The sequence below is a fragment of the Priestia sp. AB genome, assembly GCF_028369225.1.
Taxonomy (GTDB): Bacteria; Bacillota; Bacilli; order Bacillales; family Bacillaceae_H; genus Priestia; species Priestia megaterium.
The window spans coordinates 230,686-288,356 of record NZ_JAQMYN010000005.1 but is presented as its reverse complement, the minus strand read 5'-3'; the positions used below and the strand labels follow the sequence as shown (position 1 = coordinate 288,356).

The 57,671-nt window shown below is 38.7% G+C and carries 58 protein-coding genes, 1 pseudogene and 1 riboswitch (2 of these 60 only partly in view); of the genes and pseudogenes, 19 read left to right on the top strand and 40 right to left on the bottom strand.

The genetic code is table 11. The features are described from left to right. Together feoB and POF52_RS17525 are read left to right on the top strand one after the other, a co-directional pair. Positions 1-1,962: the 3' portion of a ferrous iron transport protein B gene (gene feoB, locus POF52_RS17530; RefSeq protein WP_271993692.1), read on the top strand. It extends 9 nt beyond the left edge of the window; 1,962 of the gene's 1,971 nt are visible here — the last part of the coding sequence; the start codon falls outside the window, past its left edge; its stop codon occupies positions 1,960-1,962. A 15-nt stretch (positions 1,963-1,977) separates the two neighbouring features. Further along, the gene (locus POF52_RS17525) at positions 1,978-2,163 is read left to right on the top strand and encodes a FeoB-associated Cys-rich membrane protein (protein WP_271993691.1); all 186 of its coding nucleotides are present in this window, start codon (positions 1,978-1,980) and stop codon (positions 2,161-2,163) included. A gap of 43 nt (positions 2,164-2,206) precedes the next feature. Here the strand turns inward: POF52_RS17525 and POF52_RS17520 are convergent, their stop codons facing one another. Together POF52_RS17520 and POF52_RS17515 are read right to left on the bottom strand one after the other, a co-directional pair. Then, a complete protein-coding gene (locus POF52_RS17520; RefSeq protein WP_271993689.1) occupies positions 2,207-2,530 on the bottom strand; it encodes a DUF3243 domain-containing protein in 324 nt (107 codons plus the stop codon). Between the two features lie 16 nt (positions 2,531-2,546). Next, complete coding sequence (locus POF52_RS17515) at positions 2,547-3,128, bottom strand: hypothetical protein (RefSeq protein ID WP_043980198.1); 582 nt, start codon at positions 3,126-3,128, stop codon at positions 2,547-2,549. 252 nt (positions 3,129-3,380) lie between these two features. Here POF52_RS17515 and POF52_RS17510 point away from each other — a divergent pair, with 252 nt between their 5' ends. The 4 genes from POF52_RS17510 (at position 3,381) to POF52_RS17495 (ending at position 5,472) form a co-directional block, all read left to right on the top strand. Continuing rightward, entirely contained in the window at positions 3,381-3,746 is a 366-nt protein-coding gene (locus POF52_RS17510; RefSeq protein ID WP_013055600.1) for a winged helix-turn-helix transcriptional regulator, read from the top strand. A 267-nt stretch (positions 3,747-4,013) separates the two neighbouring features. Continuing rightward, positions 4,014-4,643, top strand: coding sequence for a 3-hexulose-6-phosphate synthase (gene hxlA / locus POF52_RS17505; protein WP_271993687.1), 630 nt, complete (start codon positions 4,014-4,016; stop codon positions 4,641-4,643). Positions 4,644-4,653: 10 nt separating this feature from the next. Next, positions 4,654-5,211 carry a 6-phospho-3-hexuloisomerase gene (gene hxlB, locus POF52_RS17500; RefSeq protein WP_013081915.1) on the top strand — a complete coding sequence of 186 codons (558 nt, stop codon included), beginning with the start codon at positions 4,654-4,656 and terminating at the stop codon, positions 5,209-5,211. A gap of 126 nt (positions 5,212-5,337) precedes the next feature. Next, on the top strand, positions 5,338-5,472 hold the full coding sequence (locus POF52_RS17495) for a hypothetical protein (RefSeq protein WP_255323471.1): 135 nt from the start codon (positions 5,338-5,340) through the stop codon (positions 5,470-5,472). A gap of 133 nt (positions 5,473-5,605) precedes the next feature. Here POF52_RS17495 and POF52_RS17490 read toward each other — a convergent pair whose 3' ends face one another. From POF52_RS17490 to nei, 13 genes are all read right to left on the bottom strand, one after another. Next, a complete protein-coding gene (locus tag POF52_RS17490; protein ID WP_176585012.1) occupies positions 5,606-5,851 on the bottom strand; it encodes a ferredoxin in 246 nt (81 codons plus the stop codon). Between the two features lie 86 nt (positions 5,852-5,937). Continuing rightward, on the bottom strand, positions 5,938-6,948 hold the full coding sequence (locus POF52_RS17485) for an ABC transporter substrate-binding protein (protein WP_271993683.1): 1,011 nt from the start codon (positions 6,946-6,948) through the stop codon (positions 5,938-5,940). Beyond that, complete coding sequence (locus POF52_RS17480; RefSeq protein ID WP_271993681.1) at positions 6,945-7,688, bottom strand: ABC transporter permease; 744 nt, start codon at positions 7,686-7,688, stop codon at positions 6,945-6,947. Before POF52_RS17480 ends, POF52_RS17485 begins: the two co-directional genes overlap by 4 nt. Beyond that, positions 7,685-8,449 carry an ABC transporter ATP-binding protein gene (locus tag POF52_RS17475; protein WP_176585013.1) on the bottom strand — a complete coding sequence of 255 codons (765 nt, stop codon included), beginning with the start codon at positions 8,447-8,449 and terminating at the stop codon, positions 7,685-7,687. The genes POF52_RS17480 and POF52_RS17475 overlap by 4 nt, the downstream gene beginning before the upstream one ends. Continuing rightward, positions 8,442-9,113 (bottom strand): thiaminase II, encoded by a 672-nt coding sequence (tenA, locus tag POF52_RS17470; protein WP_271993678.1) that lies wholly within the window; start codon positions 9,111-9,113, stop codon positions 8,442-8,444. The genes POF52_RS17475 and tenA overlap by 8 nt, the downstream gene beginning before the upstream one ends. A 5-nt stretch (positions 9,114-9,118) precedes the next feature. After that, a complete protein-coding gene (locus POF52_RS17465; RefSeq protein ID WP_271993676.1) occupies positions 9,119-10,396 on the bottom strand; it encodes an acetylornithine deacetylase in 1,278 nt (425 codons plus the stop codon). 114 nt (positions 10,397-10,510) lie between these two features. Next, positions 10,511-10,613: riboswitch (TPP riboswitch) on the bottom strand. A gap of 217 nt (positions 10,614-10,830) precedes the next feature. Beyond that, complete coding sequence (locus POF52_RS17460; RefSeq protein WP_271993674.1) at positions 10,831-11,847, bottom strand: MupG family TIM beta-alpha barrel fold protein; 1,017 nt, start codon at positions 11,845-11,847, stop codon at positions 10,831-10,833. Beyond that, positions 11,844-13,205 carry a PTS transporter subunit EIIC gene (locus tag POF52_RS17455; RefSeq protein WP_074893972.1) on the bottom strand — a complete coding sequence of 454 codons (1,362 nt, stop codon included), beginning with the start codon at positions 13,203-13,205 and terminating at the stop codon, positions 11,844-11,846. The genes POF52_RS17460 and POF52_RS17455 overlap by 4 nt, the downstream gene beginning before the upstream one ends. Positions 13,206-13,295: 90 nt before the next feature. Continuing rightward, on the bottom strand, positions 13,296-14,150 hold the full coding sequence (locus POF52_RS17450) for a MurR/RpiR family transcriptional regulator (protein ID WP_271993671.1): 855 nt from the start codon (positions 14,148-14,150) through the stop codon (positions 13,296-13,298). A 12-nt stretch (positions 14,151-14,162) separates the two neighbouring features. Further along, positions 14,163-15,068: an N-acetylmuramic acid 6-phosphate etherase gene (gene murQ, locus POF52_RS17445; protein WP_271993670.1), complete on the bottom strand. Its 906-nt coding sequence runs from the start codon at positions 15,066-15,068 to the stop codon at positions 14,163-14,165. A gap of 156 nt (positions 15,069-15,224) precedes the next feature. Continuing rightward, entirely contained in the window at positions 15,225-16,604 is a 1,380-nt protein-coding gene (locus tag POF52_RS17440) for a DUF6612 family protein (RefSeq protein WP_271993668.1), read from the bottom strand. A gap of 213 nt (positions 16,605-16,817) precedes the next feature. Next, positions 16,818-17,195, bottom strand: a complete 378-nt coding sequence (locus POF52_RS17435; RefSeq protein ID WP_034654106.1) for an FAS1-like dehydratase domain-containing protein — start codon at positions 17,193-17,195, stop codon at positions 16,818-16,820. 105 nt (positions 17,196-17,300) lie between these two features. Further along, positions 17,301-18,119, bottom strand: coding sequence for an endonuclease VIII (nei, locus tag POF52_RS17430; RefSeq protein WP_016763169.1), 819 nt, complete (start codon positions 18,117-18,119; stop codon positions 17,301-17,303). Positions 18,120-18,368: 249 nt separating this feature from the next. Between nei and POF52_RS17425 the strand changes: the two are divergent. Continuing rightward, positions 18,369-18,609, top strand: a pseudogene (locus tag POF52_RS17425) (DUF3231 family protein); the annotation flags it as partial. A 138-nt stretch (positions 18,610-18,747) separates the two neighbouring features. Then, positions 18,748-19,068: a DUF3231 family protein gene (locus tag POF52_RS31175; RefSeq protein WP_416434306.1), complete on the top strand. Its 321-nt coding sequence runs from the start codon at positions 18,748-18,750 to the stop codon at positions 19,066-19,068. A gap of 278 nt (positions 19,069-19,346) precedes the next feature. Here the strand turns inward: POF52_RS31175 and POF52_RS17415 are convergent, their stop codons facing one another. From POF52_RS17415 to POF52_RS17355, 13 genes are all read right to left on the bottom strand, one after another. Beyond that, entirely contained in the window at positions 19,347-20,363 is a 1,017-nt protein-coding gene (locus POF52_RS17415) for a FecCD family ABC transporter permease (protein ID WP_034654110.1), read from the bottom strand. A 5-nt stretch (positions 20,364-20,368) separates the two neighbouring features. Next, on the bottom strand, positions 20,369-21,403 hold the full coding sequence (locus POF52_RS17410) for a FecCD family ABC transporter permease (protein ID WP_016763166.1): 1,035 nt from the start codon (positions 21,401-21,403) through the stop codon (positions 20,369-20,371). Between the two features lie 79 nt (positions 21,404-21,482). After that, positions 21,483-22,427, bottom strand: a complete 945-nt coding sequence (locus tag POF52_RS17405; protein WP_016763165.1) for an ABC transporter substrate-binding protein — start codon at positions 22,425-22,427, stop codon at positions 21,483-21,485. A gap of 343 nt (positions 22,428-22,770) precedes the next feature. Then, positions 22,771-23,961, bottom strand: coding sequence for an acyl-CoA dehydrogenase family protein (locus tag POF52_RS17400; protein ID WP_271993659.1), 1,191 nt, complete (start codon positions 23,959-23,961; stop codon positions 22,771-22,773). 15 nt (positions 23,962-23,976) lie between these two features. Next, positions 23,977-25,110, bottom strand: a complete 1,134-nt coding sequence (ssuD, locus tag POF52_RS17395; RefSeq protein ID WP_271993657.1) for an FMNH2-dependent alkanesulfonate monooxygenase — start codon at positions 25,108-25,110, stop codon at positions 23,977-23,979. 108 nt (positions 25,111-25,218) lie between these two features. After that, a complete protein-coding gene (locus tag POF52_RS17390; RefSeq protein WP_271993655.1) occupies positions 25,219-26,400 on the bottom strand; it encodes an acyl-CoA dehydrogenase family protein in 1,182 nt (393 codons plus the stop codon). Continuing rightward, on the bottom strand, positions 26,397-27,782 hold the full coding sequence (locus POF52_RS17385) for an LLM class flavin-dependent oxidoreductase (protein WP_074893961.1): 1,386 nt from the start codon (positions 27,780-27,782) through the stop codon (positions 26,397-26,399). The genes POF52_RS17390 and POF52_RS17385 overlap by 4 nt, the downstream gene beginning before the upstream one ends. 307 nt (positions 27,783-28,089) lie before the next feature. Next, complete coding sequence (locus POF52_RS17380; protein ID WP_176585152.1) at positions 28,090-28,746, bottom strand: HAD family hydrolase; 657 nt, start codon at positions 28,744-28,746, stop codon at positions 28,090-28,092. A gap of 116 nt (positions 28,747-28,862) precedes the next feature. Then, positions 28,863-30,242 carry an APC family permease gene (locus POF52_RS17375; RefSeq protein ID WP_271993652.1) on the bottom strand — a complete coding sequence of 460 codons (1,380 nt, stop codon included), beginning with the start codon at positions 30,240-30,242 and terminating at the stop codon, positions 28,863-28,865. Between the two features lie 299 nt (positions 30,243-30,541). Next, positions 30,542-31,498, bottom strand: coding sequence for an agmatinase (gene speB / locus POF52_RS17370; protein WP_176585025.1), 957 nt, complete (start codon positions 31,496-31,498; stop codon positions 30,542-30,544). A 122-nt stretch (positions 31,499-31,620) separates the two neighbouring features. Beyond that, positions 31,621-32,997 carry a putrescine aminotransferase gene (locus POF52_RS17365; RefSeq protein WP_271993649.1) on the bottom strand — a complete coding sequence of 459 codons (1,377 nt, stop codon included), beginning with the start codon at positions 32,995-32,997 and terminating at the stop codon, positions 31,621-31,623. 25 nt (positions 32,998-33,022) lie between these two features. Continuing rightward, entirely contained in the window at positions 33,023-34,510 is a 1,488-nt protein-coding gene (locus tag POF52_RS17360; RefSeq protein WP_271993647.1) for an aldehyde dehydrogenase family protein, read from the bottom strand. Positions 34,511-34,645: 135 nt separating this feature from the next. After that, positions 34,646-35,233: a TetR family transcriptional regulator gene (locus POF52_RS17355; protein ID WP_271993645.1), complete on the bottom strand. Its 588-nt coding sequence runs from the start codon at positions 35,231-35,233 to the stop codon at positions 34,646-34,648. A 595-nt stretch (positions 35,234-35,828) separates the two neighbouring features. On the opposite strand from POF52_RS17355, the gene POF52_RS17350 reads away from it, so the two are divergent. From POF52_RS17350 to POF52_RS17340, 3 genes are read left to right on the top strand one after another with little or no spacing between them, the layout of a single operon-like run. After that, positions 35,829-36,692: a glycine betaine ABC transporter substrate-binding protein gene (locus POF52_RS17350; RefSeq protein ID WP_271993643.1), complete on the top strand. Its 864-nt coding sequence runs from the start codon at positions 35,829-35,831 to the stop codon at positions 36,690-36,692. Between the two features lie 35 nt (positions 36,693-36,727). After that, positions 36,728-37,933, top strand: a complete 1,206-nt coding sequence (locus POF52_RS17345) for a quaternary amine ABC transporter ATP-binding protein (protein WP_271993641.1) — start codon at positions 36,728-36,730, stop codon at positions 37,931-37,933. Then, a complete protein-coding gene (locus tag POF52_RS17340) occupies positions 37,926-38,771 on the top strand; it encodes an ABC transporter permease (RefSeq protein ID WP_013081885.1) in 846 nt (281 codons plus the stop codon). Before POF52_RS17345 ends, POF52_RS17340 begins: the two co-directional genes overlap by 8 nt. A 38-nt stretch (positions 38,772-38,809) precedes the next feature. On the opposite strand, the gene POF52_RS17335 is transcribed toward POF52_RS17340, so the two are convergent. Then, on the bottom strand, positions 38,810-39,583 hold the full coding sequence (locus tag POF52_RS17335; protein WP_176585031.1) for a class I SAM-dependent methyltransferase: 774 nt from the start codon (positions 39,581-39,583) through the stop codon (positions 38,810-38,812). A 65-nt stretch (positions 39,584-39,648) separates the two neighbouring features. After that, positions 39,649-40,767: an AbrB family transcriptional regulator gene (locus POF52_RS17330; RefSeq protein WP_271993637.1), complete on the bottom strand. Its 1,119-nt coding sequence runs from the start codon at positions 40,765-40,767 to the stop codon at positions 39,649-39,651. Between the two features lie 140 nt (positions 40,768-40,907). Between POF52_RS17330 and POF52_RS17325 the strand changes: the two genes are divergently transcribed. Further along, on the top strand, positions 40,908-41,780 hold the full coding sequence (locus tag POF52_RS17325) for a LysR family transcriptional regulator (RefSeq protein ID WP_014461439.1): 873 nt from the start codon (positions 40,908-40,910) through the stop codon (positions 41,778-41,780). Between the two features lie 31 nt (positions 41,781-41,811). Here POF52_RS17325 and POF52_RS17320 read toward each other — a convergent pair whose 3' ends face one another. The 9 genes from POF52_RS17320 to pdxR all read right to left on the bottom strand — a co-directional run bounded on the left by POF52_RS17320 (position 41,812) and on the right by pdxR (position 52,113). Further along, positions 41,812-41,991, bottom strand: coding sequence for a hypothetical protein (locus POF52_RS17320; RefSeq protein WP_271993635.1), 180 nt, complete (start codon positions 41,989-41,991; stop codon positions 41,812-41,814). A 135-nt stretch (positions 41,992-42,126) separates the two neighbouring features. Continuing rightward, entirely contained in the window at positions 42,127-43,095 is a 969-nt protein-coding gene (locus POF52_RS17315; RefSeq protein WP_025749762.1) for a tripartite tricarboxylate transporter substrate binding protein, read from the bottom strand. A gap of 24 nt (positions 43,096-43,119) precedes the next feature. Further along, positions 43,120-43,791, bottom strand: a complete 672-nt coding sequence (locus POF52_RS17310) for a response regulator (RefSeq protein WP_013081881.1) — start codon at positions 43,789-43,791, stop codon at positions 43,120-43,122. A gap of 27 nt (positions 43,792-43,818) precedes the next feature. Then, a complete protein-coding gene (locus tag POF52_RS17305) occupies positions 43,819-45,408 on the bottom strand; it encodes an ATP-binding protein (RefSeq protein WP_271993631.1) in 1,590 nt (529 codons plus the stop codon). A gap of 153 nt (positions 45,409-45,561) precedes the next feature. Next, positions 45,562-46,866, bottom strand: coding sequence for a CitMHS family transporter (locus POF52_RS17300; protein WP_034654158.1), 1,305 nt, complete (start codon positions 46,864-46,866; stop codon positions 45,562-45,564). A 328-nt stretch (positions 46,867-47,194) separates the two neighbouring features. Next, positions 47,195-47,758 carry an ImmA/IrrE family metallo-endopeptidase gene (locus POF52_RS17295; protein ID WP_047932369.1) on the bottom strand — a complete coding sequence of 188 codons (564 nt, stop codon included), beginning with the start codon at positions 47,756-47,758 and terminating at the stop codon, positions 47,195-47,197. 945 nt (positions 47,759-48,703) lie between these two features. Next, entirely contained in the window at positions 48,704-49,336 is a 633-nt protein-coding gene (locus tag POF52_RS17290; protein WP_013081877.1) for a fumarylacetoacetate hydrolase family protein, read from the bottom strand. A gap of 294 nt (positions 49,337-49,630) precedes the next feature. After that, a complete protein-coding gene (gene mmuM, locus POF52_RS17285; protein ID WP_271993628.1) occupies positions 49,631-50,566 on the bottom strand; it encodes a homocysteine S-methyltransferase in 936 nt (311 codons plus the stop codon). A gap of 134 nt (positions 50,567-50,700) precedes the next feature. Next, on the bottom strand, positions 50,701-52,113 hold the full coding sequence (gene pdxR, locus POF52_RS17280) for a MocR-like pyridoxine biosynthesis transcription factor PdxR (protein ID WP_271993626.1): 1,413 nt from the start codon (positions 52,111-52,113) through the stop codon (positions 50,701-50,703). 96 nt (positions 52,114-52,209) lie between these two features. Between pdxR and POF52_RS17275 the strand changes: the two genes are divergently transcribed. Continuing rightward, the gene (locus POF52_RS17275) at positions 52,210-52,680 is read left to right on the top strand and encodes a GNAT family N-acetyltransferase (RefSeq protein WP_271993624.1); all 471 of its coding nucleotides are present in this window, start codon (positions 52,210-52,212) and stop codon (positions 52,678-52,680) included. A 230-nt stretch (positions 52,681-52,910) separates the two neighbouring features. Beyond that, the gene (locus POF52_RS17270; protein ID WP_074893948.1) at positions 52,911-53,111 is read left to right on the top strand and encodes a YolD-like family protein; all 201 of its coding nucleotides are present in this window, start codon (positions 52,911-52,913) and stop codon (positions 53,109-53,111) included. Positions 53,112-53,187: 76 nt separating this feature from the next. Here the strand turns inward: POF52_RS17270 and POF52_RS17265 are convergent, their stop codons facing one another. Continuing rightward, on the bottom strand, positions 53,188-55,116 hold the full coding sequence (locus POF52_RS17265) for an LTA synthase family protein (RefSeq protein WP_034654171.1): 1,929 nt from the start codon (positions 55,114-55,116) through the stop codon (positions 53,188-53,190). A 375-nt stretch (positions 55,117-55,491) separates the two neighbouring features. Here POF52_RS17265 and POF52_RS17260 point away from each other — a divergent pair, with 375 nt between their 5' ends. The 5 genes from POF52_RS17260 to POF52_RS17240 all read left to right on the top strand — a co-directional run. Next, positions 55,492-55,692 (top strand): YolD-like family protein, encoded by a 201-nt coding sequence (locus POF52_RS17260; RefSeq protein ID WP_370881275.1) that lies wholly within the window; start codon positions 55,492-55,494, stop codon positions 55,690-55,692. 148 nt (positions 55,693-55,840) lie between these two features. Next, positions 55,841-56,059, top strand: coding sequence for a helix-turn-helix transcriptional regulator (locus tag POF52_RS17255; RefSeq protein ID WP_013081870.1), 219 nt, complete (start codon positions 55,841-55,843; stop codon positions 56,057-56,059). Further along, positions 56,049-56,519 carry a hypothetical protein gene (locus POF52_RS17250; protein ID WP_013081869.1) on the top strand — a complete coding sequence of 157 codons (471 nt, stop codon included), beginning with the start codon at positions 56,049-56,051 and terminating at the stop codon, positions 56,517-56,519. The genes POF52_RS17255 and POF52_RS17250 overlap by 11 nt, the downstream gene beginning before the upstream one ends. A 215-nt stretch (positions 56,520-56,734) precedes the next feature. After that, positions 56,735-57,121 (top strand): hypothetical protein, encoded by a 387-nt coding sequence (locus tag POF52_RS17245; RefSeq protein WP_271993618.1) that lies wholly within the window; start codon positions 56,735-56,737, stop codon positions 57,119-57,121. Positions 57,122-57,133: 12 nt separating this feature from the next. Then, on the top strand, positions 57,134-57,671 hold the 5' portion of the coding sequence (locus POF52_RS17240) for an FAD:protein FMN transferase (protein WP_271993616.1). 386 nt of this gene lie beyond the right edge of the window; 538 of the gene's 924 nt are visible here — the first part of the coding sequence; the start codon lies at positions 57,134-57,136; its stop codon lies off the right edge, out of view.

Genomic DNA, 57,671 nt, shown 5'->3' with positions numbered 1-57,671 from the left:
ATTGCACTTTTAGGAAATCCAAACACAGGAAAAACTTCTTTATTCAATATATTAACAGATTCCTATGAATACGTAGGAAACTGGAGCGGTGTAACCGTGGAAAAGAAAGTTGGGTCTATTAAAAAGCAAAACAGCCAGCTGGTTGATTTGCCGGGTGTGTATGATTTTACTCCTCTTTCTTCCGATGAAGCAGTGGTAACTAACTTTTTGTTAACCGGAGAATTTAACAGTATGCTGAATATTGTAGACGCTTCTCAGTTTGAAAGAAGCATGCATCTCACTATTCAAGCCTTGGAATATGGAAAGCCATTAGTAATCGGCTTAAATATGATTGATGTAGCGGAAAAACGCGGATTGACTTTCCATTTGGAAAAGCTTAGCAAATCATTACATATTCCAGTTTCTGCAATTATTGCCCGCAATGGAAAAGGAATTAATGAGCTTCTCTCCACTTTGAAGCAAGATTTAAAAGCCCCGTTATTTCAATTAAATTATGGGGAAACCGCTGAACAAGCAATTCATATGATTCAAACAAAAGCGGATGTCAGCAGATGGATTGCCATTCAATTTTTAGCGGAAAATAGCGTAATCGAATCAACGTTAAAAGAAAAAACGAGTTACTCAGAGCTGCTTGAGCTTCGAAAAGCAGCTGTACAAAAATTAACCAAGCCGCTTAGCGAGCATTTCTTCGACGTGCGTACAGCATTTATCGAGCGCATTTCCAGCGAGTGTATCATAAAGGGCAGCGAAACATCTCTAACCTTCACAGATCGAATCGATCGAATTGTGACGCATAAGTGGCTTGGTCTCCCTATTTTTCTTGGCTTAATGTATTTGATTTTTAATATTACGTTTACTTGGATTGGCGTTCCTCTTTCTGATAAACTGGACGGTTTTTTTGGCGGAACGCTTAGTAAAGGCGCTGATTCTCTTTTAAATGCAGCTGGTGCTGCTCCATTTATTCATGATTTAATTGTGGACGGCATCATCGCAGGCGTAGGCGGCGTACTAGTATTTGTACCACAAATCTTTGTCCTGTTCTTTTTCATTTCACTGCTTGAAGATTCAGGATACATGGCTCGAATTGCTGTAGTAATGGATCGTATCATGGAATTTTTCGGTTTGAACGGAAAAGCATTTATTCCGATGATTATTAGCTTTGGATGTAACGTACCGGGGATCATGGCCGCACGTACAATTGAACAGCGAAAAGAGCGTCTTATGACCATTTTAGTAAATCCATTTATGAGCTGCTCAGCACGCCTTCCTGTATACGCTTTGTTTGTAGGTGCGTTTTTTGTGCAAAACGGAGCAGCTGTGGTGTTTTCTATGTACTTGCTTGGCATTATTTTAGCACTTGTTGTAACGAAAATTTTATCAGTAACGCTTCTTAAAGACGAACAATCAACTTTTATTGTTGAACTTCCTCCTTACCGCGTACCTCAAGCCAAGACTCTTTGGAGAAGCACGTGGGAAAAAGGCCGAAATTTCGTCCGAAAAGCAGGTACGGTTATTTTAGCTGGCTCTGTATTTATCTGGCTATCATCTTACGCTGGCCCTGGCGGTTTTGGAGTAGATATGGAAAATAGCTTTATGGCTATTATTGGAGGTGCTATCGCTCCGCTATTTATCCCTTTAGGTTTTGCGACATGGCAAGCTGTAGCATCACTGATTACAGGCTTCCTAGCAAAAGAAGTGGTTGTTTCGACTATGAGCATCATTTATAAAGTACAAGAAGGACAGCTTGGCGACACAATGAAGACATTCTTTACACCGCTAACAGCCTATACGTTTATGGTGTTTGTTCTTCTTTATGTTCCGTGTCTAGCAACCGTCGCTGTTATTCGACGAGAAACCGGCTCATTGAAATGGACGGCATTTGCTGTGGCCTACCCTTTGGTTGTCGCTTATCTCGTAGCTTTGCTTGTACACACTATTGGAAAAGTACTTGGTTTTTCTTAAAAGGAGTGAATAACATTGATTATTAACATTTTAATTGGGATTTTAATATTTGGATATGCCCTTTATCATATGACAAAATTCTTCCGCAAGAGTACTCAGGGAAAATGTGCAAGCTGCGCACAGCAATCTTCTTGTGCAACGGATGATTGCGGTATTGACTGGGATAAAACGATTCAAGAGGCTCAAAATCAATCATCTTAATACATTAAAAAAGCATCCTGATAGATGGGATGCTTTTTTAATGTTACGCAACTAGTTTTAAAATGAGATGAGAAAGGACTTCCTTTTCCTCTTCACTGCTGACTTTCCATAATTCATGAAGGACTTTTTCTTCTCGGTTTCGAGGCTCCTCATTTTTGGCTAAATAGCTAGCCACTTTTTTTGTAGCAGCTGCTAATTGTTCCTCATTTAACCCGAGCTTTTTACCGACATGGACTTTTTGAGTTAAATAATCAGTAAACGTATCAAAATTCTGCAAAATTGCTTCTTTTTTCTCCGTCCCTAAATTATCTACCGTTTCTTCAATTTTATTCATGTCTTTTGTAATTCCTTCATTCATTTGACTCACAGTTAGCATCTCCTTCTTAGTGAATAGACTGGTATGTTCTTTCACGCTCAGCTTCTGGCTTTTCGTCCGGGGTCATCTTTTCCTTGCTTATTTCAGAAGTTGCATCTTTCACTTTTTCACCAATTTGCTGTAAATCACTTTTAGCATCTTCTACCGTCGATTTTGCATCATGCGTAACGCTTTTCACATCTTCTGCTTGCTTAAAGAAATCTTCATTTACACGCTCGTACAAATGTTTGGCATCATTAATTGCATCTTTTAAGAGATTCGATGCGTTTTTCATTTGTTGCACCATTTTTTCTTTTGTTTCTTGAGGGTTCTCTTTTACTTGATTAATCATGTTTGCAGAAGAGTCCTTTAATGTAACGGCTCTTCTTTTAACAGATGAGCGAGTTTTATTATCAAGTAATGTTATACATCCACCCACAACTGCCCCGACAACAACACCTTTTACTAGCTTGCTGCTGCAGCTTTTTCCCGTGCTAACAGCAGTAGTGCTATTAGCTGTCTGTGGATTGTTATTGATTCCTACGTCGTTGTTAATGCCTGCGCTGTTGCTTAAAGCAGGGTTTTGTAATTCAGATCGGCTTCTTTCCATTTTTACTGCCTCCTTTAGCATTGTTATTGAGTGATTTCCCATCTTTTTTTATATTTAAACAATTGAACACAAAAAACATGACTAAAGGCCTCCTTTTTGCTCCCACTAGTCAAGAATAACTATGTATTAAAAAAGCTCCCCTTTTTTAACGGAAAAGCGCAAGCCGGATTTTTGTAAAAGGATTGTCAGCACCGGTATAATAAGAAGTACTGTAAAATAAATTTTATACTATTGGTCATAGGGGTGAAGCAATTGAGCCAGCTCAATAAGGAATTTAACTGTGAAAAAGAATTAACGCTTGCTATTATCGGTGGAAAATGGAAGATGCTGATACTATGGCATTTAGGACGTGAAGGAACAAAACGGTTCGGGGAACTAAAATCGCTTATCCCTGATATTACGCCGCGCATGCTGGTTAATCAGCTGCGGGAACTGGAAGAAGATCTAATTGTTAACCGTAAAGTTTATCCTGTCGTACCACCTAAAGTCGAATACTCACTTACAAAAGAAGGAGAAAGTTTAATGCCCATTTTGACAGCCATGTATGATTGGGGTAAAAATTACCGTGATACAGTGCTGATCAATCAAGAACAAAAGGCGGAAACGTTGATTAAATGATGGAAACTACTCCTTCTATTCCATAGTTTTTATTTTTTATGCGGATGATGTTACTCAACATCATCCGCATTTTTAATGAAGATTAAGCGGTTACAAGACTGATATGCCCATTAGTATACTTCTGTATACTATCATTCCCCACACTATTTGTGGGAAAAGTGCGTACTTTTAAGAACCTCAAACTGCGGGTACAATAACTACACCAGCTGCTTTATATGTAAAAAAGCACAAAAGGTATTTATACATTTCTGTAAGGAGTGGAGTAGAATGGAATTACAATTAGCATTAGATCTTGTTAATATCTCTCAAGCAAAAGAGGTAGTAAAAGAAGTTGAAGAACATATTGATATCGTGGAAATCGGTACGCCCGTTGTAATCAATGAAGGGCTTCGCGCCGTTAAAGAAATTAAAGAAGCATTTCCTAATTTAAAAGTATTAGCTGACCTAAAAATTATGGATGCAGCTGGCTATGAAGTACAGCAAGCTTCTCAAGCTGGAGCAGACATCATTACCATCTTAGGTGTTGCTGAAGATATGTCAATTAAAGGTGCAGTTGAAGAAGCCAAAAAACAAGGTAAAAAAATTCTAGTCGATATGATTGGGGTAAAAGATATTAAAGGACGCGCAAAAGAGCTAGACGAATTTGGCGTTGACTATATCTGTGTACACACAGGATACGACCTTCAAGCTGTTGGCCAAAACTCTTTTGAAGATTTAGTAACAATCAAAAGCGTTGTAAAAAATGCAAAAACAGCCGTTGCTGGCGGAATTAAATTAGAATCTTTACCTGAAGTAGTAAAAGCACAGCCTGATCTTGTTATCGTTGGCGGAGGCATCACGAGCCAAGAAGATAAAAAATCAGTTGCTTCTCAAATGAAAGAGCTTATTACAAATTAAGGAGCTTTCTATGCAGACGAGCGAACATTTAAAAACAGTTATGAATGAGCTTTTACAAACAACAGCTCTAATCGCTGACGATGAAGCTGAGCAGCTTGTAAATGGCATCATCTCATCTAAAAAAGTGTTTGTCACTGGAGCAGGCCGTTCAGGTCTTATGGGCAAGTCGTTTGCTATGCGTATGATGCATATGGGCATTGATGCTTATGTCATTGGAGAAACCGTGACGTCCACTTTCACGCAGGATGATTTATTAATCATCGGATCAGGTTCTGGCGAGACGAAGAGCTTGATTCCTATCGCTCAAAAAGCAAAAGAACTTGGAGGAAAAGTTGGAGTAGTCACAATTTCTTCCGACTCCACGCTTGGCAAGCTGGCTGACTTTATCGTGAAGCTGCCTGGTGCTCCTAAGGATCAAGAACAAAGCAGTTATCAAACAGTACAGCCTATGGCATCATTGTTTGAACAAACGCTCCTTCTCTTTTACGATGCGCTGATTCTTCGCTTCATGGAGAAGAAAGAACTTGATACCCATACGATGTACGGAAAGCATGCAAATTTAGAATAAAAAAGAGGCTAAGAAAAGGTTTTTAGCTTAAGTGAAAAAACGAACCATTAATCAACATGTTTGATTGGTGGTTCGTTTTTTTTGTTATGTTGAATATAGTTTCATCTATTTCGTTTCTTCTAGCAGTTGATTGGAGGGCAAGGTGAAGACTCCTGCGAGAAAAGCGGAACAGGTGAGACCCCACAGAAGCGCAAGCGACGAGGAGGCTCAGCGGCCGCCCGCGGAAAGCGAAGCCTTGCACGGAGATCAGCTGCGGTGTAATAAGCGGTTCAGCTCATGTATCCCATTTGTTCGTCTTTAAGCTAAATTCATTTGACTATGTCTCAACCCTCTTCTTGTTTTGGAATTTTCTATATAACTAAATGTACTTTATCGTTAACTTTTTTTAAAAATTCTATTTGAATTTTGTTGCATCTCCATAAAACGGCTGTTCTGCAACTTTAATCGATTCTGTTGGGCAACCTTCGTACGCTTCCATCATCTCATCTTGCTGATGTTCAGGAACTTCTTTTGTTCCTTCGTTATTATCTAACACGGCATAAGCAAGACCTTCTGAATCATAATCATAAAGATCTGGTGCGCTCCCTCCACATGCTCCGCAAGCAATACATGTTTCCTTATCTACCATCGTAAAAGCCATAAAAAAACCTCCTTTACCTTTTCACTTTCTCTTTCAGAAAGTTACGTTCAGTATAAGAAGGTTTTTTTAAATTCGTCTTAAATTATTTACTTGGATTCTCCGATATTCTCAAACATTTCATCTACATTTGGCTTTTTCTTAATTAATCCTGACTCTTTTAACCAGTCCACATTTGACTGCCATGATTCTTTCGTTTGACTGCCAAATCCGTGTTCAGACTTCATTTTCGGAAGTAAAATATTTAAACTTTTTGTCTCCACGTCTTTTTCAAGAGGGAAGTTTGATTTATCTTGGTTATCTAATAGAATTTGAAGTGATTCTTTTGGATGCTTCTCTGTGTACTCATATCCTTTTGTCGCAGCACGCCAAAACGCTTTAATCGTATCAGAATCTTTTGACCACGTTTGATCCCCAGTAACTGCCACTAGCTCATAGTAAGATGGTACGCCGTAATCCGAAGGATCAATGTCAACCGTTTTGTATCCTTTTTTGTGAAGCAATGGTACTTCGTGATTAATATATGCCCCTATTACGGCATCTACTTTTTTACTAATCAGCGATGAATTTAACTCAAATCCTACGTCTACTAGTTTTACTTTATTCGGATCTCCTCCATCACTTTTCACCATTTTCTTTAGAACAGATTCACTTAATGGTGTTCCGCTGTAGCCTACTACTTTTCCTTCTAAATCTTTAGGACGCTGAATACCGCTATCTTTCAGCGCCACAACTCGGTTCAACGGAGATCTTACAATCGCTCCTACCGACTTTACCGGCACATCTTCGTTTGCTCGTGCCATTGCTACATCAGGCTGATAATAAAGGCCGAGCGTAACTTTCCCCGCAGCTGCTAAATTAAGCGAGTCTGTTGGATTAGCAGGAAACTGTACTTTTACATTCAGCCCTTCTTTTTTGAAATATCCTTTTTCTTGTGCAGCGTAAATGAAGCTGTGCACTGCATTTGGATACCAATCAAGCATAATTGTAACGTCTTTTAATTTTTTACTGTCACCAGCTTTATTTTCCTTGTTCTGACCACAAGCAGCGAGCATCAAAACAAGCATCAGGCTTAAGCCAATTACAAACCATTTTTTCATTCTGTTTTCCTCCACTTTAATGAACGTTTTTCAAAACCTGCTACAATAATAAAGAATAAAATACCAAGCGCGGATAAAATTACAATTGGTGCAAATACACCAGCTGCATCAAACTGTGTCATCATGCGACGACTGAAATATCCTAAGCCTGCTTGTGCACCTAACCATTCGCCAATGGCAGCACCTATTATACTAAAGGTAACCGCTACTTTGAGCCCTGAATAAAAATGAGGCAGTGCAGAAGGAATGTTCAACTTAAAGAAAATATCTTTTTTTGTTGCTCCCATCGTTAACATGAGTTCTTTTAACTCTTTGTTTGTGGAACGAAGCCCGTCAAACGTGCTAACGGTAATGGGGAAAAATGTAATTAATACGGTCACAATCACTTTGCTCCAAATGGAGTAGCCAAACCAGAGAACAAATACAGGAGCAATGGCAATGGTCGGAATCATTTGTGACGCAATAATAAGCGGATAGAAAGCACGCTCAATAAGCGTGCTCCAATTCATCCACACGGCCAGCAGAACCCCTAGCACAACGGATATAACCAGCCCAATTACGACAATAGATAACGTAGCTGGTAAATGCTTAAACAATAAATCCATTCGCAAATCCCAAAGCTTCGTTAAAATACCGGTGGGCGTTGGTAAAATAAACGGATAGTTTACAATGCGTGCTCCAATTTCCCAAGCAGCCAGTAAAATGACTACTAATATCACTGAAGCTCCGTACTTTTTCATGTGTTCACCTTCGATCTAAGCTGTTCAATTAAATAATCTTTTACGTCAAGCACACGCTGTTGATTCAAATCTTTTTGCGTTCGAGGTCTGCTAAGAGGCACTTGAATCTCTTCAAGATGACTTACCGGCTTGTCTGAAAAGATAAAAATACGATCTGATAAAAAAAGTGCTTCGTTTACGTCATGAGTGATAAATAAGATGGTGTGCTTACGCTTTTGCCATTGTTCAAGCAGCCATTCTTGCATCGACAAACGCGTAATGGCATCAAGCGCACTAAAAGGCTCATCTAAAAGCAGCACGTTAGAACCGCTTAATACCGTTCGCAGAAAAGAAACACGCTGCTTCATCCCTCCAGATAAATCACTTGGAAAACGGTTTTCATACCCTTTTAAACCAAACTCTTCGAGCAGCTGAGATACTTGTCTATGAGCACTTGCTTTTGACACATTGTGAAGCTCAAGCGGCAGCGCTGCATTGTCTAAAATCGTGCGCCACGGAAGAAGCAAATCTTGCTGCGGCATGTAGCCTACTTTTCCAAGCCGTTTTTCGTAAGAGTGTCCGTTAATCACGATATCGCCTTCACTCTGCTGTTCAAGACCTGTAATGAGACGAAACAACGTACTTTTTCCAGAACCGCTCGCTCCAACGATACTGACAAACTCGCCTTCTTTCACATCTAAATTTAATGATGTTAAAATCGGTTGATCACCGTTTTTGTACGTAAAACTGACGTTTTGAAAAGATAACACAGATTTATTCATGAATTGGCCACATCACTTCGTTATAAGCCATATCCCAGAACATATACTCAAAACGCGTTGTATTTAAGAAAATTTCTTCGAGCTTTTCTAATTCCGCTTCTGATTTTTCTTCAGTAAGTGAGTCGAATAAGTTGATACACCATGTCGCTAGTTCTCCAAATTCTTTTGAGCTGTACATTTCAATCCACTCACGATAAAACTCATTGTTAGCTCCAGGCTTTTCACTGAGTTCTTTTCCTATTTCCCAGTAGCTCCACATACAAGGCAAAAGAGCCGCCACTAATTCAGCTAATGTTCCGCTTTGACCAACGTGCAGCATATAGTGTGTGTATGCAAGCGTTGCAGGAGATGGCTGCGCTTTTTCTAATTCTTTTTCGCTGATTTCAAATTTCTTGGCATACTCACGGTGCAGGCTCATTTCTTCGTTTAATGTCGAATCCAAAAGTGCAGCAAACTTCCCCATCGTTTGAAGATCGGTAGCTTTCATGGCTCCAATCGCAAATAATTTGGCATAATCAATTAGGTAAAGGTAATCTTGAATCATGTAAAAGCGAAACTTCTCCTTTTCAAGCGTTCCATCTCCCATTCCCTGTACAAAGGGATGATTATGATTTTGACGCCAAATAGGCTGCAGCTTTTCGTATAATCGTTCACTAAATTTCATGATGATCACTCCTTATGCGTATGCAGCCACGTATAAATGAACTGCACCATCACTTTTGTATATTGAATAAGCTGATTCATATCTAATTGTTCATTCACAGCATGTGCATTTGCTAAATTTCCCGGACCGTAAATAGCTGCCGGAATTCCCGCATCAGCTAGCCAACCGCCATCTGTTACGCTAGTTGACACATCGATTGGAGGCTTTTTCCCTTCAATTTGTTCATGAGTATTTGCAAGCAGCTGTACTCCAGCATGATTTTCATCAATTTCTAATGACGGGAAGATTTCTCCTCTGTCTTCAATCATTGATGTGCCTCCCCATTCAAAGGTTGGCAGGTTATCTTTTAACCATGGATCTGCTTTTGCAATAGCTAAAATGTATTCCTCCACTTCTTTTGATACTTGGTCGTATGATTCATTGGGATAATAGTGAACGGTGATCCACAGCCTGCATTCATCTGCAATAAACGCAGCATGCCTTCCCCCTTCGATTACTGCTGGATTAATCGTATTTGTTCCCGGCAAAAATCCTGGATAGCTTTTTGTAACAGCCCAGTGGCGCTCCAATTCTTGCAGCCCTCCGATCACTTTTGCCATCTTTTCAATAGCACTCGCAGCTAACAGCCCTCCTCCAGCATGAATCATACTTCGGCGTGTACCGTCATGATAGGTTTTACTGCTTTTTATCGTAATCCATCCCGTGATCACTCCGCCTTGACCTTGAATATGTAAATCACTCGTATCGGCAACAAGCGCAAAGTCAGCTGTATATCCTTTCTGACAGCATTGCAGCGTACCTGCCTCTCCCACTTCTTCTCCTACAACGGATTCAAAAATCAAGTCTCCCGGCAGTTCGATTCCTGCTTCTGTTAGAAGCTGAACTGCAAATAATGCTCCTGCCAAGCCGCCTTTCATATCAGCAACTCCGCGTCCGATTATCATGTTGTCTTTTACCACAGCTTCAAACGGATTTGTCTCCCAATTTTCATTTTCTTGTACCTCAGCTACATCCATATGCCCGTTAATAATTAAGCTTTGATAGTCAGCTGATTTTTTCCCTTTTAACGTGCCCACTACAATAGGATCGTTGCAATATAAATCCCACATATCGATGGAAAAACCGCAGTTTTTAAGAAAATCCGCTACGTAGCGCTGCGCTTCATGAGAATTCCGTGCAGGAGGCGCCGGCGTTTTATATGAAACAAGCGTTTTTAATAACTGGACTAGTTCTCCTTTGCGCTCCTCTACCTGTTTGACAAGCAAATCAATTGTTTCTTCCATGTATGACACCTTCCTTTACGCATAAAAAAACACTTCTTTCGCAGGAAAGAAGTGTTTTTGTTTATATACAAAAAATTATTATAACGAGTTCGTAAGGAAATACCATACAAAACATCCATTACAATACCTCTTTCCTACGCTAGTATTACCTAGTTCAGGTTATAAGGGTTAAGACTTCTCGTCTCTCTCAGCTTAGAAAGCACCCCTAGTGGCGTTGTATCTCTATAAAATTAAACGATTATCATATGTTTACCTGTAATAGTTTTATCATAGTAAAGCGTTTTATTCAATAGAAAGGTTCATGATTCAGCAATGAAAATAGTTTCCTTTTTAGTAAAATAAAAAGCACACACCTTTTCAAGCAGTGTGTGCTCTTTACTTTTATAAGCTTACTAGTTAGCTATCGGCTTCTTTAAAAATACATCTTTTTCCATTCAGACAGGAAGAAGCGCAAGTTTTTGCCCCGGTCTCACTAACGAAAGCAGCTCATGATCTTCTTCTATCACATACCCAATCACATTCACATTAGCATTTGCATTTGCAGGCAAATTCGTTTTAGCTATTTGAACCTCTCCTCTGTAACGTCCGTAGCCATCATTGTCCATTGTAATTGCTCCCATTCTGCGTTCTACTGTATGAAATGGCGGCACTGGTTTTACAGATCGAGTATCAACTAAACGCAGAACGTCTCTTGATACATCCGGACGCACGCTGTACGTTCCCTCTATATGAGGTGAACGAATGCGCAGCGGAATAATGCGGCTTTCTTGATATTGAACCAAACGCTTTAATAAACTTGAACCGGCGCATGGATCTTCAATATAAACCTCTGCTACTCCGCATCCGTATAAATCTACTGCAGAAGTAAAAGGACATCTATTACGGTCTTTTTCTCTAGTAGGAAGACCTTGATAAATAGGGCCTCTTTTTTCGCCTTCTCCAGGAATATAAGCGCAGACTGGAATACGGAGTTCATTAAATAAATCTGTCTGCTGTTGAAAAAACGTTTCTTCAAGCCCTGTTTCAGGCCGCGGATAAAAATTATGCCATGCAAGCAGCTGATGATGATGAAGACCCGCAGATAAGAGTGCTTCAATTTCTTGTTTGGATAACGTACTTGCATTAACAGCAATATAAAATTTATTCGCAAGCGAAAGAGTTTCTTCTGTGCTAAAGCCATCGTCTAGTCTAATACCAGATACGCCAAGTGAAGATAGCGACATAAGGCCTTCAATACCTAAATGAACTGGCGTATGCTTAGATACGTCTGCATACACGCTTATTCCACAATCTCTAGCCACATGAAGCAATTCTTTTGCCCGTTCAGCCAAATCTCCTTTTTCTTCTGGAATGTGAAGCGAAGTGAATGCACGTGTGACGCCGCACTCACTCGCTTCTATTAATTTTTTGGGGGCATCACTATCATTTAAATAAAACGAAATACCGATCATTCAAACTCCCTCGCCATTTCATCGTTAAATCCAAAGAAATAGGTACAAACAAAGCCTGCTGCATAAGCAACAACTAATCCAAGTAAATAAAGAAGAATTTGATGCGCATGAACTAAAAACGTAAGCGGCAAACCTGATACCCCCACTGCTACAGTTGCAATATGAAAGTGCGCCTGAAATGCTCCGCCGATTCCAGCTCCGAGACAAGCGGTTAAGAATGGACGCCCTAAAGGAAGTGTGACTCCAAAAATAAGCGGCTCTCCGATTCCAAGCAGCCCTGAAGGAAGAGCGCCTCCAATTGCTCGCTTTAAACGTTTTTTCTTCGTTTTGATATAAATAGCAAAAGCGGCACCTACCTGACCAGCTCCGCCCATTGCTAGGATAGGAAGAAGCGGATCATCTCCAATTGAATTGATAAGCTCTAAATGAACAGGCGTAAGACCTTGATGCAGTCCCGTAATGACGAGCGGCAAGAACGTTGCCCCTAATACAAAGCCTGCTACAACTCCTCCAACCTCTAAAACTCCTAAAAGACCTTTTGTGATTCCATCTGAAATCAAGCCTCCGATTGGCATGAATACTACATACGTAATAATTCCTGTAATCAACACCGTAACGGTTGGTGTAATAATGATATCCAATGACTGAGGGACAAATTTACGCACTCGTTTTTCCACTACGGCCATAAAGATTGCTGCAAGCAACACGCCAATTAAGCCACCCCGTCCCGGCAAAAGGGCTTCACCAAAAAGTTTAATATCAGCTACAGCAGGATTAATGACTAAAATACCCGCTAAGCCTCCTAGAGCCGGTGAACCACCAAATTCTTTTGCAGCATTGATACCTACTAAAATACCAAGATAAGCAAATAAGCCGCTTCCGATAACCGTTAAAAGAATAGCAATCTGTGAATCCGCCGGAAGCCACTTCGCTTGAACCGCTGCTTTTGTTACTCCGGTGATAAGTCCAGATGCTACAAGAGCAGGTATCAGCGGAATAAAAATGCTTGCAATTCGGCGAAGCAAGAGCTTAAACGGAGTTGCATTTTTTTCTTTCAGCTCCGATTTCCGCTGTGCTGCACGATTTTCTAAATTAATACCGCCGGATTCATCAATTAACTTTCCAAACTCCTCTGCTACTTTGTTCACTTTGCCGGGACCAATAATAATTTGAAGCGTTTCTTCTTCCACTAATCCGAGCACGCCTTCAAGTTTTCGTATATCCGTCTTTTTTACAATTGAATCATCTTTTACCGTCACACGCAGCCGCGTCATACAATGCGTATACGCTTCAATATTGGATGCTCCCCCAAGCATCTCCAAAACAGCCTTTGCTAATTGATGATTATCTAAAGACATGTTAATCCCCCTTTGTATTTTCCTCTTAGATGGATACGCCACTGAGGAAACAGACCACAAAACCCCCCTTTTTGTAATCGCTTTCTTTTTTTATTTCTTACCTTTCAAAAACTGAATGGCATCTCTTGTTTTGTCAATATACTCAATCGTCTGGTCATACTGCTGCGCTGCAATACTTAAAAATAACACATCAATCACGTAAAGCTGGGCTAAACGAGACGATGTAGCTGCGCTTCGAAACGGCGCTTCTTGAGAATAAGACGTATACAAACAAATATCAGCTAAAGACGAAACGGTGGACTGTCCGTACTTGGTTAAGCTAATCGTCTTTACTCCGCGGTTTTTAGCTAAAGATAAGACGTTGCTTACTTCAGGAGTCTCCCCTGAAAAAGAAATACCCACAACTACATCGTCTTTACTTGCATTTGCGATGAGTGTAGCTGCTAAATGGCTATCTGCAAAAGCCGTGGCATTTTTATTAATTCGAAGAAATTTTTGCTGCGCATCTATAGCAATAATATGTGAAGCACCGATTCCAAAAAAATGAATGTTTTTGGCTTCAATCAGCGCCAAAACAGCCCGCTCTGCTTCTTTATAATTCACAAGCTCGGCCGTATCACTTAGACTTTGAATGCTGTTGCTTGCCGTTTTTTTGACAATAGATTGAATCGTTTCATTTGTTTCAATATCGCGGTATCCTTGCTCCATATCTCTGGCTAAATCACCGGCTACTCTTACCTTTAATTCTTGAAACCCGCTAACACCGATAGATTTGCACAAACGAATAACAGCAGCACTGCTCGCATTCGCTAGTCTACCTAATTCTCCAGCCGTACTGTTTACCACAGTATGCGGGTTGTTTAAAATATATTCAGCAATTTTCCTCTCCGAATCAGGAAGCTTAGCCACCGTGTTTTTAATCATCGTTAATCCGCCTGTTGACATCGTTTCTCTCCTTTATACGTAATGTTCAATCGCTTTTCTCGCATAACCGCCCGCATTATTCAGTAACAACTTCGCGGTGTCATAATTTTCATTTGTTTTGATCATAACCACTGCTGTTTTTACCTCATTATTTGCTTCTTCAAGCGTTTGACTTGCTTGCTCATAAGAAACACCTGTAATTTTACAAATAATACCTATCGCTCGTTCTTTAAGCTTTTCATTACTCACATGAACATCTATCATTAAGTTTTCGTACGCTTTTCCTACTTTAATCATAGCCGCGGTAGAAATCATGTTGAGAATCATTTTATGAGCGCTTGCTGCTTTTAACCTTGTGGAACCTGTTAGCACTTCCGGACCTACTACTACCTCAATACTATGGTCCGCTTCTTTTCCAATAAGCGAATTACCATTACAAGACAGAGCCACCGTTTTAGCTTTTACAGATTTTGCATATCTTAATGCACCAATCACATAAGGAGTGCGTCCGCTTGCAGCAATTCCAATGACTGTGTCTCGTTCATTCAAATGAATTTTTTGTAAATCTGCTGCTCCCAATTCTTCTTTATCTTCAGCACCTTCGACTGCTTTAACAAATGCTTTTTCTCCTCCAGCCATCAATCCCTGTACCTGATTGGGATCGGTACTGAAAGTAGGCGGGCATTCAACAGCATCCAATACTCCCAGTCGTCCGCTTGTTCCTGCGCCTACATAAATAAGCCGGCCTTTCTTTTGAAACGATTCACTTACAAATTCAACTGCCACCTCTACGTCTGGAAGTACTTTTTGTACAGCCAGCGCTACTTTTTGATCTTCTGTATTCATTATGTTTAAAATTTCTTTTGTACTAGCTGTATCGATCTTCATTGTCTGTTCGTTTTGGGACTCTGTTGTTAATAACGTAAGCAGTTCATTCATCTTTTCGGCTCCTTTTTCATCATGTAGTGAAGTTATGGTTATTATAATTTTTTTAAAATATAATTTCAATAATTTATTTTATTTTTTAAAATTATGTTTTAAATTAACATAAAAAAAGACTTCAGGCATATAGCTGAAATCTTTTTTTATGTCTATTTATGATTGTTGAGCAAATGTTAACAGATACTCATCTTGCATTAAAACTTCGTAATCTTTTTCACCATTTCTTACGACGTGTACAGGGACTGTTTTTGCCGGAAGTAATTCAACTGGCTCACGATAGCGTTTTGCTACTCCGTCAATAAGTTCGTTTACTAACTGCTCGTTACTCAGCTCACCCGCCTGATATTTTTCTGCAAGTGGTGTCATGACTTCTGCTAATACACTTGCATCGTTAAATCCTTGAATTTCGACTTGTACGACGTACGCATCATCTTCATCACTATACGCTGCATCTTTAATAGTATATTTTGTAGATGAAAGAGCTTTTAGAAAAGCGCTGCTTACTTCGTTTAACTGCTCGTCGGTTATATTTGAGCTCAATGATGATAAGGCACCTTTAAAATTCGTTTCAAAAAACTCTACAAACGAACTCTTTTGGAACTCCCCTTTTTCTTTCACCTGTTTCTTATCTTGCTGATTCGGATGTTTAGCAACAAATTGATCTGTATTTTGATAAACAGTTGCTTGAATTAAAGCATCCACATATTGTTCCGCTTCCTTCGCATAAGCAGCTTGCTTTTCTTTATTTGGCGTTTCGGTGCTGCTATCTGTAGAAGCAGCAGCGGCTTTTGCTTCCACTTTTGGTTTTGTTACATTGTCTAATTGATTGTATGTATACGTATAGGTTTGCTTAGACTTTGAGTTTTCTGTTTTTCCGTCTACTTTAACTGAATACGACTGATTTTTTACTACTTTCTTTATTTGCTTCGTTTCTTTATCAATTGTCACAACAAGCGAAAAATCTTTTCCTTTAACTTGGTCAAGGTCTACAGCGGTATCGCTGCCTTGATTTGTTATTTTATAATAAGCTTTAGCATCACCTGCTACAATTTTTTGCTTTTTGTCTTTGTCTCCGTTAAATGTTAATACATACTCTTTGTCTTTTTCAGTGACGTCAAATTCATCTGGAAGATTTTTATCATATTTTTGATAGTAGCGTATTGGATTTTGTTGAAGCTCCCTAGCGTTATTGATTAAAGCCGTAACGTACTTTTTTTCTTCCCCCTGTACTTTTGTGCTTTCTTCTCCAGCCACAGCTAACGTTTCATCACCGTCATGATACATCTTCAATTCTTCGCCGTTTATTTTTGTGTTAATATAACCTGCTTTACTTTTAAAATCAAACTCTTGTACTCCGTTTACTTGGTAATCAGAGGACCCTTCTTCTTTTCCAGTGACCTTCACTTGAACATTTTTCACCTTTTCTTGTGCTTCTTTCACGTCACCCGTTAATTCCTCTGAAGACGGCATCCCACATGCCGAAAGCAATAGAGCGAATGATAGTGCTAAGCTGGTATTCATTATTTTTTTCATGTAAGAACTCCTTTTTGAATATTTTTCCAGAAACAAGAATCTATGTACTTAGTAAATACACATTTTTACCATTTATAAAACCCAACTTTACTAAATTACCATATTTACATTTAAATGGTAACCAACAAAAGAAGGAAATTGCACAATAAAAAAGTCACGAATCCGTGACTTTTCTAACAACCTTCATAACTTATTTTTGTTAACGTTTTCGTTTTAATCTCTAATAATTCCATTACTTGTCCCTATCAGTACTTCTTTACCTTGTTGATTTCGATATACTGATTTAATTTTCACTTTTTGAAAACCATCTGCTTTTTCTACTTCAGTTAATATGCATTCACAGGTAACTGTATCTCCTGCAAAAACTGGACGAAGAAATTCACTCACCATTTCTCTTGCAATATAGTTTAAGTCTCCTCCTATTTTTGTTCCAATACTAGCAGTCATAAGTCCATGCACCATTAGCCGCCCTTTTTCGTCACGTTCTATATGATGTTTGCCCCGGTCTCCAGTCATCTCTGCAAACTGCATGATTTCTTCCTCTTGAAACGTTCTTTGCCACGTAAATGTATCTCCTGTTTTACATTCCATCTTATCCCTCCCCTTAAGGTTATGACTTTACTTTTTAACTATATCACAAAAAATGAACAGTCATTCATTCCCGCATCAAAAAAATAGCAGAATAAATATATCCTGCTATTTTTGACAAGTAGGACAGTAATAAAGCCTTCTAGAAGCAGCTTGCACTTTTAAGATATGCGTGCCGTCAATTCGGCAAGCTTCTCCTTCACGGTTAAAAACCCAGTGGCGGTATTCAGAGCGCTTTTGGCCTTTCTTTTTTAACGTTTCAGCAAGCTTTACATCATTTGTAATGCCACCCGTTTCATAGGACTGTTTGACAAGAGAAATGGTTGCTTCAGCTGCCTTTTTAAGCTGTTCTTCCGTGCAGTCTACCGGACGAGATGCAGGATTAATTCCCGCTACAAATAGGATTTCACTGCGCAAGTAATTTCCAATCCCCGCTATAAAGCTTTGGTCTAGCAGCAGCGACGCCCATTTTCTGCGGTAAAATCGCTTAGAGTAAAAGCGATCTAAAAGCTCATCTGCCGTTACTTCTTCACTTAAAATATCCGGACCTACTCTTGATACAAAAGGATGAGCAGAAACTTCTTCATCACGCAATACTTCAATATCAGAAGCGCTATAGAGCAGCGCTGATTTCTTTTCATTATGAATAGCAAGACGCAGCTGTCTGTTTGTAGATGGATAATTGTAAGATGAACGTACATACCATTTTCCATAAAGCTGATTATGTGAATAAATGGTATAGCCATTGTCAAAACGAATAAGCATAGCCTTCCCTTTTGTATCTACCCTTTTAATACGAGCACCCGTTAATACTTCTTCGTAATGCTGTAAAGATGGAAAAGCAAACCATATCTCGCTAACGGGAAGACTAATAATCGCTTTTTCCACTTCATCGGCTGCTCGTCTAATTTCTGGACCTTCTGGCATATAATGAAACTCCTTTCTTGCCTAACTTTCTTCATTTATTATTTCGGTTTTATTTCTGCTTTGCAAGAAAGAAGCGGTTGAACGCTTCTTTTCCTAAAAGAACCTTTAAATTATGCATGACGGTTACTCTTATAGTAAAATGTTGCTACCTTTTTTTACTTTCTATAGTGTTTATCTTACTTCCTTTGACTTATACTAGTTGATAACCTTTTAGAAACTTGTTAATTATCTATATATGAGGAGTTTATTATGAACAATCAATCATTTTCTCCACTATCAGCCGCCGAGATGGCTGTTATTTGGAAGCAATATATGAACGATAAAGTAATTTCTTGTATGATTAAACATTTTCTGTGTCATGTAGACGATTTAGATATTCAAAAAGCGATTCAAGGTACACTGCATCACAACAAAAAACAGTGATGCGCTCACTGCTATCTTTTTAAAAGAAAATATGCCAATCCCGCTAGGTTTCGGCGAAGAAGACCTTAATGTTGAAGCTCCAAAATTATTTTCGGATTCTTTTTATTTGCTTTATTTGAAGCATATTTCAAACGATAAAGAACTCTTCTTAGGAAGCTATTTTGATGAAAAGCGGCCGTTAACGGTCATTGAAATTTCTCATATCGTGTCAAGCATACAGACGAACTTAATTGCAAAGGATTTAATTTTAGGGTTTGCTCAAACAGCTCCTTCTCAGGAAATTCAAGCTTTTTTGTTAAAAGGTAGAGAGCAGGTACAGCAGCACATTGAATCCCTGTCACAACCGCTAATGGTAGAAAACATACCGGTCACAATGAAGTGGGATTACGGAGTAGAAAAGTCTTCCGTTCCTCCATTTTCAGAAAAACTCATGATGTTTCACCTGGCCGCGATGATTACTGAAAATGTACGTGGATACGGGCTGGCGATGTCAACGAGCCCGCGTTTAGATCTCGCTTTAAACTAAAAAAACTTCACGAATGAAATTTTGGAATACGCCAAAGAAGTATCAAGAATAAGTATTGAACAAGGATGGCTAGAAGAGCCTCCGCATATTCCATTCCCAAAAATTCATTTGGAATAAAAATGAGATTGGGACATAACGAAATGAACCCAATCTAAAGACGAGCAATAGGGATATATGAAACCTACGTTCACCATGATTACAAAAAAAACACGAACTATTCATCCATTTTTGATGAATAGTTCGTGTTTAACTTTAACTACACTACTTTTGTCACACCCTCATTTTTTAGATTCTCTCCACAATAAATAAAGAAAATACGGAGCGCCGATAATGCCAATGATTAATCCAGCCGGAATTTCAATCGGAGGAGCAATTCCTCTCCCAATTAAATCTGCTGCTAGTACAAACAAAGCGCCAAGCAAAGCGGCTGTAGGAATCAATTTTTTGTGTCTCGGTCCCACTAACCGTTTGGCCACATGAGGAATAATAAGCCCTACAAAGCCAATTGTGCCAACCACCGATACAACCGCAGCCGTCATTGCCACTGCGCTTGCCAGCAATACTAGACGAATTAACTCTACTCTAGCCCCTAGTCCTCGAGCCACTTCATCACCTAGATGAATTAAATCTAACCGGGCAGCTAACAGCCAAATCAGCGGTACTAATATAACGACCCAGGGAAGTAAACCAATTAATTGATCCCATGTTCTTCCCCATAAGCTGCCACTCAGCCAAATCAGTGCCGCATTTACGTTTGGATTTGCTTTTGAAATTAACAAGTGAATACCGGATGAACAAAAAGCGCTGACTGCTACACCTATTAATGCAAATCGAATAGGTTCTACTCCTTTTTTATAAGCAAGCAAATAGACGATTACAAAGACAAGCGAGCCTCCTGCAAACGCAGCGACGGATAAAACAGATGGGGTTGCTAAAGGCAGTAAAATAGTGACTGCAACAGCTGCTAATCCTGATCCGCTTGATAGACCTAATGTATCTGGACTAGCGAGCGGATTTCTCATAATGGACTGTACGACGACTCCGGACACAGCTAGGCCGACTCCTGTTAAAATAGCCAGCAAAATACGAGGCAGACGAAATTCTACTAAAATGGACGTCAAGTCAGGATCGCCAATACCAATAAAAGACGTAATAATGTCTAGAGGAGGTATGTTAATGTCTCCTAAGCTAAGGCTTATCACACTCAGCGCTATAATTAAGACAGAAAGAATGATAAACAGGCCGACAGACTTGAATCGAGATGGCTGCTTTTTTGTTTTATTGACAGTCTGCATATAACTCATGCCTTCCTTTCTGTTTTTTTGCGTCTCGCTAAGTAAATAAAGTACGGCGTTCCGAGCAATGCTGTTACTGCACCTACAGGAGTCTCATACGGGTATGTAATAAATCGTGATAATACGTCTGCTAACAGCAATAAAGATGCACCAAGCAGCGCGCTCATTGGCAAAACGACCCGGTAATCTACACCTATTAAATAGCGTACCATGTGAGGAACAACAAGCCCTACAAAGCCAATGGGACCCGCAATTGCCACCGAAACACCTGCTAATACAATTACAACAACTGCAGTGAACGCTCTAATGGCAAAGACTCGCTGCCCGAGTCCTCTAGCTACGTCATCTCCTAAAGACAATAAAGAAGACGCTCTTCCCAGACCAAACGCAATAAGCAGGCCCGCGATGCTAAAAGGAACCAATACATGAACATGTCCCCAATCTCGCCCAATAACTGAACCGGTGAGCCAGAACATAACGCCTTCTGTTTTGCTTTCATTAAAAATCAGCAGCGTTTGCGTGAGAGACGTAAGCATACCTTGTATAGCAACACCTGTTAAAGCAAGCTTTACATCACTGTCGCCTCCTTTAATCAACGAACTCATGACATAAACAATAACAGCAGCAAATGCGCCCCCTAAAAATGCACCAAATACCCCACCAATCATGCTTACACTAGGCACTAAAACCGTTAAAAATACCATTGCCGCTGACGCGCCGGCATTAATACCAAAAATACCAGGAGAAGCTAATGGATTTCTAGTTAATGCTTGCATCAACGCTCCAGCGACAGCCAAATTAGCGCCAACAAATGCCGTTACCAGTAAGCGAGGCAGACGGACAGTTTGAATAATAGACTGTTCTTTTGACCCGTCAAAATTTAGTATAGCTTGCTTAATCGTTCCAAAAGAAATATGTATAGAACCGATGGAAATAGATAAAAACATTGAAATCAGTAAAAGAATAATAACCGCAAGAAAAATAGCTATTATACGAAGCGGAGATTTGTTTCTTTTGGATAAGCCGTGAACAGCTTTCATAGTAGACTGCGCCTCCTTTCATTTGAAAGTTCATTAAAAAGAAAAAAACAATCCCGCTGGATTGTTCTTTTCTTCGTTATTATTTGCCTTCAAACAATAACTTTTCTGCTTCATCTGCAATACCATTTGCACCTTGTACACTTCGGCGAAGAGACCATTTAAATACATCAACTTCATACACTTGATTATTTTTAACCGCTTTTAGCTCTTTCCATAATGGCTGTTTTGCTAAAGGCGTATGACCTTTTTCATTTCGCATAACAATGAGTTTGTCCGGATCTGCTTTTACAAGCTGTTCCATTGTCATTTTTACACTGTACTCTTTTGTAGGATCTGTTAATGCATTTTTGAAGCCTAATTGCTCAAGAACACCCGTTGTAAAGAAATTTGAAGTTCTAGCATTAATATTACCATTTGCATCAGCGATAACAAGTACATTGCCCGGATTTTTTGGTGCTTTTGCTTTTAAATCCTTCATTTTTTGCTTATGCTCTTCTACCACTTTTTCAACTTTTGCTTTCTTGCCAACCGCTTCTCCTACTTTTAACTCTGTATTTAGTAAATCATCGTAATTAGCATTTAAGTTTTTTAACTCAATCGTTGGCGCAATTTTCGATAATTCTTTGTATACATTTTTATGACGTTCTGAATCGGCGATAATCAAATCGGGCTTCAGCAGTTTAATCGATTCCAAGCTTGGCTGCGCTCGCGTGCCAACTGATTTGTATCCTTTGATTTCTTTTAGTACATCTTTATCAATAAGCTGTTCTGCTTTATCATCATCAGCTACTCCTACAGGTTTGATACCAGCATCTAACAATGCATCAATAAAGCCTAACTCTAATACGACTACTCGCTTTGGATTCTCTTTTACCTTTGTCTCTCCAAGCTCATGCTTGACCACTCTTGTTTTTTCACTTTTTTCATCAGCTGAATTTCCCTTATTCGTGCTGCTGCAGCCGATAAGCATTCCGATTGCCAGCATTGTAATAAAAGCCAGCAGTCCTATTTTTTTCTTATTCAAATGTCATTCCTCCTGCTTGTATCTTTATGTAGATAATCGACTCTTGAAACTGATAATCGTTATCATTATATCAGTTTTATCTATTTAAACAAGCTGATTCGTTATTTTTTATTTAAAAAAATTATATCTATTCTACAAAAAAGAGATTGAGATATAGCTACATCATTCCAATCTAAAGACGAACAAATGGGATATATGAGCTGAACTGCTTGAGACACGGCTAGAAGCAACTCAATATATGAAACCTACGTTCACCATCACCATAAAAAAATCCGAACGATTCATCGTTCGGATCTTCCTTCAACTAAACTATTTTTCTCCCAGCCTCTTTTTAGCAGACTTTCTATGAATATGGTGTAATAGGCGGCAGTTCACTGCTAAGACACCATTTCCCTATGTCACGCAGCTTATAAGCAATAGGATCGTGTAAGCTAATCGTCCGGGCGTTGCGCCAGTATCGATCAAATTTATACTGATCAGACGTGGCTCTCGCTCCCATCCCATCAAATATAGTAGAGGTAATATGTAAGACCGTTTTGACAGTAAATGTTTTGGCCAACGCAATCGCAACTCCGGACTCGCCCCGCTGCTGTTTCGTTAGCGCATCTTCTTTTTTCCATGCATGATCAAATTCTGCAACAGCTTTTTCTATAAGTGCTGAACAAGCATGAAGGTTTAAACTCATTTCACCGTATTGCTGAACAATGTACGGATCTTGCTCTGCTGCTTCAACGTCTGAACTTATCCACGGCTTTGTATGAGCCTTCACGTAAACTTTTGATTCTTCCAAAGCGCCTTGAGCAATACCGTACAATAAGTGAGTGAGCATAAGCTGAGCCATATGCGTTCGTACCGTAGGAAAAACCTTTTGCTCTTCAGCTGCTTTACGCAATATTTCTTCTTCATAAACGATAACATCTTCAAACTTTACACTTCCGCTATCCGTTTGGCGCTGGCCAAATCCATCCCAATTATCTTCAGTAACGATTCCGGCTCTATGAGTAGGAAGTACACATAGCAATACCTCACCGCTTCCTTCTTCTTGAGCCGATACTAACAAACGGTCTGAATCGGTTGCCCCGGAACAAAAACTCTTGCTTCCGCTGAGCATTAATCTTCCATTTTCTCGAACTGCTTTTAGTCCTGAATCTCTAGGGTTAAAGGCATTGCCCCAAAATAGCTGCTGAGCTGCTGTTTCTTTGTAAAAAGTTTTGTACTGCTCAGTACTTCCAAACAGAAACGTCGAACAAACCGTCAAATAATGATACCCCAACAAGTGCGCAAGTGAACTATCTGCTTTCGCAATGATATTCACGACTTTAAAAACAATCGGCCAGCCAGCTCCATAACCCCCGTATTCTTTAGGAATCGGGAGAGCTAAAAGACCGCTTTTTCTAAGCAAATTACGCTCATGTAGAGGCGTTCCACCTTCTCTATCTCTTTTTGCAGCGGTTTTGGAAAACTCTTTAGCCAACTGGTTAGCCAATTCAAGGATCTTCTCTTGAGACGCTGCAATCGTTTGGGTGTTGTTCATGATTACCCTCCTTTCTCACCTTTTAGCGGGTGTTTTATCATTCGCTTTCACTTCACCAAATGGACTGATAAATGTGCGCTCGTTCTCATCGTGCTTACGCTTAACTGGAAGCCTTGGAAACAAAAGCTCTGCTGTTCGATATGCTTCTTCTAAATGGGGATATCCAGATAAAATAAATGTTTCGATACCTAACTCTGCATATTCTTTGATTCGTTGTGCCACCGTATCAGCATCTCCTACTAAAGCAGTCCCTGCTCCTCCTCGAACTAAACCTACACCAGCCCATAGATTAGGGCTTACCTCTAGGTTTGAACGGTCACCTTGATGCAAGGCGCTCATACGTTTTTGACCTTCTGAATCCATTCGAGAAAATACTTTTTGGGCTGATTTAACAGCTTCTTCATCTACATGTTGAATCAGTTCATCTGCAGCTTTCCAGGCTTCTTCTTCAGTTTCACGAACAATGACATGAAGCCTGATGCCAAATCGAATTTCTCTTCCTGTCTGCTTTGCTTTTTCTTTCATGCTTTCAATTTTTTCTTTTACTTGTGCAGGAGGCTCTCCCCAAGTCAAATAGACGTCTATATGCCTTGAGGCAACGTCCATCGCTACAGGAGAAGAACCTCCAAAATAAAGGGGAGGATACGGTTTTTGGACTGGCGGATAAAGTACGTCGCCACCTTTAACACTCAAGTAGTCTCCGTCGAAGTGAACATCGGATTCATTTAATACCCTTCTCCATATCGTTAAAAATTCATCTGTCAGCTCATAGCGATCGTGATGGTTTAAAAACACTCCTTCTCCTTCTAACTCAACGGGATCTCCTCCTGCTACGACATTAATAAGGAGCCTTCCTTTCGAAAAGCGGTCAAATGTTGCAGCCATTCTTGCAGCTTGTGTAGGCGACATTAAACCCGGGCGTACCGCTACTAAAAACTTCAGATTTTCAGTGACTGGCACTAAAGTAGATGCAGCAATCCACGCGTCTTCACATGATTTTCCCGTTGGAAGCAAAACCCCGCTATATCCTAGCTCATCCGCAGCTTGTGCAACTTGTTTGCAATAAGAATAGCTTGCAGCCCTGGCTCCTTCATAGCTTCCTAAATAACGTCCATCTCCATACGTTGGAATAAACCAAAATAACTCCACTTGTATTCGCCCCTTTTTAAAGCTCCATAAAAAAAACTCCGTTATTACAAATAAACTGCAATAAGGACCCTCAGTTGTCTGATAGCTTCATTTTTTACTATTTTTAAATCAAGCATACGGATTAGGTGTAGGATACTGCTGATTTAACACCCAGTTCCCAACCGTTCGAAGCTTGTATTCAGCTGGATTATGAAGAGTATGAGTTCTTACATTACGCCAGAATCGATCGTATCCGTATTCAGCATGAACCGAACGCGCTCCCATAACTTCAAATATCTTACTTGTGATATCCAGTGCAGCATTACCAGCAAAAACATTGGCAGCCGCTACGTGAACTGCTAGGTTTCCACGTTCTTCTTCCGTTAATTTTCTGTCTTTTTCCCACGCTTCATCCAATATGAGAGCTGCTTCATCTGCAAGTGCACTGGCTGCTTTCGCTTGAATCCAGAGTTCACCGTATTTTCGCAGTATACCTGGATCATCCGAAGCTTTTTCTACTCCTGATGTTAACCAAGGCCTTGTTTTAGAAGCCGTGTAGTTTTGTGCTTCTTCAATTGCTCCCAAAGCGCTTCCTATAAAGACATTCGTTAAAATAATTTGCGACAGCGAGGCTCCAATAGTTGAAAAAGGAGTAGGTTTTTCAACAAAATCTTGAATCACTTCATGTTCTTCTATTCGTACATTTTTAAAATCTACATTTCCACTTCCCGTCTGTCTTTGTCCCATCGCATTCCAATCATCTTTAACGGTAATGCCTGTTCTGTCAGTAGGCACGACTCCGTTTAAATATTGCCCCGTTTCTCTGTCATTAAATGATAGCCATAAGTACTGAGAATCCGGTGAACCAGAACCGAACGCTTTCGTTCCATTTAATAGATAACCTTGTGATTGCTTGTCACCTTTTAGGCTTTCTACTAAAGGATTAGAGGCATTTCCCCAAAAAGCTTGCTGCTGAACAGATAAAGGATAAAAATAGGCCTGCTGTTCTTCTGTGCCTTTGATTCGAATATCTGAGACAAACAAGGAGTGATAGCCATATAAGTGACCCAATGCTGCATCGCCTTTCGCCAACTCTCGAACAATAGCTAAAACCGTTGACCATTTCCCGCCTTCTCCGCCATATTTTTGAGGAATTAATAAATTTAACAGCCCGCTTTTGCGAATAGCATCTTTTTGCTGTTTAGGTGTTCCGCCTTCTTTATCTCTTTGTGCTGCATCCTTTGCAAAAGAAACGGACAGCTTTTTTGCTTGATCAAGATAAATTTCTTCCTTTACAGTTGTTGCAGTCATGTTAAACTCTCCTTTTGGCTCGTCTTTCGATACTGAGCGCCATAGTGTTCATCAGGCAAGAAATGTGATTTTTTAAATAGCTTTTCTCTATAAGTTCCTTCGCTGTAATCTGTTTTGAATAAATCTCTTTCCTGCAAAACAGGAATCACTAAATCAATAAAATCAACAAACGTTCCCGGCGTGGTCACATAAGCCATATTAAACCCATCCATGCCTGTATCGTCTATCCACTCTTCCATAAAATCAGCTACTTGTTCCGGACTCCCCACAGTAACAGGTCCCATTCCTCCGATACTGACAAATTTCACTACCTCTTCTACCGTCCACTTTCTATCGGGATCACTTATTGTAAATTTCTCTAAAGCGGAACGAACTGAATTCGTCGCAATAAATTCAATAGGCTGTTCTGGTTCATAGGCAGAAACATCGATTCCCGTCCAGCCGCTAAACAGCGTAGCTGCTCCTTCGAAATTGACATAGCTCTCAAACTGAGCAAGCTTCTTCTCAGCCTCTTTTTCAGTTCGTCCAACAATTGGTGTAAATAAATTAAAAATTAATACGCTCTGTGGGTCTCTGCCTTCTGCGGCGATTTGAGCGCGCATTTTTTTCACATAATCTGCGGCTACTTTTTTAGTAGGAAAACTTGTAAAGATACACTCAGCATGTTTGGCGGCAAATGCTCTTCCTGGGGCAGAAGCTCCTGCTTGAAATAAAACTGGAGTTCGCTGCGGGGAAGGTTCTGATAAATGTACACCCGGAACACTAAACCACTTCCCTTTATGATTAATCGGATGAACCCGGTCTGGAAGTGTAAAGATCCCTTTTTCTTTATCTTTTACAACAGCTCCTTCCTCCCAACTTCCTTCCCATAATTTATAGCAAACTTCTAAAAATTCATCGGCAATATCATAACGGGTTTCATGCGTAAAATGTTCTTCTAATCCTAGATTAATTGACCCGCTTTCAAGATATGAAGTCACAATATTCCATGCAATACGTCCATTTGTTAAATGATCCAACGTCGAAAATTTTCGCGCAAACGCATAAGGCTTCTCATAAGTAGTAGACACCGTTACCCCAAACCCTAAATGCTTTGTTGCATATGCCATAGCGGAAATAAGCGCAGTTGGTTCATTCACTGGAAGCTGAGCAGCTTGTTTAAGAGCTCCTTCATTACTTTTCCTATAAACGTCATAAATACCTAATACATCGGCTAAAAACAAACCGTCAAACTTTCCTTTTTCCAATAACTTAGCTAACTTCACCCAGTAATCTAACGTTTTATATTCGGCCGCCTGATCACTTGGGTACGTCCACAAACCAGGTGTCTGATGTACAACACAATTCATATCAAACGCATTTAAATAAATATGTTTCCCCATAGAAACCTCCAAAACTAATTAAATACATAAATTAACTAAGAATTAAATCTGTTTGGAAGTAATCTTAAAACATATTCTTCCAGAGTGTCAACGAAACTTCTCTCTTTATAATGAAACATAAATGAAGCTATTACTAATGCTGAATTAGGATTTCTTTAAAGGTTATTGACTTATTATTGCAACAGTTAAAAAAACACTACGACGGCGTCTATACCTCTGTAGATAACCCTTTTTATTTGACTGAAGAAGCAGTAAAACAATAAAAAAAGCGCCACATTTTCTTTTGAAAAATGTGGCGCTTTTAGCGTTAGTCTTCAATACAAAGATACTGAATCACTTCTTTTAAACTTTTCTCTTTCATCGATTCGATGTGTAAGTGATATCTTTCGAACGACAGATGTTTAGTTAACGGATTTGGTACAATCACACAGCGCAAGCCTGCTGCCATAGCAGCTTTTGCTCCATTAGAAGAATCTTCAAATGCCAGAGCTTCAGAGGACTCTACTCCTAGCTTTTCAATTGCATTTCGGTAAAGAGCGGGATCTGGCTTCACTTTTTCTACATCATCGCGCGTTTGAATGACTTCAAAATAGTGCAGCAAATCTAGCTCTTTTAAAAATGCTGTTACCCAGTCACGATATGAGCTGCTTGCTAAACCAATTTTCAATCCAAGTTCTTTTGCTTCTGCCAAGTACTCCGCTACACCTTCTCGGGCTACTAATGATTTCATTTTTTCTTGATGACGTCTTAACGATTCTTGAGCTAGTTCCTCTTTTGTGAACTCATTGTTAAACTGCTGAAGCAAGTAATCGTAAAGTGCCGTAGCATCCGTTCCTACATAAGAAGCAAACGTTGCAATCGGTAGACCTACTCCCCTGTCTTCTAACATTTCGCGGTACACCTCGTACCATACAGATTCTGTATCAATAATTAATCCATCAAAATCAAACACAACTGCTTTAATCATAATTTACCTACCTTTTTCTATCTTATCGTTCTTACATAGTAACACGTTCAAAATACGTAATCCATAAATGTGGCTTCCTTAATAAGATAGGCTTAAACAGGTAGTTTCTATCCTTACTTTTCTCCGACTTTCATCAAAGGTGACATTTCTTCTGTTTCCTTAAACTCAATGGAAGACAGCTGCCTTCTAAAACCTTTCGTTGCATACACTAAATAAATTAAACCAGCAATCGCCCAGCCAATACCAAGTAAAAATGAATTGCGCTCCAAGTTAAGCCATAAAACGCCAATCGCTGCCGCTCCTAATAGTGGCATAATAATGTATGACCAAAAACCCTTAGCCGACCGGTGCTGCTTTTGATGAACAGCATAGTGCGCAATAACCGAAATATTAACAAAAGAAAACGCAATGAGTGCTCCAAAATTAATAAATGACGTAGCCGTTGCCAGACTGAAGAAAATGGCAGTTGCTGATACAACTCCGACTAATACAATATTTCGAGAGGGAGTGCGCAGCTTAGGATGAACATAACCAAAAAATGACTGAGGTAAAATTCGATCGCGTCCCATTACGTATAATAAACGCGAAACGCTTGCATGCGATGACATGCCTGACGATAATGTTCCTGCAATTCCTCCAGCTAAAAAGACAATTTGAAACAGCGTACCGCTCACATACATAGCAATTTCAGGAGCCGCAGCGTCTGGATGCTTGAATCCTTCTAACGTTGGAAAAACCGCTTGAATAAAATAAGATGTCACGGTAAACATGACTCCTCCGATTAACGCAACTAAAAAAATAGCTTGCGGAATCGTTTTTTTAGGATTAGGCGTTTCTTCTGATAACATAGCCACTGCATCAAATCCTAAATAGGAAAAACACATAAGTGTGGCTCCCGCTATTAGCCCTGATGACGTCATGTTCTGATTAAAGAAAGGCTTCATAGAAAAAAGAGTACCTTCCCCCATTCCTCCTAGCAAGGCTTTGATTGAAACAGCAACAAACAATACTAAAATCGTCATTTGAAATACAACAAGAAACGTATTGAAATTGGCGGTGAAATTAACGCTTCGTAAATTTAGCAGCGTAACGATAATGACGAAGCTGACAACCCAAATCCACGATGGTACCGAAGGAAAAATAGATGATAAATAAATTTGAAAAATAAGTGCGTTAACCATCGGTAAAAAGAGATAATCCATTAGTGCAGACCAGCCAACTAAGAATCCTAAATGTGGATTGATTGTCTTTTGCGTATATGTATAAGCTGACCCTGCATTTGGAAACACTTGAATCATCTTTTTGTAGCTTACTGCTGTGAGAAGCATCCCGACAAGGGCTATGATATAAGACGTGGGAACGTGTCCATTCGTCATATCAGACGCAATCCCAAACGTATCAAACACTACCATCGGAGTCATATATCCGATCCCCATTAATACAATCTGCCATAATTTCAACGACCTTTTTAATGTTACTGTTTCATGTTTCATTTATCTTCCCCCTTCTATTTATTAAGAACATTCTGACAATTAAATCCATAAATGCCTGTATTTAATTTCTTTATATAAAAATGAATGACTTTCATTCATTTTTATATAAAGAGTAGTTACATTTACTATAACAAATATATGATTTATTTCTTTAAGTTGGTAAGGGTCGCTAACAAACTATCTTTTTCTTTTATCATATTATGAAAGCGCTTTATTTTAAATAGCTATATGTTCCTAATCTCCTGCTATATCAACGCAGAAATACCCTCTGAATAAGAGGGATTTCTGCTTACAAGCCGTTATTCAATCATCGCATCCAATGACTCTCTTTTCGTTTTCACTGCAACTAAACTAGCAAAATCATGAATGATTGTAGCTGCAAGCAACGAGGTTATCTGAGTTGGATCATAAGAAGGCAGCACTTCCACCAGGTCAAATCCAACATAGTTAAATTCCGCCAGAGAACGGATCATTTTCAGCGTTTCTCTGCTGCTGAATCCGCCTACTTCAAGCGTTCCTGTTCCTGGTGCACAAGAAGGATCAACAAAATCAATATCAAACGTTAAAAAGCACGGCGTATCTCCAATCGCTGTCTTCATTTGCTCTAAAATCACTGAAAATCCTTGATGTTCAAGCTCTCCTGCCGTTACTACATGATAACCGAGGTCTTTGCTTTCTTGAACATCTCCCGGATGATTTAATGTTCCTCTGATACCGATTTGAAAGACCTTCTTTGGATCTACTAGCCCTTCTTCATATGCGCGTATAAAAGGAGATCCGTGCCAATATTTTTCATCGTAATACGTATCCCATGTGTCTGTATGAGAATCAAAATGAATCATAGCCACTGGACCATATCTTTTAGCAGCAGCACGAAGGCTTGCTAAGGTAATCGAGTGATCTCCTCCAATCCCAATTGGAACAATTCCTCTATCCATAAGAGTGCCTACCGCTTCTTCCATTAATTCATAGCTTCTGTGAATATTATGCGGAATAACGGGCACATCACCAATATCGATAGCATTTGTATCATCGAATGGATATACGTCGTGTACCGGGTGATAAGGAAACAGCGTCATGGAAGCTTGCCGAATTGCCTGAGGTGCAAAGCGTGCACCTACTCTGAAAGATGCTGCCGTATCAAACGGCATCCCTACTAGCCCTACTTTTGCATTTTCTCTTTCCGCTGGCAGCCTCATAAATGAGCCCGTTGTACAAAATTCTGGTTTGACATCTGGGGACAATGGATATTTCATAATTTACTCCTCCGTTTCAATGATTTCAATTAGTCGCTAGGCATTTTCACTACTAAAATCATTGAAAGCAATACGGGAATAAGAAACGTTTGCCGGCTCATATTCATTGCTCCTTGTTACATTTATTGGTGGTTCAGGTCATTTAATACTTTTTCAAATGTAGAAATGACTTGATCTACTTCTTCCGCTGAAATAGTCAACGGTGGCTCAATACGAATTGTTTTAGAATTTACAAGCGTTCCGGCTACTAGAATCCCTTCATCAAACATACCTTTAGAGAGTGCGTAGCCAATTTCATCTTGGTGAAACTCAATTCCAATCATTAAACCTTGCCCTCTGATTTCAAGTACTTTATCTCCATGTTTTTCAGCTGCATTCTTTAAACCAGCAAGGAAATATTCTCCCAGCTCTTTTGCACGGTTTGGCAGCTGTTCTTCAATCAACACGTTAATGGTTGCAATAGCGGCTGCGCAGGCAAGCGGGTTACCTCCAAACGTTGTTGTGTGCATAAACGGATTATCAAAGAAGCTTGAGAACACTTTTTCTTTTGCTACGACTGCCCCAGCAGGCATAACCCCTCCTCCAAACGCTTTAGCAAGACATAAAATATCGGGTACAACATCGTATAGTTCTGATGCAAACATTTCACCGGTACGTCCCATACCTGTTTGAACTTCATCAAAAATTAAGATAGCGTCGTACTCATCACATAGTGCACGCACTTCTTTTAAATAATTTTCAGGAGGAAGAATAATGCCGCCTTCTCCTTGAATTGGTTCTAATAAAACAGCTGCCACATCTTCCCCTACAAGCGCGCACGTTTCAAATGTTTTGCGCATCATGTCAATATCACCAAACGGTACGTGACGGAAACCTGGAATTAACGGCAGAAATGGTTTGCGGAACATTCCTTTTGCCGTACCTGATAAAGAACCTAGACTTTTTCCGTGAAAAGAACGTGTTGTGGAAATAAACGTTGTTCGATCACTATACATTTTCGCTAATTTTAAAGCGGCTTCTACACTTTCTGTTCCGCTATTTGTGAAAAAGGAATACTTCAAATCCCCCGGTGTAATATCTGCTAAAATTTTCGCAAGCATCGCACGAAGTGGATCTAATAAGTCTTGGCTATGGAGCGCTTGACGCTGAAGCTGATCTTGAACAGCTTTGACTACTTTAGGATGGCGGTGTCCCACGTTATAAATTCCAAATCCGCCCAAACAATCAATGTATTTTTTACCGTTTACATCCGTAAAACAAGAGCCTTCATCTGACCATTCCACAGCTGCAAACTGCGTATCCACCGTTACTGTTTTGCGATATTCTAAAAAGCCTGGGTTGACATGCTCACGAAATCCGTCTACTGTTTCTTTCGTAATCCACTGTGCTTCTTCAGCTGACACTTCGCTTTTTTCAATAAGTCCCAGCACTTTGTTGATATATTCGTTTACTTCACCATATGCTTTGTTTACCTCTTGATTTTTCGTCACTGTATTCATTTTAATATCGCTCCTTCTCTACTTTTTAATTTTTAAACCAGCCGATTGGCTCTACTTGTAAATTAATATTAATTTGTTTTACTTCTTGAAATTCTTCCAATCCAAACGTGCCCAGCCCTCGACCAATTCCGCTCTGCTTATATCCGCCCCAAGGCGCTTCGTTAAATGTAAAATGATATGTGTTTACCCAAGTGATGCCCGCACGCAGCTTTTTAATCACCCGAAGAGCTTTTGCGCCGTCGTTTGTAAACACACTGCCCGCCAAACCGTATTCCGTATCATTTGCAAGCTTAATAGCTTCTTTTTCGTCTTTAAACGTTTGAATAACAACAACGGGTCCAAAGATTTCATCTTGCACAATTTTCATATTTGACGTAACGTTACTAAAAACCGTAGGTTCTACAAAGAATCCTTTTTCCAATCCACTGCTGATGATTCGATTGCCTCCGCATACAAGGCGGGCGCCTTCTTGCTTTCCAATTTCGATGTACTTTAATACTTTTTTCATATGTTCTTCACTTACAAGAGGACCCATTTCAATCTCTTGATTCATTCCATTTCCTACTTTAATTTTTTGAGCACGCTCTGCAAAACGTTCGATAAATTTCTCAGCGATGCTTTCTTCTACTAAAATACGAGAACCTGCAGCGCAAATTTGGCCGCTCCCTGCAAAAATTCCAAATAAAGCATAATCTACAGCTGTTTCAAAATCAGCGTCAGCAAATATAACGTTCGGTGACTTTCCTCCAAGTTCTAAAGAGACTTTCGTCACATTCTCTGCTGCTTGACGCATAATGTGTTTTCCTGTTACCGTTCCGCCTGTAAAGGAAATCTTATCAACACGCTTATCTTGAATAAGCGTATTTCCCACAGTATCTCCGGCTCCCATAACAAGGTTTGCTACTCCTTTTGGCAATCCTACGCTTTCTAAAATCTCAAAAAGTTTTGTAGGAGTAACCGGTGTCACTTCAGAAGGTTTAAATACAATCGTGTTTCCTGCAGCTAAAGCAGGTGCAATTTTCCACACGCTCATCAACAGCGGATAATTCCAAGGTACAATCAGCCCGCACACCCCAATTGGTTCTTTTATAACCATTGCTTGTATAGGTGCAGGAACACTGTACGTTTGACCGTCTGGCTTTGTAATTAATCCAGCGTAATATCTAAAACAAGCAGCCGCATCTTCCACATCAGCCTCAGCTTCACGATATGGCTTTCCGCTATCCATTGTTTCTAGCGCTGCTAATTCTTCTTTCGCTTCTTCAAGCTTATCGGCAATTTTAAATAAGATAGCTGCTCTTTCAGATGCAGAAGTCTCAGACCAAATTCCGCTGTCAAAGGATTCTCGTGCTGCTGTAATCGCTGTTTTCATATCTTCTATGCTGCCTTCTGCAGCATATCCAATCACTTCACCTGTAGCTGGATTAACAGTAGGACGCTGCTTCTCTGCTTTTTTCCACTCTCCGTTTATGTACATATTTAAAGTTAACGTTTTAACGGCTGTACGATCCATAAGATACCTCCTTATTAAATAACGACTGATTGTCAGTCATTTTAAACTTTTAAAAACTTATAATTCTGATAATTAATTGTGTATTTTGAATGAATGTCAGTCATTTTGATAGGTGTAATATCAGCAGTGCTAATATTACATAGATGGCACAAGAGAACGCTTTAAGAATCGAAAAAGTTCTTCCTTCGATTGTTCAAGTGTGACATCTTGCTCTCGCCCGATATAAAAAAGTTCAGCAGCATTTTCAATCAAGTTGATCATCGTTTTAGCTGTCCATTTAACGTTAAGCTGTTTGATGACTTCATCTTTTTTCACTGCCTCATTTAATACCTGTTCAAACCAGTTGTAATAAGGTAAATAAATAGCTTCCCATGTTTCTAATGAATAGTCAAAAGCGAGCCCCGAATAGCATAAAACAAGAACATCTCTATATTCATCTGTTGTTTTATACGTTTCGTCAATCATTACCTCTAATGTACTTAAAAAATCTGTTGCTGTTTTAGCTCTTTCTTTAATTTTTTCAAGTGACAAAGAAAGTAAGTTCTCTGCAATAGCAGGAACAAGGGCATTTTTAGATCTGAAATAAAGATAAAAAGTTCCTTGAGCTACACCTGCACGCTTCACAATGTCTGAAATTGACGTTTTATCAAGCCCCTTTTCAGATATAACTTCAATCGCCGCCTGTAAGATTTTATCGTATTTTTCACTTGTGCTTGTAACCAACTCTTTCCCTCCACCTATAAAATGAATGACTTTCATTCATTTTACTATAAGCAACGCAAATTATGCAAGATAAAATTTTCTGAATCTTTAAATTTAATTAAAAAATCGGTCGCATGCCGGCTTCAAAAATATTTTTTTATTTTATCATTTTATCCTCGCTCTTTTTATATGTCTCACTGTTATTTCTCTTCCTTTCACCATCCAAAGTAAAAGCTGATACAACGCTCTTTAAGCAACTATTTTTCTGAAAAAGTATCTTTAATAGAAAGATACTTTTCTGCGTTTATTTATAAAGCTTTATCGGCTAATTACTCTTCACTTGAAGTTGACGGAGTAAAAAAAAGAGTGGTAACATGTAAAACTGATTCTACAGTCACTTATTTTATCCATTTATTTCCCATAATTTCTCGTAACTACGATGTACATTTTTAGCTAAAAATAACTTTATAACGCCGAAAAATCGCCCACTCTATTTCACATTTTATATTTTCTATGTTTACCACCTAAAAAAACCGGGTATACACTTCGTTGTGTTTAGCATCCATTCTACATATCAGTCAGATTGATTTAAAACTTTATAAAGGAGTTACATTGCATGAAGAAACTATTGTTAATCAGCATGATTTGTTTTCTTCTAGTTATTACTTCAGCTTGCGGCAACGGTAACGGGACATTTAAAGATAAAAAAACCATTACCATTGGCATGAATAACTATACTGAAAACATTGCCTACACGTATGTGTGGAAACACATTTTAGAAGATCGAGGCTACAAGGTTAGAACCGTTTTCTTAGAGAAAGCTGGTGTTTGGGTAGGAACAGCTAATGACGACATTGATATTTCATTTGCACCATGGCTCCCTACAACAGATGCGCCTTTTTACAAAAAGTATAAAAATCAAGTGAACATTGAAGATCCTTGGCTTAAAAATGCACGCTTAGGATTTGCAGTTCCAACCTATATGAAAGACGTAAATACAACAGAAGATCTTGCTAAGATTGCTTCTGATGTTGATAACAAAGTTATTGGAATTGACCCGGGCTCCAGTATTAACGGATTAGCTGAACAAGCGTTAAAGGACTATAACCTTAAAAACTATACGCTTGTAAAATCGTCTGAGGCAGCTATGCTCAGCGAACTGCGTAAAGCCTATGAGGCAAAAAAACCAATTGTTGTGACTATGTGGAATCCGCACTGGGCTTTTGCAGACTTTGATATCAAATACTTAAAAGATCCTAAAAATTCGTTTGGAGATCCTGACAACATTTACACAATGACAAGCAAGGAATTTAAAAAGACAAATCCTCAAGTTATAAAATGGATGAATAATGCACAGATGAATGATAAATTAATCAGTCCTCTTCTATCACAAGTCGAAAAATCTTCAAACCCTGAAGAAGCAGCACAGAAATGGGTAAAAAAACATAAAAAATTAATCGACAGTTGGACGCAAGAGTAATGAACGTAAAAGAAAACAACAATTGAGGTGGACATATGGAACACGTAAAATTAAAAGTACAAAATATAACCAAAGTGTTTGGTAAAAATCCGTCAAAAGCGATTGATTTACTTCAAAAAGGAAAAACAAAAAAAGAAATTCTAGAAGAAACAGGAATGACAATTGGAGTTAATCAAGCAAACTTCGAAATCAAATCCGGTGAAATCTTCGTCATTATGGGCCTGTCTGGAAGCGGTAAATCCACTTTAGTTCGTATGTTTAACCGCCTTGTTGAACCAACATCTGGATCTCTTATTTTAGACGGTGACGATGTAGTAAAAATGAACAAAGAGGAACTTCGCGACATGCGCCGAAAAAAAATGAGCATGGTTTTCCAAAACTTTGCCCTATTCCCTCACCGTACGGTTCTTGATAACACAGAATACGGATTAGAAGTTCAAGGTACACCAAAAGCCGAACGTGAAAAGAAAGCAAAAGAAGCGCTTGAATTAGTAGGTTTGAAAGGATACGAACATCAATATCCCGGTGAACTGAGCGGCGGTATGCAGCAGCGCGTCGGACTGGCCCGAGCACTTGCCAATGATCCGGACATTTTATTAATGGATGAAGCATTCAGTGCGCTAGATCCGCTTATTCGTAAAGACATGCAAGATTTCTTACTGGAGCTTCAAGAAAAAATGGAACGTACAATCATTTTTATTACCCATGACCTTGATGAAGCTCTTCGAATCGGAGATCGCATCGTTTTAATGAAAGACGGCAGTGTTGTGCAGGTAGGAACACCTGAAGAAATTATGACAAACCCTGCCAATGATTATGTAGAGCGCTTTGTCGAAGACGTTAATGTAGCTAAAGTATACACAGCTGAAAGCGTGATGAACCGTGCCGAATCCATTACCGTAGACCGAGGTCCGCGCGTGGCGCTTAAAATTATGCAAGAAGCTGGTTATTCAAGCATCTACGTCGTAGACAAGAAAAAAACGCTTCTAGGAGTTGTAACGGCAGATGATATTAGCCGCGCCATTAAACAAGATAAACTGACAGCAGACGTATTAGATACGGATATTCCGACTGTTACAACAGATACGCTACTAGAAAACTTGTACGACAAAATGGTTATCAGCCGCTTTCCGCTGCCGGTTATAGATGAAAACCATCGTCTGCGCGGCATCATAAAAAAAGAACGAGTGATTGAAGCACTCGCCGGTACTGATAGTAATGAGGTGAACGTAAATGAATAGTATTCCTAAAATTCCCGTTGGCAATTGGATTGACCATTTTGTTACGTTTTTAAATGATAATATCAAAGGGTTTTTTGATGTTATTTCAGCTATTGTCGATGGTATTGTAAGTTTTATTGTACTAGTGCTAACCTTTCCACCCGCATTGATTTTAATCTTAATTGTCGGAATCATTGCTTGGTTTTCAAGTAAAAAATGGTCATTTACTATTTTATCGATGATTGGCCTGTTATTTATTCTTAATCTTGGCTACTGGCAAGAAACCATGGACACACTAGCCCTCGTTTTAACAAGCGTACTGATTTCAATTATAGTAGGAATTCCGCTTGGCATTTGGGCATCTCAAAGCGAAAAGACGGCTCGAATTATTACGCCAATCTTAGACTTTATGCAAACAATGCCCGCATTTGTTTATTTGATTCCAGCACTTTTCTTCTTTGGAATTGGTGTGGTACCAGGTGTTATCTCATCTGTTATCTTTGCAATGCCTCCAACGATTCGCTTAACGAACCTAGGTATTCGTGAAGTACCCGCTGACTTAGTAGAAGCAGCAAATGCCTACGGTTCAACAACAAAACAAAAATTATTTAAAGTACAGCTTCCATTAGCTACAAAAACAATTATGGCAGGAATTAACCAAAGCATCATGCTATCTCTTTCAATGGTCGTTATTGCCTCTCTTGTAGGTGCTCCGGGACTTGGTGCGGAAGTATATCGTGCAGTTTCTCGACTTGAAGTCGGCACGGGCTTTGAAGCCGGAATTTCGATCGTTATTTTAGCGATTATTTTAGACCGTATTACGCAATATTTTGGAAATCGCTCAAACCAACGAGCATAAGTAAAAAAAGAAGCCAACTCACCGGAGTTGGCCTCTTTTTATTTATTTTTGTAACACGCTACAAAGATTGCTTCTCCTTGAAACGATTCAATTCCCTGTTGATTCGTTTTGATGTCGAAAAACTGCTTAAATCCGCTTGGTATATTCAGCATATATTGAGTAAGCTCACGCTTTGTCTCTTCCGAAACATTCATCATCCCGCACCAGTCATCAAATAAAAAGCGCTTTGAGAAAGTTGTCAGCACTTCTGTACGGAATCCTTGCATTTCAAGCATAGAAAGCCACTCTGTCTTTTTATAAGCACGATAATGGCTTGGATCTCTTGTCTTTTCAACTCGATTATAAAACTCGTCATAAGCATTCACTTCCGGTGCTACATTATCAATGAGCAAGAACTGTCCGCCTGGCTTTAACACTCGGTACACCTCTTTGATGAACTGTTTAATATTAGGAAAATGGTGCGGTGCAATTCTGCACGTTACTGTATCAAACTCGTCATCTTGAAATGGCATATCTTCAGCATCTCCTTGAACAAACGATACATTTTCATAACCATTTTCTTTAATGAAGCCTTCAGCACTTTGCAGCATTTGAGGAGTTAAGTCAAAAGCCGTTACTTCTTGAAAGACAGGTGCTAACTTATTTGCCACGTGTCCTCCTCCTGTCGCTACATCAAGCAGCTTTCCTCCTCTATTTTCTTCAGCAATTTCCGCTAAAACCGCTAAATCTTTGCCTTTCGCATGACCTTTACTTTTGACATACTTTCCGGCATTCCCCCCGAACTGACTGACCACCATTTCTTTATTACTCATCTTTTCTCCCCCCATTTCTCTCTTTAAAACTCTCTATTACTTTGCCTAGTGCATTCACATATTTATTATGACACGTGTGAATGTATTCTTTTTCTTTCTCCCCACTGATGAAACAATCGAAACAGCGGAGGAAGAAGCAGCCAAATGGTTAAAATCCGAAGCACTTGGACCGCTACTACTAACGTCGAATCAGCCTGCAATACAATGGATGTAGTCGCCATTTCTGCAATGCCCCCAGGAGCAAACGCTAAAATAGACGTGATAAGCTCAATTCCAGTTATTTTGGAGACTACTAGTGCACATACGAACATAGCGGCGATTAAGCCGATTGTATTAATAAGCGCAACAACCATAATTTTTTTTACGCCAACAAACATTTCTTTATGAAAGCGAGAACCAACGCTTGAAGCAATAAAAATTTGCGACAAAATCATCACAGAATGAGGCCAGTATGCTTGAAGATTATACCCTGCGTACGATGAAGCAGCTGTTTGAACAATCGCAACAGTAAGCATCCCTCCTACTAACCAAGGCGCAGGAAATTTCAGTTTTTTTCCTATATAATAGCCTACTACTGCTGTAACGATTAAAACGCCTGTCCATAACAGTGATCCCCATTGAAAAACGCTTGGGGTAACTGACACTGCATGCCGTCCTGTATTACTTCCCCAATAAACCACAAATAAAGGAACAGCAAGCACAACTAAAAACACGCGCATCGTTTGAATAATGCTTACAACTGCCGTATTGGCTCCTACCTCTTCAGCCATGCCTGGCATTGCGCTCATTCCTCCAGGAGTCGTACCGAAAAAGCTTGTTAATAAATCTGTGGAACTGAACTTCCATAGCAAATAACCGGATAAAAGAGAAAAAACAACGGACAGCAAAAGCATGATCGTAATGGTGGACCAGTGAGATTGAAACGTAGTTAATACAGACAAGTTAATCTTTTGACCTAATTCAATCCCTAAAATACACTGTCCTGCGTACAGCCAATATTTTGGAATACCTTTTTTGCTCGTTTGAGATAAAAAACGCGGCTTCCGAAAAGTTAGAATAGCAGCTAAAATGAGGGTCCCAAGCATCCAGCCAATGGATAAGCCTGTTAACGATAGAAGAAATCCTCCCACGCATGTTAATAAAATAAAAAATATAGATTGTAAAAAAATAATTCTTGCGTTCATATCTACTTCCTTCCTTCTACAAGGCTTTTCTTTCTTACACCGAACATTCTTCTTCTTAACTATAGTATAATTTTAGAGATAATTAAAATATCGAAATTTTATTATAAACCATTCATTTTTTTTATTCCTGGAGGGGTAGTATGGACGATCGAGATTGGCTTATTCTACAAGTGTTGTATCGAGAAAAAAACATTACAAAAGCAGCCAAGGAGCTATTTATATCTCAGCCTGCGCTTACGCATAGACTGCAGCAGATGGAGAAGGAATTTCATGTTCAGATTGTGAACAGAGGGCGCCGCGGAGTTCAGTTTACACCGCAGGGAGAATATTTAGTGAAGTGCGCAGAAGAAATGCTGCTTACGGTCCAAAAAATAAAAGAAAATGTGTTAAACATGGATGATCAATTAACCGGTACTTTACGTCTAGGAGTGTCTAACTTTTTTACTGACTACAAACTCCCTGGGCTATTACGCTTATTTAAAGAGCGATTTCCCGACGTGGAATTCAAAGTCACGACCGGATGGAGCAGCGACATGGCTCATCTTCTTTATAAGCACGATGTTCATATTGCGTTTGTAAAAGGTGATTATAACTGGCAGGATCAGAAAGAGCTGCTTTTTAAAGAAACAATTTGCATTGCGTCTGCACAGCCTGTCGACATAAACAACCTTCCCAATCTACCTCGGATTGACTATCACCAAGATCGTTTTTTAAAAACATCTGTTGATAACTGGTGGGCTGAAAATTACTCTCAGCCTCCCCTTGTCAGTATTGAAGTGGATAAAGCAGAAACATGCAAAAAGATGGTTGTAAACGGACTCGGTTACGCGATTTTGCCGAGTATGCTGCTTGATGACGCAGCAGAGATTTACAGATACACGTTAAAAACAAAAGACCAGCAGCCTTTAACGCGCAGTACATGGATGTTTTATCATGAGGATTCATTAAAGATTAACATCGTAAAAGCTTTTATTGAGTTCATTCAAAACTTGGATTTAAAAGATGTACACTGATAGAAAGAGGTTAAGACATACCGAAATGAATTCAATCTAAAGACGAACAAATGAGATATATGAGCTGAACTGCTTTTGACTCCGCAGTTGATTTCCGTGCAAGACTTCGCTTTCCGCGGGCGGCCGGTGAGCCTCCTCGTCGCTTACTCTCCTGTGGGGTCTCACCTGTTCCGCTTTTCCCGCAAGAGTCTTCGTCTTGCCCTCCAATCAACTGCTAGAAGGAACAAAACAGATGAAACTATGCTCACCAAAACAAAAAAAACGAAACACGAATCAAAAATCTTGATCAATGGTTCGTTTTTCACTCCGTCTAAAATCCTTTTATCCCAACCTCTTTCTATTGTATTTATTCATCATTTGTTCCGCCCATTAAGTCAGAATACAGCTTGCTTTGCTGTTCAAGAAAGACTTTAGCACCGCTGCTATTTTTATAAAAAGAGGTTAAATCGTTATCTTTAAGCAGCTGTTCCCATTCTTTTGTATGAACCATTTCATACACTGTCTTATTCCAATATGCTACCTGCTCTTTGGTCATATTAGGCGGTCCCATTAGACCTCTCCAATGGCTAAATGTTACGTCAATTCCCGCTTCTTTCCACGTTGGGATCTCTTTTAACTCTTCTAGCCTGCTGGGAGAAGAAACGGCGAGTATTCTTACCTGCCCTTGTTCATACTGCTTTTTCACTTCTGATAATGACATAGGTGCTACATCTAGCTGATGATGAACGAGCGCATCGATCACTTTATGACTGCTGTTGTAAACGAAGAACTCAAGCTTGGAAGAGTCTACGCCTGCTTTTTTATTCAGCTGCATGAACGATAAATGATCATCGTTTCCTAAGCGAGGTGATATTCCCACTTTCATGCTGGATTCACTTTGATTTAACGTGCGTATGAGCTGTTTTAAATTATATATAGGAGAGTTAGCAGGAACTACGATGACCTCCCATTCAGATGTTAAAATAGCGAGCGGAGTAAAGTCTTTATAGGTTAATTGACTTTGCCCTAGCAAATTATTTGTAATCAGCAAGCTGGAATTTCCGGAAACAATATTCCCTTCTTTTCTCTGTTTAATATATTTCCATCCTTCTTCACCTTGCCCACCTATTTTATTACTAACAGAAACGGGTACCTTCACAATCTTCTTTTCCGTTAGCACTTGTTGAATGGCTCTTACTGTTGCGTCTGCTCCTCCGCCTTTTGCACCGGCTGCCACAATTTCAATTTCCCCCATATCAATACGGTCTTTTTTAGAGGGAGAAGAACAGCTAACAAGCAATACACTTATAAACACTATCATGAGCTTTTTGATCATATATACCATCCTTCAAGGCTAATGCTACGCTAAATAGTACTTGCGCTCTGGCCGTCCAATAATCCCATAATCATATTCAACGTGACATTCACCAGTTGATACTAGATACTCTAAATATCGTCTAGCTGTCGTTCTAGATACTCCCATGTGCTGCCCCATCTCTTCGATCGTAATTCCTTTGATGCTTTTTAAAATATCTTTTGACTTTTGTAATGTGATACCATCAATACCTGAAGGAAGAGATTTATCCGCTTTTGGCTTTGTTCTGACATGTCCAAAGTACGCATCAATAAATGATTGATCAACTTCTTCATGCGTACTAAACAGTTCCTTTTTCTCTTGATACTGTTTAATAGCATTAATGAAGGATTCCATCATAACCGGCTTAATCAAATAATTAACGACGCCGTTTCTCAAACAGATTTCTACAATGTTTTTTTCGGTGGCAGCCGTTACCACGATAACGTCAACGTGTGGAAACTGCGCTCTGATTTTTGGCAGTAAATCTGTTCCCATTTCATCTGGCATATAGATGTCTAAAAGAAGTAAATCAACTTTCTTCTCCTTTAGCATTTCAAGCGTCTCTTTTGCATTCAACGCTTTACCTACAACTTCCACACCATCTACTTCTAATAAAAATCGCTCTTGAACTTGAGCAATTCGAAAATCGTCTTCTGCAATTGCGACTCTTAACATTTCAACTCTCCCCTTACTTCTCATGATTCAGTTTTTTGGAAGGTAAACTGAAAAAATAGCTCCTCCTTCTGGCTGATTATACACTTCAATAGATCCTCCAAGCTCATCTACCATTTTCTTTATATTTGCCAGTCCGTATCCTCTGTCTGTACCTTTGGTTGAAAAACCTTTTGTGAAAATTTGATTTAATACTTCTTCTGATACACCAGGTCCATTATCCATCACTTCAATAATTAAATCATGACCAATATCGGTAATAAAAAACGACACTTCTTTTTCAGACTGCTGACTCACCGCTTCAAATGCATTATCAATTAAATTCCCAATAATGATAATGAGATGAGAAATTTCAATATGTTCTGGGAGCGTATCGAGTGTACTCTCCGAATCAACCGAAAAGTGAATTTTCTTTTCAGATGCTTTTCCAATCTTCCCAAGCAATATTGCTTGGACTTTAGAATCTAGTATCTGATCAAATAGAATACGGTTTTGTGTTTGATGTACGGCTGATTCTTTTTGAATAAACTCAAATGCATCTTTGTACTGCCCTAACTGCAGCAAACCCGACAAAACATACAGCTTATTCGTAAACTCATGCGTTTGAGCTCGTAAATCCTCTGAATACTTTCGTACTTCTGAAATCGTATTGATTAAGCTTTTTAATTCTGTCTTATCACGAAAACTAGCGACCACTCCTACAATTCGCTGATGTTCAATAATAGGTGTTAAGTTTAAGATAAACGTTTTTTCATTCAGAAAAATCTCTTGGTCGCTTCGGGCTATTCCCGTATCTAGCACTTCAATCATATTCGTATAAGGAAATACTTCAATGATATGATGATGTAAATATTCCGTCTGTAGTCCTAGCATATTTTTAGCTGATGTATTCATCATCGTAATAAAGCCTTGATGATCAATAGCAATAATTCCTTCTTTTATCGAAAGTAAAATCGCATTTCGTTCACGGTATAAAGAAGCGATTTCATGGGGCTCAAGACCGAGAGTATCTTTTTTAATACTTTTAGCTAAAAAAATACCCCCGATCATACCAAGCAATAGAACAGCTAGTGAAAATAGGATAATTTGCTGAATGCGCGCAATGAGCTGAGCATGAACATGAGACTTTAAAAACTCAACCGTCACTACTCCCACGACTTCCGTATACTTTCCGTGACTGATGACAATAGGCGCTTTCCCCATAATTGCAGGACCTGTGGTTCCCTCTCCGTCAAGCGTATAATATCCGCCGAATAATAGTGCTCTATCGTTAACCGCCTCTTTGTCTTTCTTTCCTATCCATTTTTGATTAGCATGAGAATAGATGATTTGCTCACGGTTTTGAACTACAATACTTGCTGCTCCGATTTGTTCCCTCACTTGCTCGGCAAGCGGCTGAATGTAGCGACTCGGCTGTTTTTTTTGAAAAGCAGCTTTGACTTCCGGCATAAATGATATTGATTTGGCTGCTTGAAGAGCCAGCTGCTCGGCTTGCCTTTTAGATTCTACAAACTGCATGTAAGAGAAAATACTCGCTAAAAGAACAATAACAGTTATGATTAATGCTGCGGATAAACCTACGATTTTTGTTTGCAGCGATACTTGAAACCATTTTTTCATTTCATAGCACCTTTAGCCTTTACCTTATAGTTCTATTCCTCTTTTATTTTATCAAAATTTTTTGTATATCCGCTCCTTATTCCAAAAGCTTTTTAGACAAAAAAACTTATCAATCCCAAAAGCGGAATTGATAAGTTTTTAGGTTCATGATCTTTACAGCGTAATAACTCCTGTAATAATAGCTACTAAAAGCATCACCATCGCTGTTCCAATCGTCCACTTTAAAGTAAAGCGCTGAAATTCACCAAGCTCGACTTTTGCCATACCGACCAATAGATACGTAGAAGCAACTAAAGGACTTAGTAAGTGAACAGGTTGACCAATCAATGAAGCACGGCCAATTTCTGCAGCATCAATACCGTATGCTGAAGCTGCTTGAGCAATAATTGGTAAAATTCCATAGTAGTAAGCATCATTTGACATAAAGAACGTAAATGGCATACTTGTGATAGCTGTAATCACAGACATGTAAGGCCCTAACGCATCTGGAATTAATCCTACTAAACTATTACCCATTGCATCTACCATTTTTGTACCTGATAAAATGCCTGTGAATACGCCTGCTGCGAATACAAGAGATACAACAGCAAGTACATTACCAGCATGTGCTGTGATACGCTCTTTTTGAACTTCTAAATTTGGATAGTTAATCATGATAGCGATTGCAAATCCAATCATAAACAGAATTTGAAGCGGCATGACTGCTGTGATAAGTCCTACTAATAAGAGAGCTGTTAAAGCAAAGTTTACCCATAAAAGCTTCGGACGCTTGTACTCGATTCCTTCAGCAGCGGCTGCTTCTGCAAAAGCTACTTGAGCATTTGTAACGTCTTGAATATCAATCACACCTAAGCGCTGGCGCTCTTTTTTCCCGAAATAGTAAGCCGTAAATAATAACCAAATAGCTCCACCAATCATGGCTGGAATCATTGGTGTGAACACCTGGGAAGCATCTAACTTCAATGCGCTCATCACACGAGCAGTAGGTCCGCCCCAAGGCGTTAAGTTCATAACTCCACTACCCATAATAGCGATACAGGCTAAAATCATAGGCTTCATGTTTAGCTTTTTATAAAGCGGAAGCATCGCTGAGAGCGTAATCATATATGTTGTTGTTCCGTCTCCGTCTAATGAGATAATAAGAACTAAAATAGCTGTACCAATTGTGATTTTTAGTGGATCACCTTTTACGATTTTTAAAATTCTTCCTACCACTGGATCAAACAAACCAGCATCAATCATAATCCCAAAATATAAAATAGCAAACATTAACATAACGCCTGTAGGTGCTAATTCTTTTACACCATTTAAAGCCATTTCTCCAATATCACTTGTGAATCCCCCTATGATTGCAAACAATACTGGAATAACCATTAAAGCAATAAGCGGCGTTAATCGTTTTGTCATAATTAGAAACATAAATGTACAAACCATCAAAAACCCAAGAATAGCTAACATTATTACCCCTCCTATTTTTGAATCCGCTTTCATAACAGTGGAAGCGATTCGTTTGTATGTATGACTCGCATATGTATGCCAGTTCTTCTATACGATTACAACATCGCTTGTTCACTATTAAGTTGTACCGTAAAACTTTAAAATTTTCTGTTTTTTCTTAAAATAATCATAATTTACAGGAGGGTATGGTGTAAATAATTCGTACTATAAAAACTTTTAAAACTTTATGGGTAATTAAATCCTTTTTGTTCATTGGCAGGATAAAAGAAAGGAAGAGGAAAAAAGATAGGAAAATAAAAAACGGAGAGAGAGGAACTATTCTCGTGAATTATTCAATTTGAACTCTAAGAGAATAAGCTCCAGGATGAGGAGTTTTATTCCATTGAGTAAGAGATTCCTCTAAAAATGGAATGTTTTTCAACTTCTTCGTTTGGAACTTTTCTATTTTTGAATATTTCTCTAAAGCATACGTATTAGCAAACATTTCTTGCGTTCTATTTCCTTCTTTTAAAAGCGTTCCATTTGTCATACGATCCACATGATGGCCTAATTCATGCAGAATGATAAAAGCAAATTGATGAGGCTTTTTATTTTTTGTTGTATCGATAAAGACAATAGGACATTCCGTTACTGTATATTTAATATAATCAATTTCAAACTGAAGTTTGCGCTTCTCTTTTGGAAGGTTATCATTAAATTGGCCATAGTACACGCCTAGCACATCTTTTCCTTGCACCTTTACACTGCCTAAGCAATACACACCTTTTAGCCCCTCCCAGTCTTTTTCGTCTGTTACATTAGCAATTTCCTGCAGGGCGGCTTTTTGCTTCGCGCTCATGACTCCGTGAAACGTTACACCATGAATTTGGATTTTTTCACTACGCTTAAACATCTTCTTGCCTCCTTTACTAAATTCCTTCTACAACATATTATTTAGCAATAAGTATATTCATTCACAATACATGGTTAAAAACATGAAGTTAATGTCAAGATTCCCGTTTTGATGTTTTTTAACCCTGCTTATATGCTGCTTCGTTTATTTTCTATTTTTACTATATTACATATGTAGCCATTAATAAAATATCATTTTTTTATGATTTATCATTACTTTTTTTTATTTCTATTTTTGTTTATCGATAATCTGAAGCCTGCGTATCATTTTTAAATTTAAAACCATTGCTACATAAAGAAAAGGATAGCACAACAACGAGTATAGCGTCTTCCATGCATTATAATAAAACACTTCTGTTTGGATACTCCTTTTGTAAAGAATCCATAAAGATCATATTTAACATCAAGATATACATCTCCTACCGATCCTAAAAATATAACAAACAAAGAAGTTGTGTACATTTCTATCCAGCTGATACATTTTGGCATAACTAGTACACTCAGAATAGAAATCATCGTTGTAAGGATTAAGAGCACCATGCTGAAGACCTCGTTTTCTATAGGAGATAGAAACAGCTTTCCCATTGGATATTAAATTCATTCTGAAGGCTAAAAAATTAAGATTTCGTAAAAAAAGAGATTGAGGCATAACGAAATCAAGCCAATCTAAATACGAACAAATGGGATAAATGATTTGGACTGCGTGGTACGCCGCTGTTGATTTTTGTGCAAAACTTCACTTACCCTTCTGCGGGGTCTCAGCCACTCCACTTTCCCCGATGGAGTCTTCGCCTTGCCCTCTAATCAACAGCTAGAAGCAAATATATACAATCTACGTTCACCATCACAATAAAAAATCCGAACGAGTTGGATTCTCTATCAAGAATCTCGATTCATCGTTCGGATCTTCCTTCAACTAAACTACTTTTGTTTCCGCTTCTTTTTGTTAACGAAAGGAAATGATGCAAGAACCAAGCTCTTGCTGTCCCCATTTAAGTGAAAGCTCATCATGATGAGTAAGCGGACCTACTCCCTCAGGTGTCCCTGTAAAAATAAGATCTCCTTTATCAAGACCAAAATGTTTTCCTGTAAAATCAATAATCGTTTGTAAGTCAAAAATCAAATCTTTAATATTCCCCAGCTGCACGCGTTCATTGTTTTTCACTAACGAAAAGTCTTTCTTCTTAGATGCTTCTACTCCTTCAAATGGAATAAAGTTTCCCACGACCGCTGAACGTTTGAATCCTTTTGCAAGCAGCCAAGGGTGCTTTTTTTGTTTTAATTCACTCTGCACGTCTCGAAGGGTCAAGTCTAATCCAATCGTCATCTCGTCAACAAGTTCATCTACTGTTATGCCCTCTTTGTAAGATTGTCCAATATGAAGAATCAGTTCAGTTTCAAAGTGCACCTCTCCTTGGTCGCTAGGAAGAGTGATTGATTGTCCAGCTGCTTCAACGAGAGCGTGAGTAGGTTTGGAAAATAAAAAAGGTGATGTTGGAATATCATTATGTAATTCTTTTGCATGCAGTGCGTAGTTCCGCCCCACACAATAAATATTTTTAATATCTTTCACTTTCATCATCCCTTCTTTCGTTCAAATAAAGATTTTTTAACTTGTATTCTTTTATTTTACAAGAAAAAAAGATTGGGACATAATAAAATGAATCTAATCTAAAGACGTAAAATGGGGATAAATGAGCTGAACTGCTTATGACACCTTTGTTGATTTCCATGCAACAGTTAGAAGGACCTGCCCACACGAAACCTACGTTCACCATGACCATAAAAAAAAACGAACGATCTATTTTTGATAGACCGTTCGTGTTTAACGCTAGCGAAACAACTTTTCTCACATTCTCTTTCTTTTAATCCGTTATTTTCTAGCCCATTTTGTAATGCCTTTGATATCATCTGGAGTTGTACGACAGCACCCTCCGATTAACTGAGCACCTGCTTCATACCAGCTGTGAGCGCTGCAGCCATACGTTTCGCCAGCAGATGTCCCGTTCCATGTTTTAGATTCAGCATCATAATGCTCCCCTGAATTTGGATACACAATGACTGGCTTATCCGTTTGAGATTTAATTTCTTTAATAAGTGAAGAAATATATTGAGGCGGCGTACAGTTAACTCCAAGAGCCGCTACTTGCTCATAGGAATCCAGATAGCGTGCACACTCCGAGATTAATGTTCCGCTGCTAATGTGCAGGTCATCTTTTGCGCTGAACGTAATCCATGCGTACGCTCCTTCAAACTCTTCTAGCAGCCTCGCAATGGCTCTTGCTTCCATTAAATTAGGAATAGTTTCACAAGCTAATACGTCCGCTCCTGCTTCAATTAATGCTTTCATACGAGGACGATGAAATTCCATTAACTCTTCTTCTGTTACGTCATACTGTCCAGTATATTCCGATCCGTTTGCTAAAAATGCTCCGTAAGGCCCTACCGAAGCGGCAACAATTGGTTTTGGACGATTAAGACGATTCTCTTCTCGGTGCCAAAATTCATCTCTCGCTTCAGCCGCAATTTTTACAGATGCTTGAATTAGCTCGCGAGCCTCTGATGCACTCAAGCCACGTTTAGCAAAACCTTCAAATGTGCTTTGATAACTTGCTGTAATCGCACAGTCAGCTCCTGCTGCAAAGTAGTCTTGATGCACTCTCTTAATCAATTCCGGCTGCTCCATCAGCACTTTTGCAGACCATAAGCTGTCATTTAAATCACAGCCATATCTTTCAAGTTCAGTTGCCATTGCACCATCTAGTACAATCACAGGAAATGTATGTAAAATTTGTTGGATAGGATTCATTGTTTAATCTAGGGTTGTCCACTAGCAGTTAGCTTCGATTACCCTATCCTCCTTTCAGATAATTTAAAATATATGCAAAAAAGTCTAAAGGACTAGGCAACTTTTGTCAAGAAACCGAAAAAACGAGCATGGATTTATAACCAAGCTTTTTTTAATCGTTTTATTCCTTCTTCTATTTCTTCTCTCCCCAAACTTCCGAAGCCTAACAAAACATGAGGCTTTTGTTTAGGTACTTCCGTAAGCCAATAACGAGAGGTACCGTAGACGGAGACATCCTGCTTTCGAGCTGCGTTAATTAATTCCTGTTCGTTCATATCGTTGTGCATGCGTATAAGTATATGCAAACCTGCAGATTCTCCTGACACCTTGATGTTTTTGTTAAACTCCTTCTGTAAAGCTGCTAAAAGAGTACTGTGTTTCAGTTGATAAGCAGTTCTCACTCTTCTTAAATGCTTACTCCACTCTCCATTTTTCATCATCAGCCCGAGCGTCCGCTGATGGAGAGTTGAAACAGCTTGCTCGTATAAAGAGAAGCGTTCATGATATTCCTTTAGAAGACCTTCAGGTAATACAAGGTAGCTGATTCTTAAAGAAGGCATAAAAGATTTTGAAAATGTCCCTGTATAAATGACGCGCCCCTTAGAGTCTAAGCTTTGCAATGAAGGGATGGGAGAGCCTTTATAACGAAATTCTCCGTCATAATCATCTTCAATAATAAACCCGTTGCGGTCATTCGCCCATTTAAGAAGCTCTATTCTTCTTGAAACAGGCATGATCATTCCGTATGGAAACTGATGAGATGGTGTGACATAAACAGCTCGTGCTTGGCTGTCATAAAGCTCTTGGATGTTTATGCCTTTGTTATTAAGCGACACGGGTTTTAAGGAAAATCCATGCTGCTTAAATACAAAGCTAGCCCCGTCATAACAAGGATTTTCAAAGGCAATGTCCCTGATGCTTGGTTTTAGCATCTGCGCTAATAAACTGAGCGATTGCTGCGTACCTGCTCCAATAATAATTTGATGTTTTGAACAAACCACTCCTCTTGATTGATACAGGTACGTCGCAATTTCTTTTCGCAGTGATTCTTCTCCTTGACTTTCTTGGTAAGTAAACAGAGATTCTCTATAAGTTTGAAGACTTTCATTGTATCGTTTTTTCCACTCATTCAAGGGAAACAAACGGCTATCAACTTTTCCATACCGAAAATCATAGGTACACGACTTTGTTTCTGAGTGAGGGTGTAAAAATACAGTCGGCTTTTTATCTGTTTGCAGCAAATCAAACTGTGTATTCGTTACGTACATTCCACTTTTGGGCCTGCTTTCTACATATCCTTCAGCTAAAAGCTGCTGATAGGCCATATCTACAGTATTTCGACTTACGTTTAAGTAATCAGCAAGAGACCGGATAGAAGGCAGTTTGTCATTTACTTCCACCCTGCTGGATACAATTTCTTTTTTTATATATTCATATAGCTGTTGATACAAAGGCATATCATCTTTGCGGTTTAATAAAGGTGTGAACTTCACGCTATTTCCTTTCATCTGTCCCTATTTTATTTTTCAAATCTGGCTCTTTTAGAGGGGATACATTTCTTTTACTATAAGTGTAGATCATTTGATTAAAAAGGAGAAGATTTAATGACTACTATTACAATTCGTCAAGCTAATGCCGCTGACATGGAAGCACTTATTTCATTAATGAACGAATACATTGTTGATTTTTACAAGCGCCCTCAGCCTGCCAAAAAGCAGCTGAGAAATTTAATTAATCACTTATTTCAGCATCCGGATGCTGGCGTTCAGTTTATCGCGACTCAAAATGACGAAGCAGTAGGTTTTTCGACGCTTTATTTTACATTTAGCACCACGCGTGTAAAGCCTGTAGCGATTTTAAATGACTTGTACGTTACTGAAAAAGCAAGAGGACAAAAAATTGGAGAAAAGTTATTTTCGACTTGTCACCAGTATACAAAAGAACATCAGTATGCAACTATGTCTTGGGAAACGGCTTATGATAACACAAGAGCCCAAATGCTTTACAGAAAAATGGGCGGAAATGTAACGAACGATGAATGGATTCACTACGACATCTCAAACGATATTTTATAATATTCTTCCATCCATAAAGTTTTAACACGTTCTTAACACTCCTTTCATAAATGTGTTTTATGATGAATACGACAAATAAATTAGTTTCTGTATGTATTTGTCACATTCTCTGTTAAAGTTTTCACAAAGTGTTCAAACTTTAAGTGAAAACGCTTTCTATTTTTTGTGTATAATAAAAATATGCAAATGAAAATGAATGTTACAGCTCGTTAATCATAAACATTTTAAATATGGAAGGAGTTTTGAAGATGATTTTAAAAGCATTAAGAAAAAACGGGGCCGTTACAATTAACTATTATAAAAACGGTTTGCTTCAAACGTTTAAAGGAAAAGTACAGCGCCTAGATTTAACAGACCAAACGCTTTCATTAAAAGATGAACAGCAAAATACTTTCTCTATTCGTTTATCGGGAATTAAAGAAATTTATTGATGAATAGTTTACAGTAAAAAAGAACATGATGTTCATTCTGCTTTGCAGAAGTCATCATGTTCTTTTGATTTTAGCTTTATTTAGCTGATGTTTCTGTTTCTTCTTTCCCGTACATATATTTCGAAGGGTCGACTGTTTGGAAATCCTTCAGCTTGTGGAAACGAAGCAAGTCTCCATAAAGCACTTGATCAGATAACTCCAGTTCTTTCGCTACCTTCTGTTTATAAGCTTTCATTTGATTATTTTCTTTAAGGGCTTGGCCCGTCTTAGAATCATAATACGTTCCATCCACTAATGTATATCTAGGAGATACGTAGTTGCCATTGCGGAATGCCACTACATCATCATGATCCTTAGAAAATAAATCTGTGCCAAATTGGATAAACTCTTTGCTGTCAATCCCTACTAAATGAAGAAGAGTTGGCACAACGTCAATTTCTCCACCGTACGTATGATTAACTCCGCCTTTTACTCCAGGAACGTGAATGAATAGAGGTACACGCTGCAGCTGAGCATTTTCATAAGGCGTAATTTCTTTTCCCATTACTTTTTCCATTGCCGCATTATGATTTTCAGAAATACCGTAGTGATCTCCATAAATCATAATCACAGAATTATCATAAAGCCCAGAAGCTTTCAGTTCTTGGAAGAAAGATTGCAATGATTCGTCTAAATAACGAGCCGTTTGGAAATAACGGTCAACTGTTGCATCGCCCGTGTTAGCCGGCTGTATGCTTGCCTCATTGTTTCCAAGTAAAAATGGAAAATGATTTGTTAACGTAATTAAATGCGCATAGAACGGCTGTGGTAAAGACTGCAGCATTGGAACAGATTCTTTAAAGAACGGTTTGTCTTTTAAACCATAATTAATTTTATTTTCACCCGTCATATTGTAATAACTTGCATCAAAGAACTTATCCACACCGAACTGCTTGTAAATTTCGTTACGGTTCCAAAACGTCTTATAGTCTCCGTGCAGCACAGCGCTCGTATAGCCAGCTTTTTGATCCAAAATAGCTGGTGCTGCCTGATACGTATTGCTTCCTTTCAGTACAAAGGCAGAACCTTGAGGAAGGCCGTATAGAGAGTTGTCCATCATCAGCTCAGCATCTGATGTTTTTCCTTGTCCCGTTTGATGAAAGAAGTTATCAAAATACGTAAAGTCATTTCCATGGGCCAACGAATTTAAGAAAGGTGTCACTTCCTGACCATTTAATTTGTAATCAATTAAAAAAGACTGAAATGATTCCAAATGAATTTTAATAATATTTTTCCCTTTAGCTTTTCCAAAATAAACGGAATTAGGCTCCGCATAATGACTGTTTTTAAAATTAACGACGTTTGTTAAATCATTGCTGCTTGCAAAAGCTCGCTGTTTAGAGTTTTGAGCAGTCTGAACACCGTCATACATCGTATAATTATAGGCGCCTAAATACTTTACTAGATAATTGCGGTCAAAAGTTCGAGATAGAAGCTGCGGGCGATCAATTTCTGCTAATGTTAAATTTACAGAAAAAACCATAAACCCTAAAGAAAGAATAGTTACAGCATTCTTAACCGATACTTTTTCATTATGCCAGTCAATTTTTTTACTAAAAAAGAAGAAAAAATAAATAATAAAATCAACAAAATAAAAAACATCATGTGCTTTTAATAAATCCATAATGCTTCCGCCCATACTTCCTGCATTACTTGTCTGCAACAGTGTGGGAAGCGTTACAAAATCGTTAAAAAAACGATAATAGAGAACGTTGCTGTATAACAGCAGCGTCATAATGAAACTGCCTGCAAGGATCCAAGCTCCTGCTTTCTTTCCTTTAAAAAATAAGCCGATTCCTAAAAAAATCAGCACTGAACTCACAGGGTTTATGAACAACAGCATTTGCTGCATTACGCCGCTTACGCCTAAGTTAAATTCAGTTTTATAAGCCACATACGACTTTATCCACATTAAAACAGCGGCTAATATGAAATAGTGCAGCGGCTTAGAAACGATTCGCTTCATTTTGATTTTCCTTTCTCGATTAGTTTATGAGTAGATTCACAAAGAACATATAGAAAACCTTTATCATTATACTCATAGAAAATGAAAATTAAATGAAATCCTAGCCTTCACAACCATAGATAGATTCTTTAAATTCATCTACTAGTTTACCTAATACCCACAAATAAATAAACTAAAATCACCTTTTTTATCATAAAACCCCTTCTTTCCTCATATACTGTATTCTGTTGCAACACCCGTACTGCAAACTTGTGCATTTTTTCACAATTTATCTACAAACTATTCTCATCTTGCTGTATAATAATAATTCTGCTTTGAGCATTCTCCAAATTCTTATGCTTAAGCCACAGCTTTCTTTTCATAACAGATGCACACATGAAAGGAGATGAATTAATGATTTTAAAAGCGTTAAAGAAAAACAAACATGTAACCGTGAATTATTACGAAAATGGCCTGCTTCAAACCTTCAAAGGAAAAATCCAAAATTTAAACCTAACCGACCAAACCCTCTCCCTACGAGATGAAAAACAAAACATTTTTTCCATTCGTTTGTCTGGCATTAAAGAAATTTATTAACAAAAAAGATCCTGAAGAATTCTTCTAGGATCTTTTTTGTATTTTTTATCCATCATCTATTGAAAAATTATCCAATTGATGTTAAATTAACTTTACATAATGTTAAATCAACTTAACAAATTTATTAAAAAGGCAGCGGGTGATCATATTGACTCTTATTAATCACGTAAAAGAGCTTAGAGCTAAACATGGATATACGCAAGGAGATTTAGCTGAAAAAGTTGGAGCCACTCGCCAAACCATTGCAGCTATTGAAAAGGGAAATTACGTTCCTTCCCTACTGCTTGGTTTAACAATTTGTGATGTCTTTCAATTAAAAATGGAAGATGTTTTTACACTTCAAAAGGAGGAGAAAAATGTTGAGTAATGTTATTAAATCTTATTTGTTGAATGTAGTGTCTCTGTTGTGCGTAGGTTGGTTTTTATATGACTTTTTAAGCCTAAATATTCAATTTAGTGAAGTTATGACCGACCCTGAACCCCCGTGGGAAATTACTATGTCTATAGGCTCTTTTGCTTCTTTAATTGTTCTTTTAATCGTCTCATTTTTTTACTACCGGGCGCGTAAAAAGACGAAGAACGTTTCGCCTTTATTATTTCCTTTTGAATTTGCAGAAGAAGATGAACGTGAAAAGATGATAACAGCAGAAGCTTGTAAAAAAGCCTTTGTTTTTCTCCTATTTTCTATTCCTATAGGTGCTATATTAATAGCTTTTTATCCGCTGTTACCTAATTCTTTTAGCTTCTATCCCATTGCCGTTCTTTTACTTCTTTCTCTTGTGCAGTTAACAGTTTATTACGTATCAATTAGTAAGATTTATCGGTGATTAAAAAAGGGTTGTTCTAAAAAGAACAACCCTTTTTTAATCTAATAATTCACTGAATTCCCCCACAAAAATAATCCGACCTACATCTATTTCACTATTTTTTCATTTTCTCTGTCTATATTGAACTATAACAATTGAACGATGTATGTTACCTTCCATTGTAGTTTTTCTTCAGTGTTCAGTTGCAAAATATGAAAGATAAAAGGAGCATATCAATGGCAGCTAATAAATGGACAAAATGGATGGTTGGTTTATCGAGCGTTGCTGCATTTACCACTTTTATAGGACTTTCTCAAAAATATGATCAAACAAATTCAACAGCTACGGCACTAAATAACGATGCATCAGCCGATAATTCATCTCAAACTCAAACGGAAGATGAGACGGACCTATTTCCAGATTCAGGATCTGGTTCCAATACGAACAATGGAACTAACGGGCAAGATCAATGGTCAAATGACAGTTCTAGTAAGCAAAGTGATCAGTGGTCAGACGATGATTCAAGTAGCCAGCAAGATCAGTGGTCTAATGATGATGCCGGAAATAGTCAGGATAATTGGGGCAATAACGATGATTCTTCTATGCAATCAAGACCTTCTTAAGGATGTGATATAATGAGCTACTCATTTAAAGCAATGAATACCAAATTTAATGTATATGAGCTTGAAACACTTGTCGGCCAAAAAGTGGAGAGCTGGTGTTATCTTGTAGAAAAAACCCTAAGCCGCTTTCTTCCAACAAGCGAGCTTTCACAGCTTAATTCGCTGAACGGAAGATTATTTTTACCGTCAAAAATGTTGTATGAAGCTGTAAAAACAGCCTCTTACTATTACAATGAGACAAACGGGATTTTCAACCCATTTCTGTATCACTCTATTCAAACTCTAGGATATGACCAAAGCTTTGAACAACTGCCTAACAATCAGCTTCCTCAAGAAGTAGTAGCTTTTGATGCTGTTAACCCTATTATGATTCACAAAGGAATGAGAAGTATTCAGCTTGCTTCTAATGTCGGTCTGGATTTAGGCGGAATCGCAAAAGGTTGGAGCATTCAGCAAATGGCGAATCAATTAAAGAAAAAAGGAACTTCACTTGGTGCAATCGATGGAGGCGGTGATATTGTAACGTGGGGGCCTGCTAGCAAGCACTGGT

Coding starts and splice junctions, on each gene's coding strand:
- POF52_RS17435 (WP_034654106.1), bottom strand. CDS start 17,195: ATGGAATGTAAAACAGGAGATACATTTACGTGGCAAAGAACGTTTCAA.
- POF52_RS17365 (WP_271993649.1), bottom strand. CDS start 32,997: ATGAATACAGTGACGAAAAATCAAGAGGTAAACAAAGCATATGGTGAA.
- POF52_RS17350 (WP_271993643.1), top strand. CDS start 35,829: ATGAAGAAACTATTGTTAATCAGCATGATTTGTTTTCTTCTAGTTATT.
- POF52_RS17385 (WP_074893961.1), bottom strand. CDS start 27,782: ATGGGGAAACATATTTATTTAAATGCGTTTGATATGAATTGTGTTGTA.
- POF52_RS17465 (WP_271993676.1), bottom strand. CDS start 10,396: ATGGAAGAAACAATTGATTTGCTTGTCAAACAGGTAGAGGAGCGCAAA.
- POF52_RS17400 (WP_271993659.1), bottom strand. CDS start 23,961: ATGAACAACACCCAAACGATTGCAGCGTCTCAAGAGAAGATCCTTGAA.
- POF52_RS17275 (WP_271993624.1), top strand. CDS start 52,210: ATGACTACTATTACAATTCGTCAAGCTAATGCCGCTGACATGGAAGCA.
- POF52_RS17440 (WP_271993668.1), bottom strand. CDS start 16,604: ATGAAAAAAATAATGAATACCAGCTTAGCACTATCATTCGCTCTATTG.
- POF52_RS17475 (WP_176585013.1), bottom strand. CDS start 8,449: ATGAATAAATCTGTGTTATCTTTTCAAAACGTCAGTTTTACGTACAAA.
- POF52_RS17410 (WP_016763166.1), bottom strand. CDS start 21,403: ATGAAAGCTGTTCACGGCTTATCCAAAAGAAACAAATCTCCGCTTCGT.
- POF52_RS17270 (WP_074893948.1), top strand. CDS start 52,911: ATGGAAGGAGTTTTGAAGATGATTTTAAAAGCATTAAGAAAAAACGGG.
- mmuM (WP_271993628.1), bottom strand. CDS start 50,566: ATGAATCCTATCCAACAAATTTTACATACATTTCCTGTGATTGTACTA.
- POF52_RS17290 (WP_013081877.1), bottom strand. CDS start 49,336: ATGAAAGTGAAAGATATTAAAAATATTTATTGTGTGGGGCGGAACTAC.
- POF52_RS17305 (WP_271993631.1), bottom strand. CDS start 45,408: ATGAAAAAATGGTTTCAAGTATCGCTGCAAACAAAAATCGTAGGTTTA.
- POF52_RS17250 (WP_013081869.1), top strand. CDS start 56,049: ATGTTGAGTAATGTTATTAAATCTTATTTGTTGAATGTAGTGTCTCTG.
- speB (WP_176585025.1), bottom strand. CDS start 31,498: ATGAAATATCCATTGTCCCCAGATGTCAAACCAGAATTTTGTACAACG.
- POF52_RS17515 (WP_043980198.1), bottom strand. CDS start 3,128: ATGGAAAGAAGCCGATCTGAATTACAAAACCCTGCTTTAAGCAACAGC.
- tenA (WP_271993678.1), bottom strand. CDS start 9,113: ATGAAATTTAGTGAACGATTATACGAAAAGCTGCAGCCTATTTGGCGT.
- POF52_RS17345 (WP_271993641.1), top strand. CDS start 36,728: ATGGAACACGTAAAATTAAAAGTACAAAATATAACCAAAGTGTTTGGT.
- hxlB (WP_013081915.1), top strand. CDS start 4,654: ATGCAGACGAGCGAACATTTAAAAACAGTTATGAATGAGCTTTTACAA.
- pdxR (WP_271993626.1), bottom strand. CDS start 52,113: ATGAAAGGAAATAGCGTGAAGTTCACACCTTTATTAAACCGCAAAGAT.
- POF52_RS17480 (WP_271993681.1), bottom strand. CDS start 7,688: ATGAAAAAGTACGGAGCTTCAGTGATATTAGTAGTCATTTTACTGGCT.
- POF52_RS17415 (WP_034654110.1), bottom strand. CDS start 20,363: ATGCAGACTGTCAATAAAACAAAAAAGCAGCCATCTCGATTCAAGTCT.
- nei (WP_016763169.1), bottom strand. CDS start 18,119: ATGCCAGAAGGTCCAGAAATTAGACGAGCAGCCGATGAAGTGGAAAAA.
- POF52_RS17260 (WP_370881275.1), top strand. CDS start 55,492: ATGAAAGGAGATGAATTAATGATTTTAAAAGCGTTAAAGAAAAACAAA.
- POF52_RS17340 (WP_013081885.1), top strand. CDS start 37,926: ATGAATAGTATTCCTAAAATTCCCGTTGGCAATTGGATTGACCATTTT.
- POF52_RS17330 (WP_271993637.1), bottom strand. CDS start 40,767: ATGAACGCAAGAATTATTTTTTTACAATCTATATTTTTTATTTTATTA.
- POF52_RS17390 (WP_271993655.1), bottom strand. CDS start 26,400: ATGACTGCAACAACTGTAAAGGAAGAAATTTATCTTGATCAAGCAAAA.
- POF52_RS17450 (WP_271993671.1), bottom strand. CDS start 14,150: ATGTCAACAGGCGGATTAACGATGATTAAAAACACGGTGGCTAAGCTT.
- murQ (WP_271993670.1), bottom strand. CDS start 15,068: ATGAATGAACTGCTTACGTTATTAACAACAGAGTCCCAAAACGAACAG.
- POF52_RS17310 (WP_013081881.1), bottom strand. CDS start 43,791: ATGTTAAGAGTCGCAATTGCAGAAGACGATTTTCGAATTGCTCAAGTT.
- POF52_RS17485 (WP_271993683.1), bottom strand. CDS start 6,948: ATGAAAAAATGGTTTGTAATTGGCTTAAGCCTGATGCTTGTTTTGATG.
- POF52_RS17360 (WP_271993647.1), bottom strand. CDS start 34,510: ATGGATCGTACAGCCGTTAAAACGTTAACTTTAAATATGTACATAAAC.
- POF52_RS17315 (WP_025749762.1), bottom strand. CDS start 43,095: ATGATCAAAAAGCTCATGATAGTGTTTATAAGTGTATTGCTTGTTAGC.
- POF52_RS17460 (WP_271993674.1), bottom strand. CDS start 11,847: ATGATCGGTATTTCGTTTTATTTAAATGATAGTGATGCCCCCAAAAAA.
- POF52_RS17245 (WP_271993618.1), top strand. CDS start 56,735: ATGGCAGCTAATAAATGGACAAAATGGATGGTTGGTTTATCGAGCGTT.
- POF52_RS17335 (WP_176585031.1), bottom strand. CDS start 39,583: ATGAGTAATAAAGAAATGGTGGTCAGTCAGTTCGGGGGGAATGCCGGA.
- POF52_RS17375 (WP_271993652.1), bottom strand. CDS start 30,242: ATGAAACATGAAACAGTAACATTAAAAAGGTCGTTGAAATTATGGCAG.
- POF52_RS17455 (WP_074893972.1), bottom strand. CDS start 13,205: ATGTCTTTAGATAATCATCAATTAGCAAAGGCTGTTTTGGAGATGCTT.
- POF52_RS17490 (WP_176585012.1), bottom strand. CDS start 5,851: ATGGCTTTTACGATGGTAGATAAGGAAACATGTATTGCTTGCGGAGCA.
- POF52_RS17265 (WP_034654171.1), bottom strand. CDS start 55,116: ATGAAGCGAATCGTTTCTAAGCCGCTGCACTATTTCATATTAGCCGCT.
- POF52_RS17295 (WP_047932369.1), bottom strand. CDS start 47,758: ATGTTTAAGCGTAGTGAAAAAATCCAAATTCATGGTGTAACGTTTCAC.
- hxlA (WP_271993687.1), top strand. CDS start 4,014: ATGGAATTACAATTAGCATTAGATCTTGTTAATATCTCTCAAGCAAAA.
- POF52_RS17325 (WP_014461439.1), top strand. CDS start 40,908: ATGGACGATCGAGATTGGCTTATTCTACAAGTGTTGTATCGAGAAAAA.
- POF52_RS17300 (WP_034654158.1), bottom strand. CDS start 46,866: ATGTTAGCTATTCTTGGGTTTTTGATGGTTTGTACATTTATGTTTCTA.